General features: G+C 73.7%; 54 protein-coding genes (1 of these 54 only partly in view). 31 read left to right on the top strand and 23 right to left on the bottom strand.

Annotated elements, in window-relative coordinates; genetic code table 11:
• Positions 1 to 200 carry the final stretch of a response regulator gene (locus ACIQG9_RS19845; protein WP_400404329.1) on the top strand. 466 nt of this gene lie to the left of the window's left edge, so 200 of the gene's 666 nt are visible here — the last part of the coding sequence; its start codon lies beyond the left edge, outside the window; the stop codon is at positions 198 to 200.
• 6 nt (positions 201 to 206) lie between these two features.
• Here ACIQG9_RS19845 and ACIQG9_RS19840 read toward each other — a convergent pair whose 3' ends face one another.
• Positions 207 to 779, bottom strand: coding sequence for a DUF5709 domain-containing protein (locus ACIQG9_RS19840; RefSeq protein WP_400404326.1), 573 nt, complete (start codon positions 777 to 779; stop codon positions 207 to 209).
• 246 nt (positions 780 to 1025) lie between these two features.
• Between ACIQG9_RS19840 and ACIQG9_RS19835 the strand changes: the two genes are divergently transcribed.
• Complete coding sequence (locus tag ACIQG9_RS19835) at positions 1026 to 2321, top strand: glycosyltransferase (RefSeq protein WP_400404324.1); 1296 nt, start codon at positions 1026 to 1028, stop codon at positions 2319 to 2321.
• A 275-nt stretch (positions 2322 to 2596) separates the two neighbouring features.
• Here the strand turns inward: ACIQG9_RS19835 and ACIQG9_RS19830 are convergent, their stop codons facing one another.
• The 4 genes from ACIQG9_RS19830 to aroA all read right to left on the bottom strand — a co-directional run bounded on the left by ACIQG9_RS19830 (position 2597) and on the right by aroA (position 6789).
• Entirely contained in the window at positions 2597 to 3451 is an 855-nt protein-coding gene (locus tag ACIQG9_RS19830) for a hypothetical protein (protein ID WP_400404638.1), read from the bottom strand.
• A gap of 60 nt (positions 3452 to 3511) precedes the next feature.
• Positions 3512 to 4330 (bottom strand): histidinol-phosphatase, encoded by an 819-nt coding sequence (gene hisN, locus ACIQG9_RS19825; protein ID WP_400404321.1) that lies wholly within the window; start codon positions 4328 to 4330, stop codon positions 3512 to 3514.
• Between the two features lie 55 nt (positions 4331 to 4385).
• Complete coding sequence (rsgA, locus tag ACIQG9_RS19820; RefSeq protein WP_400404636.1) at positions 4386 to 5321, bottom strand: ribosome small subunit-dependent GTPase A; 936 nt, start codon at positions 5319 to 5321, stop codon at positions 4386 to 4388.
• Between the two features lie 166 nt (positions 5322 to 5487).
• Positions 5488 to 6789 carry a 3-phosphoshikimate 1-carboxyvinyltransferase gene (gene aroA, locus ACIQG9_RS19815; RefSeq protein ID WP_400404319.1) on the bottom strand — a complete coding sequence of 434 codons (1302 nt, stop codon included), beginning with the start codon at positions 6787 to 6789 and terminating at the stop codon, positions 5488 to 5490.
• Positions 6790 to 6891: 102 nt separating this feature from the next.
• Here aroA and ACIQG9_RS19810 point away from each other — a divergent pair, with 102 nt between their 5' ends.
• The 5 genes from ACIQG9_RS19810 (at position 6892) to rsrA (ending at position 10223) form a co-directional block, all read left to right on the top strand.
• Entirely contained in the window at positions 6892 to 7590 is a 699-nt protein-coding gene (locus tag ACIQG9_RS19810; RefSeq protein WP_400404317.1) for an SOS response-associated peptidase, read from the top strand.
• 199 nt (positions 7591 to 7789) lie between these two features.
• On the top strand, positions 7790 to 8182 hold the full coding sequence (locus tag ACIQG9_RS19805) for a WhiB family transcriptional regulator (protein WP_400404315.1): 393 nt from the start codon (positions 7790 to 7792) through the stop codon (positions 8180 to 8182).
• 60 nt (positions 8183 to 8242) lie between these two features.
• Complete coding sequence (locus ACIQG9_RS19800) at positions 8243 to 8854, top strand: alpha/beta family hydrolase (protein WP_400404313.1); 612 nt, start codon at positions 8243 to 8245, stop codon at positions 8852 to 8854.
• A 261-nt stretch (positions 8855 to 9115) separates the two neighbouring features.
• A complete protein-coding gene (locus ACIQG9_RS19795) occupies positions 9116 to 9934 on the top strand; it encodes a sigma-70 family RNA polymerase sigma factor (RefSeq protein ID WP_400404311.1) in 819 nt (272 codons plus the stop codon).
• 1 nt (position 9935) lies between these two features.
• The gene (gene rsrA, locus ACIQG9_RS19790; protein ID WP_400404309.1) at positions 9936 to 10223 is read left to right on the top strand and encodes a mycothiol system anti-sigma-R factor; all 288 of its coding nucleotides are present in this window, start codon (positions 9936 to 9938) and stop codon (positions 10221 to 10223) included.
• A 103-nt stretch (positions 10224 to 10326) separates the two neighbouring features.
• Here rsrA and ACIQG9_RS19785 read toward each other — a convergent pair whose 3' ends face one another.
• The gene (locus ACIQG9_RS19785; RefSeq protein ID WP_369700219.1) at positions 10327 to 10401 is read right to left on the bottom strand and encodes a 50S ribosomal protein bL37; all 75 of its coding nucleotides are present in this window, start codon (positions 10399 to 10401) and stop codon (positions 10327 to 10329) included.
• Positions 10402 to 10698: 297 nt separating this feature from the next.
• On the opposite strand from ACIQG9_RS19785, the gene ACIQG9_RS19780 reads away from it, so the two are divergent.
• Positions 10699 to 10914: a biotin/lipoyl-binding carrier protein gene (locus tag ACIQG9_RS19780; protein WP_091447276.1), complete on the top strand. Its 216-nt coding sequence runs from the start codon at positions 10699 to 10701 to the stop codon at positions 10912 to 10914.
• Complete coding sequence (locus ACIQG9_RS19775; RefSeq protein WP_400404306.1) at positions 10911 to 11426, top strand: GNAT family N-acetyltransferase; 516 nt, start codon at positions 10911 to 10913, stop codon at positions 11424 to 11426. Before ACIQG9_RS19780 ends, ACIQG9_RS19775 begins: the two co-directional genes overlap by 4 nt.
• A gap of 91 nt (positions 11427 to 11517) precedes the next feature.
• Here the strand turns inward: ACIQG9_RS19775 and ACIQG9_RS19770 are convergent, their stop codons facing one another.
• Entirely contained in the window at positions 11518 to 12084 is a 567-nt protein-coding gene (locus ACIQG9_RS19770; protein WP_400404304.1) for a TetR/AcrR family transcriptional regulator, read from the bottom strand.
• Between the two features lie 112 nt (positions 12085 to 12196).
• Between ACIQG9_RS19770 and ACIQG9_RS19765 the strand changes: the two genes are divergently transcribed.
• Positions 12197 to 13786 carry an MDR family MFS transporter gene (locus tag ACIQG9_RS19765; protein ID WP_400404301.1) on the top strand — a complete coding sequence of 530 codons (1590 nt, stop codon included), beginning with the start codon at positions 12197 to 12199 and terminating at the stop codon, positions 13784 to 13786.
• A gap of 263 nt (positions 13787 to 14049) precedes the next feature.
• On the opposite strand, the gene ACIQG9_RS19760 is transcribed toward ACIQG9_RS19765, so the two are convergent.
• Positions 14050 to 15876, bottom strand: coding sequence for a tetratricopeptide repeat protein (locus tag ACIQG9_RS19760; protein WP_400404299.1), 1827 nt, complete (start codon positions 15874 to 15876; stop codon positions 14050 to 14052).
• 188 nt (positions 15877 to 16064) lie between these two features.
• On the opposite strand from ACIQG9_RS19760, the gene ACIQG9_RS19755 reads away from it, so the two are divergent.
• The 5 genes from ACIQG9_RS19755 to ACIQG9_RS19735 all read left to right on the top strand — a co-directional run bounded on the left by ACIQG9_RS19755 (position 16065) and on the right by ACIQG9_RS19735 (position 23097).
• The gene (locus ACIQG9_RS19755) at positions 16065 to 17096 is read left to right on the top strand and encodes an SIS domain-containing protein (RefSeq protein WP_400404634.1); all 1032 of its coding nucleotides are present in this window, start codon (positions 16065 to 16067) and stop codon (positions 17094 to 17096) included.
• Positions 17097 to 17121: 25 nt separating this feature from the next.
• Positions 17122 to 18645: a histidine kinase N-terminal domain-containing protein gene (locus ACIQG9_RS19750; protein WP_400404296.1), complete on the top strand. Its 1524-nt coding sequence runs from the start codon at positions 17122 to 17124 to the stop codon at positions 18643 to 18645.
• A gap of 269 nt (positions 18646 to 18914) precedes the next feature.
• Complete coding sequence (locus ACIQG9_RS19745; RefSeq protein ID WP_400404294.1) at positions 18915 to 20567, top strand: glycosyltransferase family 2 protein; 1653 nt, start codon at positions 18915 to 18917, stop codon at positions 20565 to 20567.
• Complete coding sequence (locus tag ACIQG9_RS19740) at positions 20564 to 21565, top strand: glycoside hydrolase family 26 protein (protein ID WP_400404292.1); 1002 nt, start codon at positions 20564 to 20566, stop codon at positions 21563 to 21565. The genes ACIQG9_RS19745 and ACIQG9_RS19740 overlap by 4 nt, the downstream gene beginning before the upstream one ends.
• Complete coding sequence (locus ACIQG9_RS19735) at positions 21562 to 23097, top strand: glycosyltransferase family 39 protein (protein ID WP_400404290.1); 1536 nt, start codon at positions 21562 to 21564, stop codon at positions 23095 to 23097. Before ACIQG9_RS19740 ends, ACIQG9_RS19735 begins: the two co-directional genes overlap by 4 nt.
• 18 nt (positions 23098 to 23115) lie before the next feature.
• On the opposite strand, the gene ACIQG9_RS19730 is transcribed toward ACIQG9_RS19735, so the two are convergent.
• Complete coding sequence (locus ACIQG9_RS19730) at positions 23116 to 24765, bottom strand: glycosyltransferase family 39 protein (protein ID WP_400404288.1); 1650 nt, start codon at positions 24763 to 24765, stop codon at positions 23116 to 23118.
• Positions 24766 to 25157: 392 nt separating this feature from the next.
• Between ACIQG9_RS19730 and ACIQG9_RS19725 the strand changes: the two genes are divergently transcribed.
• Genes ACIQG9_RS19725 through ACIQG9_RS19710 form a run of 4 tightly spaced genes read left to right on the top strand, consistent with a single transcriptional unit; the run spans position 25158 to position 28613 of the window.
• Entirely contained in the window at positions 25158 to 26870 is a 1713-nt protein-coding gene (locus ACIQG9_RS19725) for a nitrite/sulfite reductase (protein WP_400404286.1), read from the top strand.
• Positions 26867 to 27025, top strand: a complete 159-nt coding sequence (locus ACIQG9_RS19720) for a hypothetical protein (RefSeq protein WP_400404284.1) — start codon at positions 26867 to 26869, stop codon at positions 27023 to 27025. The genes ACIQG9_RS19725 and ACIQG9_RS19720 overlap by 4 nt, the downstream gene beginning before the upstream one ends.
• Positions 27022 to 27786 (top strand): phosphoadenylyl-sulfate reductase, encoded by a 765-nt coding sequence (locus ACIQG9_RS19715; protein ID WP_400404282.1) that lies wholly within the window; start codon positions 27022 to 27024, stop codon positions 27784 to 27786. Before ACIQG9_RS19720 ends, ACIQG9_RS19715 begins: the two co-directional genes overlap by 4 nt.
• A gap of 56 nt (positions 27787 to 27842) precedes the next feature.
• Complete coding sequence (locus tag ACIQG9_RS19710) at positions 27843 to 28613, top strand: sirohydrochlorin chelatase (protein WP_400404632.1); 771 nt, start codon at positions 27843 to 27845, stop codon at positions 28611 to 28613.
• A gap of 88 nt (positions 28614 to 28701) precedes the next feature.
• On the opposite strand, the gene ACIQG9_RS19705 is transcribed toward ACIQG9_RS19710, so the two are convergent.
• Together ACIQG9_RS19705 and ACIQG9_RS19700 are read right to left on the bottom strand one after the other, a co-directional pair.
• The gene (locus ACIQG9_RS19705; protein ID WP_067311984.1) at positions 28702 to 28959 is read right to left on the bottom strand and encodes a WhiB family transcriptional regulator; all 258 of its coding nucleotides are present in this window, start codon (positions 28957 to 28959) and stop codon (positions 28702 to 28704) included.
• Between the two features lie 443 nt (positions 28960 to 29402).
• A complete protein-coding gene (locus tag ACIQG9_RS19700; protein ID WP_400404280.1) occupies positions 29403 to 30353 on the bottom strand; it encodes a diacylglycerol/lipid kinase family protein in 951 nt (316 codons plus the stop codon).
• A gap of 42 nt (positions 30354 to 30395) precedes the next feature.
• Between ACIQG9_RS19700 and ACIQG9_RS19695 the strand changes: the two genes are divergently transcribed.
• Positions 30396 to 30785 (top strand): hypothetical protein, encoded by a 390-nt coding sequence (locus ACIQG9_RS19695; protein ID WP_400404278.1) that lies wholly within the window; start codon positions 30396 to 30398, stop codon positions 30783 to 30785.
• A gap of 29 nt (positions 30786 to 30814) precedes the next feature.
• On the opposite strand, the gene ACIQG9_RS19690 is transcribed toward ACIQG9_RS19695, so the two are convergent.
• The 3 genes from ACIQG9_RS19690 to sodN all read right to left on the bottom strand — a co-directional run bounded on the left by ACIQG9_RS19690 (position 30815) and on the right by sodN (position 32180).
• Positions 30815 to 31222, bottom strand: a complete 408-nt coding sequence (locus ACIQG9_RS19690) for an ATP-binding protein (RefSeq protein ID WP_400404276.1) — start codon at positions 31220 to 31222, stop codon at positions 30815 to 30817.
• Complete coding sequence (locus ACIQG9_RS19685; protein ID WP_400404630.1) at positions 31219 to 31710, bottom strand: GNAT family N-acetyltransferase; 492 nt, start codon at positions 31708 to 31710, stop codon at positions 31219 to 31221. The genes ACIQG9_RS19690 and ACIQG9_RS19685 overlap by 4 nt, the downstream gene beginning before the upstream one ends.
• Positions 31711 to 31775: 65 nt before the next feature.
• Positions 31776 to 32180: a superoxide dismutase, Ni gene (gene sodN / locus ACIQG9_RS19680; protein WP_400404274.1), complete on the bottom strand. Its 405-nt coding sequence runs from the start codon at positions 32178 to 32180 to the stop codon at positions 31776 to 31778.
• A gap of 90 nt (positions 32181 to 32270) precedes the next feature.
• On the opposite strand from sodN, the gene ACIQG9_RS19675 reads away from it, so the two are divergent.
• From ACIQG9_RS19675 to ACIQG9_RS19665, 3 genes are all read left to right on the top strand, one after another.
• Positions 32271 to 32615, top strand: coding sequence for a S24/S26 family peptidase (locus ACIQG9_RS19675; protein ID WP_400404628.1), 345 nt, complete (start codon positions 32271 to 32273; stop codon positions 32613 to 32615).
• Positions 32616 to 32755: 140 nt separating this feature from the next.
• A complete protein-coding gene (locus ACIQG9_RS19670; protein WP_400404272.1) occupies positions 32756 to 33934 on the top strand; it encodes an NADP-dependent malic enzyme in 1179 nt (392 codons plus the stop codon).
• Between the two features lie 65 nt (positions 33935 to 33999).
• Entirely contained in the window at positions 34000 to 34962 is a 963-nt protein-coding gene (locus tag ACIQG9_RS19665) for a zinc-binding dehydrogenase (RefSeq protein ID WP_400404269.1), read from the top strand.
• 47 nt (positions 34963 to 35009) lie between these two features.
• Here ACIQG9_RS19665 and ACIQG9_RS19660 read toward each other — a convergent pair whose 3' ends face one another.
• Positions 35010 to 35975 (bottom strand): alpha/beta hydrolase family protein, encoded by a 966-nt coding sequence (locus ACIQG9_RS19660; protein WP_400404267.1) that lies wholly within the window; start codon positions 35973 to 35975, stop codon positions 35010 to 35012.
• A 134-nt stretch (positions 35976 to 36109) separates the two neighbouring features.
• Positions 36110 to 37000 carry an alpha/beta hydrolase family protein gene (locus tag ACIQG9_RS19655; RefSeq protein WP_400404265.1) on the bottom strand — a complete coding sequence of 297 codons (891 nt, stop codon included), beginning with the start codon at positions 36998 to 37000 and terminating at the stop codon, positions 36110 to 36112.
• A 158-nt stretch (positions 37001 to 37158) separates the two neighbouring features.
• Here ACIQG9_RS19655 and ACIQG9_RS19650 point away from each other — a divergent pair, with 158 nt between their 5' ends.
• Positions 37159 to 37329: a hypothetical protein gene (locus tag ACIQG9_RS19650; RefSeq protein WP_400404263.1), complete on the top strand. Its 171-nt coding sequence runs from the start codon at positions 37159 to 37161 to the stop codon at positions 37327 to 37329.
• 89 nt (positions 37330 to 37418) lie between these two features.
• On the opposite strand, the gene ACIQG9_RS19645 is transcribed toward ACIQG9_RS19650, so the two are convergent.
• The 7 genes from ACIQG9_RS19645 to ACIQG9_RS19615 form a co-directional block, all read right to left on the bottom strand.
• Positions 37419 to 38540, bottom strand: a complete 1122-nt coding sequence (locus tag ACIQG9_RS19645) for an acetate/propionate family kinase (RefSeq protein WP_400404261.1) — start codon at positions 38538 to 38540, stop codon at positions 37419 to 37421.
• Complete coding sequence (gene pta, locus ACIQG9_RS19640; protein ID WP_400404259.1) at positions 38537 to 40612, bottom strand: phosphate acetyltransferase; 2076 nt, start codon at positions 40610 to 40612, stop codon at positions 38537 to 38539. Before pta ends, ACIQG9_RS19645 begins: the two co-directional genes overlap by 4 nt.
• 60 nt (positions 40613 to 40672) lie before the next feature.
• Positions 40673 to 40852, bottom strand: a complete 180-nt coding sequence (locus ACIQG9_RS19635; protein ID WP_400404256.1) for a DUF6104 family protein — start codon at positions 40850 to 40852, stop codon at positions 40673 to 40675.
• Positions 40853 to 40994: 142 nt separating this feature from the next.
• Positions 40995 to 44720 (bottom strand): multifunctional oxoglutarate decarboxylase/oxoglutarate dehydrogenase thiamine pyrophosphate-binding subunit/dihydrolipoyllysine-residue succinyltransferase subunit, encoded by a 3726-nt coding sequence (locus tag ACIQG9_RS19630; protein WP_400404254.1) that lies wholly within the window; start codon positions 44718 to 44720, stop codon positions 40995 to 40997.
• Between the two features lie 254 nt (positions 44721 to 44974).
• The gene (locus ACIQG9_RS19625; protein ID WP_400404252.1) at positions 44975 to 45799 is read right to left on the bottom strand and encodes an ABC transporter permease; all 825 of its coding nucleotides are present in this window, start codon (positions 45797 to 45799) and stop codon (positions 44975 to 44977) included.
• The gene (locus ACIQG9_RS19620; RefSeq protein ID WP_400404250.1) at positions 45796 to 46728 is read right to left on the bottom strand and encodes an ABC transporter ATP-binding protein; all 933 of its coding nucleotides are present in this window, start codon (positions 46726 to 46728) and stop codon (positions 45796 to 45798) included. Before ACIQG9_RS19620 ends, ACIQG9_RS19625 begins: the two co-directional genes overlap by 4 nt.
• Before the next feature lie 263 nt (positions 46729 to 46991).
• Entirely contained in the window at positions 46992 to 47663 is a 672-nt protein-coding gene (locus ACIQG9_RS19615) for a hypothetical protein (RefSeq protein ID WP_400404248.1), read from the bottom strand.
• Positions 47664 to 47812: 149 nt separating this feature from the next.
• Here ACIQG9_RS19615 and ACIQG9_RS19610 point away from each other — a divergent pair, with 149 nt between their 5' ends.
• From ACIQG9_RS19610 to ACIQG9_RS19580, 7 genes are all read left to right on the top strand, one after another.
• Positions 47813 to 48592, top strand: a complete 780-nt coding sequence (locus ACIQG9_RS19610) for a GNAT family N-acetyltransferase (protein WP_400404246.1) — start codon at positions 47813 to 47815, stop codon at positions 48590 to 48592.
• Positions 48589 to 49632, top strand: coding sequence for a lysophospholipid acyltransferase family protein (locus ACIQG9_RS19605; RefSeq protein WP_400404244.1), 1044 nt, complete (start codon positions 48589 to 48591; stop codon positions 49630 to 49632). Before ACIQG9_RS19610 ends, ACIQG9_RS19605 begins: the two co-directional genes overlap by 4 nt.
• A gap of 564 nt (positions 49633 to 50196) precedes the next feature.
• Positions 50197 to 51027, top strand: coding sequence for a DUF4097 family beta strand repeat-containing protein (locus ACIQG9_RS19600; RefSeq protein ID WP_400404242.1), 831 nt, complete (start codon positions 50197 to 50199; stop codon positions 51025 to 51027).
• On the top strand, positions 51024 to 51644 hold the full coding sequence (locus ACIQG9_RS19595) for a PadR family transcriptional regulator (protein WP_400404240.1): 621 nt from the start codon (positions 51024 to 51026) through the stop codon (positions 51642 to 51644). Before ACIQG9_RS19600 ends, ACIQG9_RS19595 begins: the two co-directional genes overlap by 4 nt.
• A 67-nt stretch (positions 51645 to 51711) precedes the next feature.
• Positions 51712 to 52413, top strand: a complete 702-nt coding sequence (locus ACIQG9_RS19590; RefSeq protein WP_091068807.1) for a response regulator transcription factor — start codon at positions 51712 to 51714, stop codon at positions 52411 to 52413.
• Positions 52410 to 53960 carry a sensor histidine kinase gene (locus tag ACIQG9_RS19585; RefSeq protein ID WP_400404237.1) on the top strand — a complete coding sequence of 517 codons (1551 nt, stop codon included), beginning with the start codon at positions 52410 to 52412 and terminating at the stop codon, positions 53958 to 53960. Before ACIQG9_RS19590 ends, ACIQG9_RS19585 begins: the two co-directional genes overlap by 4 nt.
• Positions 53961 to 54114: 154 nt before the next feature.
• The gene (locus ACIQG9_RS19580; protein ID WP_400404235.1) at positions 54115 to 55803 is read left to right on the top strand and encodes a trypsin-like peptidase domain-containing protein; all 1689 of its coding nucleotides are present in this window, start codon (positions 54115 to 54117) and stop codon (positions 55801 to 55803) included.
• Positions 55804 to 55959 lie beyond the last annotated feature (156 nt).

Raw genomic sequence — 55959 nt, 5'->3', positions numbered from 1 at the left:
CGGCACCCCGGCTCACCGATCGGGAGACCGAGGTGCTGCGGCTGGTGGCGAAGGGGCTGTCCTACAAGCAGATCGCCGGGCGGCTCGGGTTGTCCCACCGGACGGTGCAGAACCACGTGCAGAACACGCTGGGCAAGCTCCAGTTGCACAACCGGGTGGAGCTGACCCGCTACGCGATCGAGCGTGGCCTGGACGGCTGAGCGCCCTCAGCGCGCCTCGGGCGGCCGGGTCTCGTGGACGGCCAGCTCCTCGGCGGACGCGCCGCCGCCGGCCGCGCCCGCGTCGTACGCGACGTTGTCGGTCTCCTGGTCGGTGTGGGCGCCCTCGTCCGGATCGACCAGGCGGCCCACCTGGGCGTCGGCGACGGTGCCGAGTTGCCCGTGGTCGTAGACGGAGACCGGCGAGTGCGGGTCCGAGGTGGGGCCGGGGTCCATCACGTCGGCGTCGAGCTGGGCCTGCGCGGCGGCCTCCTCGTTGTCCGCCTCGGCGGCGATGTCCGGGTCGACCGGGCCGGCCAGCGGGTCGTCGGCGGCCCGCTCGTACTGCTCGCGGTGGAGCTTGTAGTCCAGCGACTCGCCGTCGAGCTGCTCGTCCGCGGTGGTGCCGAAGTGGTCGACCGCCACCGGGGTCCGGTCGCCGGGTAGCTGCGCCGGGTCCGGGCCGTCCGCCTCGCGGCCGGTCAGCACGTCGTCGTTGGCGGTCGAGTCGTCGTCGGCGGTGTCGGGCAGGCCGATCGCCTCGGGGTCGGACACGGGGGTCGGGTACTCGTCGTCGCGCATGGCTGAGCACTACCCACTGCCATGGCCCGGGTAACCGGGTCCACCGCCCGGGATCGGGACAGAACGGGATAATTCAGTCGTGGTGCCCGGACTCGTCGCCGGTGTGCAGCACGCACCAGACCACCATGCCGTCCGGCACCGGGGCGCCGCCCGCTCCCGATCTGCCAGGTTTCGGCTCGTCGGGGTCCGGTTAATGGGACGCTCTGACCGGAAGCCCACCCCTCGCAGATCGCATGGAGGTGCACCATGCGCGTCGGCCTCGTCTGCGCGCACGCCGGGCCGTCCCGGCACGCGGAAGGCCCTGTCGTCGGCACCCACGAGCACATCGCCCGGGTGGCCTGCGAACTGGCCGGGCGTGGCCACGACGTCCGATTGTACGAACGCCGTGACGACCCGGCCCTGCCGGAGCGCGTCGAGGTCGACGGTTACCGGGTGGAACGGGTGCCCGTCGGCCCGCCGCAGCCCACCGCGACCGCCGAGCTGATCCCGTACGTCGCCGAGTTCGGTCGTTGGCTGGCCGACGGCTGGGCGGGGGACTGGGCGCCCGAGGTGGTGCACGGGCACTACTGGATCGGGGGCCTGGCCGCCGCGCACGCGGCCCGCGAGACGGACATCCCGGTCGTGCAGACGTTCCACTCCCTCGGCGTCGAGCAGCTACGCCACCTCGGCCGGCAGTACGACGGCCCGGGCGAGCGGATCCCGCTGGAGCGCGCGCTCACCCGCGCGGTGGACATCGCCGTCGCCCAGTGCAACGACGAGGTCGACGAGCTGACCCGGATGGGACTGCAACGCACCTCGGTGGCGATGGTCCCGGCCGGGGTGGACGTCGCGCAGTTCCATCCCGACGGCGAGGCGGCCCCGCGCGACCGGCGGGCCCGCATCCTCTCCGTCGGCGGTCTCTCCCCGGGGCACGGTCAGGAGGACCTGATCCGGGCGATGCGGCTGGTCGGCGACGCGGAGCTGGTCATCGCCGGCGGTCCCCCGGCGGAGCAGTTGTCCACCCACGCCGAGGCGCGCCGGCTGTGCGAACTGGCCGAGCGGACCGGCGTCGCCGACCAGGTCAAGCTGGTCGGCGCGGTGCCGCACGACCAGATGGCGACCTGGTACCGCTCCGCCGACGTGGTGGCCTGCACCTCGCACTACTCCTCGGCCGGGCGGGTGTCGCTGGAGGCGATGGCCTGCGGTGTGCCGGTGGTCGGCTACGCCATGGGCGGGATCGCCGACGCGGTGGTCGACGAGGTCACCGGTCGGCTGGTGCCCCCGGGCGACGTCCGGACGCTGGGCGTGACGCTGCGCCGGCTGCTCGCCGACAACGCCGGGCGGTTCGCGTACGGGCACGCCGCGGTGGACCGGGTCCGGTGCAGCTACACCTGGGAGCGGACCGCCGGGGCGCTGGAACGGCTCTACGAGCGGGTGGTGGGCCGGCGCGACCCGGTCGAGGTGCCGGTCGTGGTCGCGGTCGAGGCCGGCACCGAGGTTGCGGTCGAGGCCGGCACCGAGGTCGCGGTCGAGGGGACACCCGCCGGCCCGGTCGGGGCCTGAGCGGGCGGGCGGTCCGGGCGGGCGGGACCATCGATGCCACCTCAGCTCCCTTTGGAGCTGATGACGTCAACGATTCACGATCCCGCGCCACCGGATGTGCCCTGCGGGCCGTGCTCGGCCCCGACGGCCCGAGCGTGGCCCGGCCGTGGGGGTCGCTGTGCCGATCCGTCATCGTCATCAGTTCCAAAGGGGCTGCGACGCACCCCCCCAGCGCGCCAGGACCGCAGGTCGGTCCGGCGGGTCCGGGCCAGGTTCGGGCCGGTCGACGGGCGTGCTCAGCCGCGTGGCGCGGCGACCACCATGGCCCGTTCCCGGGCCCGGGCCACCGCGTGGTGATGCTGTGGTTCGGCGTACCGGGTCAGCCCGATCACGGCGGCGAGGGTGATCAGGAAACCGGCGGCGGCCAACCACTCCCGCCCCGGCCAGATCTTGTCGTTGAGCAGCAGCAGGCCGACGATCGCGGCGGGCACCGCCCCGGCGGCGTCCATCGCGGCGACGGCGGCCGTGGTCGAGCCGCGCTGCATCGCCAGCCCGAGCAGCAGTTGACCCACCAGCGAGTGGGCGATCAGCAGGTAGAGCAGCGGGTCGCGGACGAACGCCTCGGCCGACGGGGCGGAGGCGAGGGGCCGGGCGGCGACGGCGGCGGCGGAGAAGGCCAGCCCGGCCAGCGAGCCGAGCGCCACCGAACCGGGTGCCCCGTGCAGGCGTACCGCGAAGAAGCCGAGTACCCCGATGCCGCCGAGCGCCACCGCCAGGGCGACCAGGCCGGCCGTGCCGAGCCCCTTCGAGGGTGCGGGCTGGGCCGACAGCACCAGCGCGGTGATCCCGGCGAAGAGCAGCGCCAGCAGCGCCACCTCGGCGACGGGCAGCCGCCACTTGAGCACCACCACGCCGAGGACGGCGGTCACCCCCAGCCCCGCCGCGACGCTGGCCTGGACCAGGAACAGCGGCAGGTCCCGGCGGGCCAGGAAGGCCAGTACGAAGCCGATGACCTGGCAGAACAGCCCGATCAGGTAGGTGCGGTGCCCGGCCAGCCGCAGCAGCAGCCCCGGATCGAAGGTGTGGTGCACCGTGGTCCTGGCGGCGGCGACCGACTGCAACATGTTGGCGAAGCCGTACGCGACGATCATGGCCGCGAGGAAACACCAACCGGAGGACACCACCTGGCGAGGATAGAGGGTCCCCCGGGGTCAGCGCTCAGTTGGCCGACCCAGCCGGGACAGTACGTCGGCGTGCAGGAGGCCGTTGGTGGCGATCGCGCTGACCTCGGCGGAGCCGTTCCCACCAGGTACGGGGGTGCCGTCCAGGGCGGTGAGGGTGCCGCCGGCCTCGGTCACCACGGGGACCAGCGCGGCGATGTCCCAGAGCGACAGCTCGGGCTCCACCATCACGTCCAGTGCCCCCTCGGCCAGCAGCATGTAGCCGTAGAAGTCGCCGTACGCGCGGCTGCGCCAGGTGTCCCGCATGAGCTGGAGCACCGGTTCCAGCCGGCCGGCCGACTCCCAGCCGGCCAGTGAGGAGTAGCAGAAGCTGGCGTCGCCGAGGTCGCGTACGGCGGAGACCCGGATCGGCTCGCCGGAGGCGGCGTCCGGCCCGGCGTACGCGCCCGCGCCGGACGCGCCCCACCAGCGCCGGCCCAGCGCCGGGGCGGAGACCAGCCCGACCACCGGGCGGTCGCCCTCCATCAGCGCGATCAGGGTGGCCCAGACCGGCACCCCCCGGACGAAGTTCTTGGTGCCGTCGATCGGGTCGACCACCCAGCGCCGGCCGTCCGGGCCGGCCGCCGGCTGCTCGCCGTACTCCTCGCCGATCAGGCCGTCGCCCGGCCGGTGTTCGGCGAGCAGGGCCCGGATCGCCCGCTCCACCGAGGTGTCCGCGTCGGAGACGGGGGTGAGGTCGGGCTTGGCGTGTACCCGCAGGTCGAGGGCGCGGAACCGGGCCGTGGAGATGGCGTCGGCGGCGTCGGCGAGCCGGTGGGCGAGGGCGATGTCGGCGGCGTACCCGGTCATGCCGGAAACGGTAGCGGCGACCCGGCCGGACCCGGCCGGCCGGGTGTCCCGCCGGTCACGACCCGGCGAGCGGATCGCCCGGGTTGCGCTCGACCTCCCGGGGGTCGCCCTCGCCGGACCGGGAGGCCAGCAACCGGCGGTACGACGCCAGCCGGCGCGGGTCCGCCTTGCCGGCCGTCACCCAGGCGTCCAGTGCGCAGTCCGCCTCGTCGGCGGTGTGCGGGCAGTTCGGCGGGCAGTCCACCGTCCCCTCCACCAGGTCGGGGAAGCCGTGCAGCAGGCTCTCCGCCGAGACGTGGGCCAGCCCGAAGCTGCGTACCCCGGGGGTGTCGACGATCCAGCCCGGGTCGCCGTCGGCGTCCGGGGTGGCGGGCAGTCGCAGCGCCACCGCGCTGGTCGAGGTGTGCCGGCCCCGGCCGATCGCGCTGACCACCCCGACCGCTCGGGCCGCGTCCGGAACCAGGCGGTTGACCAGCGTCGACTTGCCCACCCCGGAGTGCCCGACCAGCACCGAGACCCGGCCGGCGAGCAGGGCGCGCAGCGCGTCGAGGTCGCAGTCCGGCCGGACCAGCACGTACGGCAACTCCAGCTCGGCGTAGTAGCCGACGACCTGGTCCGGGCCGGCCAGGTCGGCCTTGGTCAGGCAGAGCAGCGGCTCGATGCCGGCGTCGTACGCGGCGACCAGGCAACGGTCGATGAACCCGGTACGCGGCGGCGGGTCGGCGAGCGCGCTGACGATCACCAGTTGGTCGGCGTTGGCGACCACCACCCGCTCCAGCCGCCCCTCGGCGGTGTTCTCGTCGTCGTCGGCGGTGCGCCGCAGCACCGAGCGGCGTTCGGCGATCCGGACGATCCGGGCCAGCGCGCCGTCCGTGCCGGAGACGTCCCCGACCAGGCCCACCCGGTCGCCGACCACCACCGACTTCCGGCCCAGCTCGCGGGCCCGCATGGCGGTCACCGTCGGGGTGTCGGGGCCGGCGTCGGGCAGCACGCAGGTGTACCGGCCCCGGTCGACGGCGATCACGAAGCCGTCCACCGCGTCGGCGTGCCGGGGTCGGGTCCGGGTGCGCGGGCGCGAGGATTTCCCGGGCCGGACCCGGACGTCGTCCTCGTCGTACTCCCGCCGTCTGGTCGCCAGGACCTCGCCCCCTCCGCCGTCAGCTCTTGCCGGTCACCATCGCCGACCATAGCGCCGGGAACTCCGGCATGGTCTTCGAGGTGCACGACACGTCGTCCACCTCGATGCCCGGGACGGCCAGCCCGGCCACCGCGGCGGCATGCGCCATCCGGTGGTCGGCGTACGTCCGGAACGTCCCGCCGCGCAGCGGGCGGGGCCGGATCTCCAGCCCGTCGTCGGTCTCGGTCAGGTCCGCGCCGAGCGCGGTGAACTCCCGGGCCAGCGCGGCGATCCGGTCGGTCTCGTGCCCCCGGATGTGCGCGATCCCGGTGAACACCGACGGCGAGTCGGCCAGCATGGCCAGCGCGGTCAGCGCCGGGGTCAGCTCGCTGACGTCGGAGAGGTCGGCCCGCAGCCCGTGCACCGTGCCGGTGCCCCGGACGGTCAGCCCGGCGGTGGTCAGGGTCACCTCGCCGCCCATCCGGTGCAGCAGCGCGCGGAGCTGCTCGACCGGCTGGGCGCTGCTGTGCGGCCAGCCCTGCAGGGTCACCTCACCGCCGGTGACCAGGGCGGCGGCGAAGAACGGGACGGCGCCGGAGAGGTCCGGCTCGATCTCCCAGCCCCGGCCGGCCAGCGGCCCCGGCTCGACCGCCCAGACGTCGGGGACGCTGTCGTCGACTGCCGCCCCGGCGGCCCGCAGCATCCGTACGGTCATCCGCAGGTGTGGGGCGGACGGCACCGGCGGCCCCTGGTGCCGGACCACCACGCCCCGGTCGAAGCGCGCCCCGGCGAGCAGCAGGCCGGAGACGAGCTGGCTGGACGCGGAGGCGTCGATCACCACCTCGCCACCGGTCACCCGGCCGGTGCCCTGCACCACCAGGGGCAGGCTGGCGGTCTCGGGCGCGTCGATCCGGACGCCGAGCGAGCGCAGCGCGCCGATCAGCGGGCCGAGCGGCCGGACCCGGGCGTGCGGGTCGCCGTCGAAGGTGACCCGCCCCTCGGCCAGCCCGGCGACCGGCGGGACGAACCGCATCACCGTGCCGGCGAGCCCGACGTCGACGTGCGCCGGGCCGACCAGCCGGTGCGGCCGGACCAGCCAGCGCTCGTCGTCGGAGACCGAGACGTGCGCGCCCATCGCCCGCAGCCCGCCCGCCATCAGCTCGGTGTCCCGGGCGCGCAGCGGCCCGTGCAGCGTCGACGGGCCGCCGGCCAGCGCGCTGAGCACCAGGGCCCGGGCGGTCAGCGACTTGGAGCCGGGCAGCCGCAGGGTCGCGGCGACCGGGTCGCTCGCGGTCGGCGCGGTCCAGGGCTGCGGTGGACGGGTGGCGGTCAGGTTTCCCACAGTGACATTCTGCCAACTTTGCAGGGCGGTGGTGCCGGCCGTGGTGCCGACTCCCGGTTGGCGGGACAACCGGGAGCGGCGCGGGACGTTAGCGTGTGCCCCATGTGCGGGAGGTACGCGACGACCCGGAGCGCCGGCGACCTGAGCGCCGTGTTCGAGTCGTACGACGACACCGACGGCCGGCTCGGGCCCGACCACAACGTCGCGCCCACCGATCCGGTGCCGCTGGTCCGGGTCGACCCGGAGGGCGGCCGGGTGCTCTCGGTCGGCCGCTGGGGTCTGGTGCCACACTGGTCGCGCTCGGCGGCCGGGGCGGCCCGCATGATCAACGCGCGGGCCGAGACGGTCGCCACCAGCCGGGCGTACGCCGAGCCGTTCGCCCGTCGGCGCTGCCTGGTCCCGGCCGACGGCTGGTACGAGTGGGCCCGCCGGGCCGGTGGCGGCAAGCAGCCGTACTACCTGACCCCGCGCGACGGCTCGGTGCTGGCCCTGGCCGGCATCTGGTCCCGCTGGGAGTCGATGCTCACCTTCAGCGTGCTCACCACTGCGGCGGTGGGCGAGCTGGCCGAGGTGCACGACCGGATGCCGCTGCTGCTGCCCCGGGACCGCTGGGCGGGCTGGCTGGCCCCCGCCGACGACCCGGCGGCGCTGCTCGCCCCGCCGTCGCCGCAGTGGCTCGGCGGGCTGGAGATCCGGCCGGTGGGGCCGGCGGTCGGCGACGTCCGGAACGACGGTCCCGGTCTGATCGAGCGGGTTCCGCTGGCGGGGGAACGCTCCCAGGGGGAAATCACGCTGTTCTGAACAGCATTCGCGACATTGTCGCGCACGAATTGCCAGAGTTCCGGGCGAAACGTCGCTCGGATCTTCGGTCATCTTTCCGGCACCCCCTTGTCCCCGTACGTGCCAGTGCGATAGAACACAGCGCCGGCACTGGGAGCGTCTTCGCGCGGTGCGAACGACGCCCGTCGATCTTGCCGGTCCCACGGGGGAGGTGGGTGTGATGACCCGGGCGCGTATGCCCCGTCCGCACGAGGTGGCCGCCGCACGACGAGATCCGCGACTGCTCCGCGCATTGCGGGAACGCCGTCAGGACGACGCCTGGCGGACCAGAGGAACCTGTCAGAGCGTGGACCCGGAGACGTTCTTTCCGGCGCCCAACGAACCGGCCGACGCGGCCATCGCGCTCTGCCGCAGTTGTGACGTCCAGGGGTCGTGTCTGGCCTGGGCGTTGGAGGTGGGCGACACCCACGGGGTGTGGGGCGGCACCACGCCCCGGGAACGCCGCGCCATGCTGGTCGCCTGGCGGGGCGAGGTCGAGTCCGACCCCGGCGCCGCCGACGACGCCGGCCCGCCGGTACGCGACCGGCTGCTCACGCTGGTGCCGTTGAGCTGACCGCCGGCCCGGTATCCGAACTGCGCCGCCCGCCCCGGGTGGGCGGCGCAGAATGTCCCGGTGCCGCACGCCGACGAGATCGACACCCCCCGCGGGCCGGCCCGGGTCGACACCGACCTGCCGGCCGGTCCACCGCTGTCCCTGCTCGTGCTCGGGCACGGCGCGGGCGGCGACGTGGACGCGCCGGACCTGCTCGCCCTCCGCGACGCCGCCCTCGGCGCGCGGGTGGTGGTGGCCCGGGTGACCCAGCCGTACCGGGTGGCCGGCCGTCGGGCCCCGGCTCCGGCCGGGCACCTGGACGAGGCCTGGACGGCGGTGCTGGCCGTCCTGCGCGCCCGGCACCCCGGCGTACCCCTGCTCGTGGGCGGGCGGTCCAGCGGCGCGCGGGTGGCCTGCCGGACGGCGACCGAGGTGGGGGCCGTCGGAGTGGTCGCGCTGGCCTTCCCGCTGCACCCGCCGGGCCGGCCGGAGCGGTCCCGGGCCGGCGAGCTGTCCACCGGGCTGCCGACGCTGGTGGTCAACGGCGACCGCGACCCGTTCGGGGTGCCCACCCCGGGCGGCCCGGTCGCGGTGCTGGTGCGCCCGGGGGAGCGGCACGACCTGCGCCGGGACCCGGCCGGGGTGGCCGGGGCGGTGCTCGGGTGGCTGCGCGGGCGCTCGTGGGCGTGCTGACCGGGTCGGGCCGCCCCGTCCGACCGGGGGCCCGGCGGCGTCGGGCCACCCGTTTCCGGCCCGCCCGGCCCGTCGTTGCAACGGATGGTGTCGGCCGTCCGGTTCCGGTGGCCGAACCCTCCCTCCCAGGCCCTTCCTGGTCCCAGCCCCCGGTAGCCGACCGACGGGCCGGGACCAGGAACGGGGGCGGCCGGTGGAATGTCCGGCCGGTGGCCGGGCGTTACGACTCCCGGACGACGAATCTGGCAAGGGGGGTGACCGGTGCCGACCGAGACACGGAGCCGGGAGCGTGACGAGCGGGACGCGGGGCAGCTCAGACGGCTGCTGGACGGACCGGACTGGCCCGCGACGGTGCCCGGCCCGGCCGTGGTGAGCACCAGCACACCCGGCGGAACCGAATCTGCGGACCGGTTTCGCCGCGTATCCTCGGCGGGAAAGCATCCGACGCGAGGGGATGTGCGGTTGACCACCGAGAAGACGGACGAGCGCAGGGCCCGCTTCGAGCGGGACGCGATGCCCTTCGTCGATCAGCTCTACGCTGCCGGGCTGCGGATGACGCGGAACCCGGCGGATGCCGAGGACCTGGTCCAGGAGACGTACCTGAAGGCGTACGCCGCCTTCCACCAGTTCGAGCAGGGCACCAACCTGAAGGCCTGGCTCTACCGGATCCTGACCAACACCTACATCAACTCCTACCGGAAGCGGCAGCGCCAGCCCATCCAGGCGCCCACCGACGAGATCACCGACTGGCAGCTCGCCGAGGCCGAGTCGCACACCTCCAGCGGGTTGCGGTCGGCCGAGACCGAGGCACTGGACCGGCTGCCGGACAGCGACGTCAAGGAGGCCCTCCAGCAGTTGCCGGAGGAGTTCCGGCTGGCGGTCTACCTGACCGACGTCGAGGGGTTCTCGTACAAGGAGGTCGCCGACATCATGGGCACGCCGATCGGCACCGTGATGTCCCGGCTGCACCGTGGGCGTCGCAACCTGCGCAAGCTGCTTGAGCGCTACGCGGCCGAGCGCGGCTTCAGCGCCGCGCAGTCCTCGAAGGGCTCCACCGCCGCTGCCAGCCGGGAGGTGTGACGTGAGCTGTGGGAAGCCGCACGAGACGGACTGCCGGGAGGTCCTCGCCGAGGTCTACCTCTTCCTGGACCTGGAGTGTGCCGAGGAACGGCGCTCGCTGATCCGGCACCACCTGGACGAGTGCGGGCCCTGCCTGCGCGAGTACGGCATCGAGCAGGAGGTGAAGGCGCTCGTGGCCCGCTGCTGCGGCAACGAGACCGCCCCCGACCAGTTGCGTGAGCGGCTGCGGGTGCGCATCACCGAGCTGGTGGTCTTCGAGGCCAGCGAGTCGCGCGAACTCGCCGACTGAACGTGGACACGACGGTGGCCCGGGTCGTCAGGACCCGGGCCACCGGTCTGTCCGGCTCCGGGCCGGACGGCTGGCGTCGCGGCGGGAACCCCGCCGGGACGGCTCAGGAGTTGGGGCGCTTGCCGTGGTTCGCGCCGCTCTTCTTGCGGGCCTTCTTCTTGCGGGCCTTCTTCGCCATGCTGACCTCCTCGTGATGAGCCGGATCCCTGCTGCGGCGACCCTCGGCGCCGGTGCACGCACCGGTCCTCCCGGCGCCGGGGTCCGACCCGCTGATGCTAGTGCGGCCGGCACCCGCCCTCGTCCGCCGGGGCGGCCCGGCCGGCACCCGCCCTCGTCCGCCGGGGCGGCCCGGCCGGCACCCGCCCTCGTCCGCCGGCGGCCCGGCCGGGCGGCGATGCCCGCTCCGCACCCGCGCGGGGCCCGCGCATGATTGGATACCGATCGCAGACACACCCGGTGAAGAGGGAGGGCCGTGATGGCCGAGGAGATCCGCGCCGAGATGGTGGCCAACGTGTGGAAGGTCGTGGCGTCGACCGGGGACACCGTGTCCGAGGGGGACACGCTGGTGATCCTGGAGTCGATGAAGATGGAGATCCCGGTCGTCGCCGAGTCCGACGGCGTCGTCCAGCAGCTCGCGGTCAACGAGGGCGACGTGGTGCAGGACGGTGACCTGATCGCGGTGATCGGTTGACCGCCGTGCTGGTCCGCCGGGCAGCCGCCGCCGAGTTCGCCGCGGTGGCCCGGTTGACCGTCGCCGCCTACGAGGCCGACGGCCAGCTCAAGGGCGAGAGCGGCTACGCCGGGGTGCTGGCCGACGTGGCGAGCCGGGCGGCGGACGGCGAGGTCCTGGTCGCCGTCGACGGGGCCACCGGCGTGCTGCTCGGTTCGGTCACCTTCGTGCGGTCCGGCAGCCCGTACGCGGAACTGGCCGGGCCGGGCGAGGCGGAGTTCCGGATGCTCGCCGTCGATCCGGCGGCGCAGGGGCGTGGTGCGGGTGCGGCGCTGGTGCGGGCCTGCCTGTCCCGGGCCGTCGCGCAGGGCTGTACGGCGGTGGTGATCTGCGTGCGGAGCGGCTTCGCCGACACCGCCCACCGGCTCTACGCGGGGCTGGGCTTCGTCCGTACTCCGGAGCGGGACTGGTCGCCGCTGCCCGGGGTGGAGCTGCTCGGCCTGCGGAGGGAGTTGACCCCCGCGCCGGCCTGACCCCGACCCGTCGGATGGCGGCGCAGATCGGCCCCGGGGCGCTGCCGCGCCGGCTGTCGCACGGGCCGGCGGGGCCGGTCGGGCGTCCGGTTCACTCCTCGCCGATGCCGGCCAGCAGCTCGTCCGCCACGTCGAGCGCGATCTTCTTGCGCTCGTCCTCGGTGATGCGCGGGGCCCGGACGGCGAACCAGCTACTGTGCACGGCGAAGAGCACCAGCGCCGCCCGTAGCTGGGCCCGGGGCGAGTCGTCGCCCCGACAGATCACGTCGGCCAGGCGCATCATCCGCTCCCGCATCTGCTGGCCGGCGGTGAGGCTCTTGAGCACGGTCTGGTTCTGCTCGAAGAAGCGCATCACCGACGGCTGTTCGATGGTGAACATCGCGTCGGCGTACCGGCTGACCAGGGTCCGCCGGGTGGCCTGGGTGGCCGGTTGGGCCAGCGCCCAGTCGATCAGCTCGTCCATCCGGTGCAGCCGGTCCTCGACGAAGCTGTTGACGATCTCGTCCTTGCTCTTGAAGTGGTAGTAGAGGGCGGCCTTGGTCACCCCCAGCCGCTCGGCGATCTCCCGGAGCGAGGTCTTCTCGTACCCCTGCTCGGTGAAGAGCTCCAGCGCGACGGCCTGGATGCGCTGCCGCGTGCCGCCTGTGCTCTCCCTCACCCGAACCACCCAACTCACTTGACGGCTTCCTGCTGTCCAACTTACCGTGCGGCTAGTAAGGTGACTAGCCGGGCGGCAAGTAAGTGCGACAGATCTCCGGGGGAGCTTACCCATGACTCAGGAAACCCAGGCAACGGCGAGACCCAACATCAGGGTCGTGCTGTTCGGTCTGATGATCGCGATGATGCTCGCGATGCTCGACAACATGATCGTCAGCACCGCGCTGCCGCGGATCGTCAGCGAGTTCGGCGGCGTCAACCACTTCACCTGGGTGGTCACCGCGTATGTGCTGGGCACCACCGTCTCCACCCCGATCTGGGGCAAGCTCGGCGACCTGTACGGCCGCAAGGCGGTCTTCCTGACCTCGGTGGTCATCTTCCTGATCGGATCCGCGCTCTGCGGCATGTCCGGCTCGGCGCTGCTGGGCGGCTCGGGGAACGGGATGGTCGAGCTGATCGCGTTCCGCGCCGTGCAGGGTCTGGGCGCCGGTGGCCTGATGGTCGGCGTGATGGCGATCATCGGTGACCTGGTGCCGCCCCGCGAGCGGGGTCGCTACCAGGGCATGATCGCCGGGATCATGGCCATCGCCATGGTCGCCGGCCCGCTGGTCGGCGGCTTCATCACCGACCACCTCTCCTGGCGCTGGGCGTTCTACGTCAACCTGCCGCTCGGCGGCATCGCCCTGCTGATCCTGGCCACCACCATGCACCTGCCGAAGTACCGCACCGAGCACAAGATCGACTGGTTGGGTGCGGCGCTGCTCTCCGTCGGCATCACCGCGATCGTCCTCGTCACCACGTGGGGCGGCAACGAGTACGACTGGAGCTCCCCGCAGATCCTCGGCCTCGCCGTCCTGGCCCTGGTCGCCCTGGTGGCGTTCGGCTTCGTCGAGCGCCGGGCCGCCGAGCCGATCCTGCCGCTCGGCCTCTTCGCCAACCGCAACTTCGCGCTGATCTCGGTGATCGGCTTCCTGCTCGGCTTCGCGATGTTCGGCGCGATGAACTTCCTGCCGCTCTACCAGCAGACCGTGCAGGGCGCCTCGGCCACCAACAGCGGCCTGCTGCTGCTCCCGCTGATGTTCGGCATGCTGGTCGTGTCGCTGGTGGTCGGCCGGGCGATCACGAAGACCGGCCGCTACCGGATCTTCCCGATCGTCGGTGGCGTGGTGATGGCCGCCGGCATGGTGCTGCTGACCCGGCTGGACGTCGGCACCAGCAAGACCGAGTCGTCGCTCTACATGGTCGTCCTGGGCGTCGGCATGGGCTTCCTCATGCAGACCTCGATGCTGATCGCGCAGAACAGCGTCGAACAACGGGACCTCGGGGCGGCCAGCGGCGCGGCCACCTTCTTCCGGTCCATCGGCGGCTCGTTCGGCATCTCGCTCTTCGGCGCGATCTTCGCCAACCGGCTCGCCGACTCGGCCGCCGGCAGCGCGTTCAGCGGCGGCACCGGCGAGGGCCGGGGGATGGACCTGACGAAGCTCAAGGACCTGCCGGCGCAGCTACGCGAGGTGGTCCTCGGCGGCCTCTCCGACGCCATCTCGCACGTGTTCTTCTGGGCCTTCCTCTTCACCGTCGCGGTGCCGGTGCTCGCCTGGTTCATCAAGGAGGTCCCGCTCCGCACGGCGAACGAGGCCCCGGCCGTGGACGCCACCCCCGAGGAGCAGGCCGAGGTCGCCCTCGGCAAGGCCCCGGTGGCCTGACCCACCCCGTCCGTCGCGGCCGCGTCGTCCCTCCCCGGGTACGGCGCGGCCGCGCCGCGTCTCGTGCGCACGGCCCCCGCCGGCCCCGCCCCCCATCCCCGGGATCACGCCGACCTGGGCGTGATCGACTCCGGATCGGCGATATGGCGGTATCGGAGTGCTTCCAACCCCGCCATATCACCGATCCGGAGTCGATCTCCCCCTGCCACGCCCCGCCTGACGGCCGGGGGCGTGGGTGGGTGTGGTCGTCGGGGGGTGGCGGGTCAGCGGCGGCGGAACAGGGCGGCGAGGCGGTGGCGGAGGCGGGTCGGTAGACCCGGTCGGCGTGACCCGGTGGCCGGGCCGACGAGGAGTTGGTGGGCCAGCGCGGCGGTGGCCGGGTCCAGGGTCGGGGTGGCCAGCGCCAGGTGGGCCAGCGAGGTGGCGATCGGCACCGGGCGGATCCGGGCCACCGTCGCCACGTCGGAGAGCCGTTCGGCCACCACCCCGGCCACGTCGGGACGGACCGACGGGTCCACCCAGGCGGCGGTGACCAGGGCGAACAGCGCCGCCTCGGTGATCCAGTCCTCGACGCCCCAGACCAGTTCCACCAGCACCCGGCGGCGGGTGGACGTCGGCCACGGCTCGTCGGTGCGGTGGTGCAGCAGGCCGAGGCAGGCCCAGACCTGCACGCAGCGTACCCACAGCGACGGGTCCTGGCCGGTCAGCACCCGGCCCAGCGCGGTGGACGGGGCCTCGGGCGGGTGCACCAGCAGGCCCAGCAGGTCGGCCAGTTCCAGGGTGGCCAGCCCGACCGCCGTGTCGTACGCGGCCGGCGGGTGCGGCCAGGCGGGATGGGCGAGCTGGCGTACCCGGTCGGCGGCCCCGGTCGACGGGGCCGGCAGGGTGGGCGCGGCGGTGGTGCCGTCGTAGCGCCAGAGTTGGTAGTCGGTGGCCCGCCGGGGCTCGCGGGGGTCCGGGTCGGCGACGCCGGTGACCTCGACGGCGAGGCCGGGCACGGCGGCGGTGACGGTCCGCATGGCGCTCGGTGGTTCCAGCGCGTCGAGGCGTACCGCGGTGCCGGGCGGGCCGTCGGCGGTCAGCGCCCGGCGCAGCGCGTCGACCATCGCGCCGGCGGCCGGGGTGACCTGTCCCAGCCACGGGCGTCCCCGGCAGCACTCGGCGAGGTCACCGTGCTCGTGGCTGTCGTCCGGGTGGTCCCGGGTGAAGTCGGCGAGGGCGACCAGGTGGGCCACGTCCCCGTCGCGCAGGAAGCGCAGCCGGTGCGCGGTGTGCACCGCGCAGTCGAAGGTGGGGTCGCGCTCCAGGGCCCGGTCGATCCAGGCGAGGGCCTGGTCGAGCCGCCCGCTGTCGGCCAGGGTGCCGGCGATGTCCGCGTACACCGCGAGGTCGTCGGGGTCGTGCCCGACGGCCCGTTCCAGCGCGGCCAGGGCGTCCCGGGTGCGGCCGGCGCTGCGGTACGCGTACCCGAGCCAGACCTCGCCGAGCTTGGACGGCTCCGCGCGTACCCCCCGGCCGGCCCAGGTGACCGCGAGGGTGACCTCGCCGAGGCGCCGGGCCAGCGCGGACGCCGCGCCCAGCAGCAGGGCGTGCCGGGGCTGGGCGGCCACCGCGTTGCGGGCCAGCGTGAGGTACGGCCGCAGCGGTTCCCGGCCGGCCCGGGGCACCGGGTCGGGCACCGCCGCGCAGACCTGCATCAGGATCCGGGCGCAGCGGTCCGGGTCGAGCCGTTCGGCCAGTCCGGGGGCGGTCACCCAGGGCACCCCGGCCCAGTCGACGCCGGGGGCGTGCCCGGTGGCGGCGACCAGCAGGTCCAGCCCCTCGGCCGGGCGGCCGGCGGCGGCGAGCAGGTGGGCGCGGGCGACCACCGCTCCGACGTGGGCGTGGTGACCGAGCGGGAAGAGGTCGAGGTCGCCGCCGGAGGCCGTGGCGATCCGGGTCAGCGTCTCGTGCGTCTCGGGCAGGGTCGGCGCGAGCACCAGTGCGGCGGCGAGGTGGTCGGCGGCGTGCGCCAGATCGCCCTCGTCGAGCGCGAGCCGGGCGAGGGCGAGTTCCTCCGCCGCGGACAGCGCGGGTGGGTCCTCCGACACGTCGACCTTTCGCTCGCAGCGGGTTGCCAGGGCTGCGCAAGCGTAGGGGATGCAGTCAACACGTGGTGATCGACTGCGCATTTGTGCTCGTTAGATTGCCCTGACGTGAGTAATAGTGCAAGACTGAACATGAAACGCGCGGCAACCGCGCAGTGGAGGGAGTTTCCGTGGCACGTCCAGGGGCCGGAATGGCCGCCGACATCGACGAGCAGCCGGCCGGCTACGCGCGGCTGCTCTCCGCCGAGCACGCCGGGGAGATCGCCCGGGTCGCGGCGGCCGTCGCGGAACGCCGCCCCCGGCACGTGGTCTTCACCGCCCGGGGCACCTCCGACCACGCCGCCCTCTACGGGGCGTACCTCACCGAGATCCGGCTCGGCCTGCCCGCCGGGCTCGCCTCACCGAGCGCGGTGACCGTCTACGGGGCCCGACCCGACCTCTCCGACGCGCTGGTCGTCGGGGTCAGCCAGAGCGGCGGCTCGCCCGACCTCACCGAGGTGCTGCGCGCCGCCCGCGCCTCCGGGGCGCTCACCCTCGCGCTGACCAACAACCCCGACTCGCCGCTGGCGCAGGTCGCCGAGCTGGGCGTCGACGTCGCCGCCGGCCACGAGCGCGCCGTCGCCGCCACCAAGACGTACACCGCCGAACTGCTCGCGCTGCTGCTGCTGGTGGAGGGGATCCGGGCCGGCGACGGCGTGCTGCCGGCCGACGAGCGGGCCGCCCTGGCCCGCCTGCCCGAACTGGCCGAGGGCACCCTCGCCGACCCCACCCCGGCCCAGCTCGCCCCGCGCTACCGCTTCGCCGGCCAGCTCGTCACCACCGGCCGGGGTTACGCGTACCCGACCGCCCGGGAGGCGGCGCTGAAGCTGATGGAGACCTCGTACCTGCCGGCGCTCGCCTTCTCCGGCGCCGACCTGCTGCACGGCCCGCTCGCGATGACCGACCCGGACGTGCCGGTGCTGGCCGTGGTGGGCTCCGGCCCCGGCGGCCGGTCGATGGGCGAGGTGCTGCCCCGGCTCGGCGAGCGCCGCGCCGACGTGGTGGTGGTCGGCTCCGCCGAGGTGGAGGGGGCCACCCGGATGGCCGTCCCCGAGGTCGACGAGCGGTACGCCCCGCTGCTGGACATCCTGCCGTTGCAGCGGCTGGCCCTCGCCCTGGCGCTGGCCCGGGGTGAGGACCCGGACGCCCCGCGCGGTCTGAAGAAGGTCACCGCGACGATGTGACCCCCGGCGTGGCACCCTGTGTCTCGTGTCCACGCTGCGCGAACTCGCCGAGGAGCACACCCAGCTCCGGCCGGCCGACATCGACCACCTGCACCGGATCGCCGGCGACTGGCAGCTCCTGTCCGACCTGTCCTTCGCCGACCTGCTGCTCTGGGTGCCGGTGGACGGCGACGGGACGTTCCTCTGCGTCGCCCAGGTCCGCCCGACGACCGCGCCCACCGCGTACCTCGACGACCAGGTGGGGCGGATCGTCGGCGGGCCGGAGGTGGCGCACCTGGAGGTGGCGTACCGGCAGGGCCGGATCTGGCGGGAGGGCGACCCGGTCTGGTACGGCGACGTGCCGGCCCGGCACGAGGCGATCCCGGTGCGGCTGCGGACCGCCGACGGGGAGGCCGGCGAGGTGATCGCGGTGGTCGGCCGGGACACCAACCTGTCCACCGCCCGCACCCCCAGCCAGCTTGAGCTGAACTACCTCACCACCGCCGACGACCTGGCCCAGATGATCGCCGACGGCACCTTCCCGCCGCCCCGGCACCCGGGCGAGACCACCTCGGCCCCCCGGGTCGGCGACGGTCTGGTCCGGCTCGACGCGGGTGGCAAGGTCACCTACGCCAGCCCGAACGCGCAGTCGGCGTACCGGCGGTTGGGCTACGCCTCCCACCTGGTGGGGGAGGATCTGGCGAAGCTGCACCGCCGGTTGGCCGGCGACCCGCTGGACGGCACCGAGGCGGCGAACGGCATCCTCGCCGCGCTGCGCGGCGAGGCGCCGCCCCGCCGGGAGATCGACGCCCGGGGGGCGACCATGCTCACCCGGGCCCTGCCGCTGATGCCCGCCGGGGTGCCGATCGGCGCGCTGGTGCTGGTCCGCGACATCACCGAGGTACGCCGCCGGGACCGCGCACTGATCACCAAGGACGCCACCATCCGGGAGATCCACCACCGGGTGAAGAACAACCTCCAGACCGTCGCGGCGCTGCTCCGCCTCCAGGCCCGTCGGGTGGCCATGCCGGAGGCCCGGGTCGCGCTGGAGGAGTCGGTACGCCGGGTCGCCTCGATCGCCCTGGTGCACGAGACGCTCTCCATGTCCAGCGACGAGGCGGTCGAGTTCGACGGCATCGTCGACCGGGTGGCCAGCGCGGCGACCGAGGTGGCCGCGACCGAGGTGTCCGTCGGGATGCGCCGGACCGGCAGTTTCGGGGTGCTCCCCGCGGAGATCGCCACCTCGCTGGTGATGGTCCTCAACGAGCTGCTGCTCAACGCCGTCGAGCACGGCTTCCCACCGGCCGAGGAGGACGCCGACGGCCCGGCGCCGGGGGTCCGGCCCGAGGTGGTCGTCTCGGCGCACCGGTTCCGCAAGCAGTTGCACGTCTCGGTGGCCGACAACGGGCGGGGCCTGCCCGCCGAGTTCGACGCCGAGCGCGGCGGGCGGCTGGGTCTGCAGATCGTCCGGGCGCTCGTCACCGGCGAGCTGCGGGGCAGCATCGAGCTGCGCGACGGCGCGGCCGGCGGCACCGAGGCGGTGCTGGTCGTCCCGCTGGCCAAGTCCTGAGTCGTCGCCCAGCATCCGCTCTCCGTACGGATCCGCCCGGGCCGTACGGATCAATGTGAGCAGATCGACGGTGTGGTCCGTGGTCTGTTGAGGCTTTTAGCCCTTTGGGCGCATTGACACCTTGCGACTGACTGAATAATTTTCTAGCTCAACCATCAAGCAGACACGGTCCACGTCACCGTGCCCGGCTTCCTGGACGCGACCGGCGACACCTCGCCCGCACTGCCGGGGGAGTGCGTGCTGCTTGACGAGCGGGGGAGACGGGCGAAATGACCTCACCACCTGCGGTCGAGCCGGCCATCGCGCCGGATCACACCGCGGAGTTCCGGGTGCCGAGCCAACTGTCGAAGTGGACGCCCCGCCGGGTCGCCGAGACACCGAACCGTCCCGCGTACGCCCCGGTGCCGCTGCCGCCGACGGACGAGGAGCTGGTCTCCTACCGCAAGCGCCGGATGGCCGCGCTGATGGTCCCGTCGCTGGTCAGCTTCGGCTGCCTGATCACCAGCCAGTTGCTCTTCGTCCGGCTCGCCCCGTGGCTCTGGCTGCTCGCGCCGCTGCTCTTCTTCACCATCGCCTACTACGTCATCTCCCTCTGTGTGAACCTCTTCACGCCGGGCTTCGACATGGCCCGGCACCAGGAGTTGGTGCGTACCTGGAAGCCGGCCCGGTACCCGACGGTCGACGTCTTCCTGCCGGTCTGCGGCGAGCCGCCGCACGTGCTGCGCAACACCTGGGAGCACGTCCGGGCGATGGGCCGCCACTACCAGGGCGACGTGACCGTCTACGTCCTGGACGACTCGCCCAACGAGGCGATGGAGCGGATGGCTCTCGCCTTCGGCTTCGTCTACCAGCGCCGCCCCAACCGTGGCTGGTTCAAGAAGGCCGGCAACATGCGGTACGCCTTCGAGCGCACGATGAGCGACTTCATCCTGGTCCTCGACGCCGACTTCGTCCCGCGCGCGGACATGCTCGACCAGATGCTGCCCTGGTTCGACGCCGAGCCGAAGGCGGGCATCGTGCAGTCGCCGCAGTACTTCCGGGTGCACATGGGGCAGACCTGGGTCGAGCGGGGCGCCGGCGCCGTCCAGGAGTTGTTCTACCGCTCGGTGCAGGTCTCCCGGCAGGCCCACGACTCGGCGATCTGCGTCGGCAGTTGCGCCATCTACCGCCGCGACGCGCTCTTCTCCATCGGCGGGTCCACCCTGATCGAGCACTCCGAGGACGTGCACACCGGCTTCGACCTGCGGATACAGGGCTGGAACCTGCGCTACATCCCGGTCGTGCTGGCCGCCGGGCTCTGCCCGTCGGACGTGGACTCGTTCTTCACCCAGCAGTACCGCTGGTGCGCCGGCTCGATGAGCCTGCTCGGCTCGAAGAAGTTCTGGTCCACCAGGCTGCGCTGGCGGGCCCGGCTGAGCTACATCTCCGGCTTCTGCTACTACCTGCACACCGGGCTGTTCACCTTCGTCGCGCCGATCATCCCGGTGCTGATGCTGACCGCGTTCGCCCACGAGATCGCGCTGGCCAACTATCTGCTGATCGTGCCCAGCGTCGTCTACAACATGATCATTTTTCCGTTCTGGCACCGGAACCGCTACGGCCTGGAGAGCTGGACGGTCAAGATGATCTACGGCTGGGCGCACGCCTACGCCATCATCGACATCGTCCGCGGCCGACGGATGGGCTGGCAGCCCACCGGCGGCACCGCGAAGAAGAGCAAGACCAGGCGGCTCTGGACCGGGATGAAGGTCTGGACCGCCGGCAGTGGCCTGGTCTGGGCCGGCATCGCCGGCTGGCGGATGCTGGTCGAGCCGGAACCGCTGATCTTCGCCCCCGCCTTCCTCAGCGCCGTGTTCTACCTGGCCGTCGTCGGGCAGGCGCTGCTGGTGAACCCCGAGAAGGACGTCGAGGTCGTGCGGTGAGGACCAAGTACCTGGTCACCTTCATGGTGGTGCTCGCGCTGGCGTTCACCGAGGTCGCGGTGCTGCGCAAGGTGGACATCAAGGTCGGCGCCGGCTCCGCCGGGCCCGGCGGAGCCGCCGCGGCGGCCGAGCCGGTGCCACCGGCGTACGACGTCACGGCGCTGAAGTCGCCCAGCGGCAAGTATCTCGGGGTCACCGTGGAGGGCGGCGCGGAGATGGGCCGGATCCGGGCCTTCGCCGAGGAGACCGGCACGACCCCCAACCTGGTGGCGGTCTTCGAGAGCTTCGACGACAAGTTCGCCGCCAGCGAGGTCCGCGAACTGCACCAGTACGGCGCGCTGGCGGTGATCCGCTGGGAGCCGTACGACGTGCCGCTCCGCGACATCGCCGCCGGCAGGCACGACGCGTACGTGCGGGAGTTCGCGACCGCCGTCCGGACGCTGAACCTGCCGATCGCCCTCACCTTCGCGCACGAGATGAACGGCCACTGGTACTCGTGGGGCACGAAGCAGACCCGAGCCGCCGAGTACGTCGCCGCCTGGCGGCACCTGCACGACGTGTTCGCGCAGGCGGGGGCGACCAACGTGATCTGGACCTGGACCCCCAACGTCATCAACTACCTGCGCAAGGTCAGCATCAAGGCCCTCTACCCCGGTGACGCGTACGTCGACTGGGTCGGCATGGACGGCTACTACACCGTCCGGGGCCCGAAGACGTTCAAGGACCTCTTCGAGCCGACGATCACGCAGCTCCGGACCTTCACCAGGCGTCCGCTGCTGATCGTGGAGACCGGCTCCGAGCCGAGCGCCGGCCGACCGGGCCAGATCACCGACCTGCTCAGCAACGTGGCCCGTCGTAAGGACCTCCTCGGTGTGGCCTACTTCAACATCAACGGCTCAGGGAAGTGGAACATCGACCACGACCAGGCCGCCCTGCGGTCGTTCCGGCGGGGCGCGACCAAGGACGTCTTCGGCTTCGACGTCAGGACCGTGAAGTGACCGCCCCGGCCGTCCAGTGGACCGGCCAGGACACCCCGGCCGGGATCGGCGGGGCGACCGCCCCGACCCGGCAGCGGACCGCCGGCGGCTGGTGGGCGCTGGTGCCGACCCTGGCCGCGCTCGGGTTCGGCTGGTGGCGGCTGGACGCCCGGGACCTGTGGAACGACGAACTGATCACCTGGCACGTCACGTCGCTCTCGGCCGACCAGTTCCGGATGCTGGTCGGCAACATCGACCTGGTCCACGCCGGCTACTACGTGATCATGTCGGTGCTGACCACGCTGACCGGGGACGCCACGACCGCCCTCCGGCTGCCCTCGGTGGTGGCGGTGGGCCTCACCGCCGGCCTGGTCACCCTGATCGGGCGGCGGCTCTTCGACACCCCGGTCGGGGTGCTCGCCGGGCTGGTCCTCGCGCTGCTGCCCACCGTCTCCCGGTACGCCCAGGAGGCCCGCTCGTACGCCCTGGTGACCCTGGCGGCGGTCGCCGCGACGTGGCTCTTCCTGCGCGCCGTCGACCGGCCGACCCGGGGCCGCTGGTGGGCGTACGGCGTGCTGCTGGTGCTGGTCGGCTGGCTGCACTTCGTCGCGCTGCTGGTGGTCGTCGCGCACGTCTGCTACCTGTGGCGGGCGGTCGACGGTGAGGAGCCGAGGTGGCGGTGGGCGGCGTCCACCGGCATCGCCGGGTTGTTCGTCCTGCCGTTGCTGGTGCTCGGCAGCCGGCAGTCCGGGCAGATCTCCTGGGTGGAGAACGACGGCGACGCCGTGCTCCGTTTCCTGGAGAACCTGACCGGCACGATGGCCGCCCTGGTGGTGGTCGTGGTGCTCGCCGTCCTCGCGGTGGCGACGGCCGGCCCCGAGCGGCGACCGGCCGCGCTGATGCTGGTCGTCTGGGCCGTGCTGCCCCCGATCGCGGGTTACCTGACCTTCAGCCTGCTGCACCTCTTCCTGGCCCGGTACTTCCTGTTCACCGTGCCCGCCTGGGCGTTGCTCGCCGCGTTCGGTGTCTGCCGCACCGCGCAGGTGCTCACCCGGGGACGGCTGCCGGCGGCGTGGCTGGCCGGCGCGCTGGTGCTGCTGCCGGTGCTGGCCTGGCAGACCCTGCCCGCGCAGGAGAAGGTGCGCTCCAACGAGGCCGACGGGCAGCCCCACTACCTCGACGCCGTCCGGTACCTGGGGCAGCAGGTCAAGCCGGGGGACGGGGTCGCGTACAACGACGGGTTCGGCGGTGCCAGCGACGTGGCGCGCAAGGCCACCGACTACGGGCTGCGCGACCAGCCGCGCCCCCGGGACGTCTTCGCGGCCGTCCCGGCCCGGGAGACCGGCTGGCTGACCGCCCGGGAGTGCAAGGACCCGGCACCCTGCGTCGGGGACACCAGGCGGATCTGGCTGGTCGAGACGGGTCACCTCAACGATCCGCTGGCCGGGCTGCCGCCGGCCCGGGAGGCCCTGCTGCGCCAGCGTTTCCTGGTCCGGCACGTCGAACGGTTCGACCGGGTCCGGGTGGTCCTGCTCGAACGCAAGCCGGCCTGACCGGGCTGGTGGCGCTGCTCAGCTCGGGCGGACGAGCAGCGCCACGGTCACCCCGGGCCGGGGCCGGATCTCCGTGACGGTGAAGCCGGCCCGCAGCGCGTCGCCGCTGGCCCCGGGGACCGCCGCGAGGGGGGCGTCGGGCCGACCGGCGAGCACCAGCCAGACCCGCCGTACGCCGGCCAGGCACTCGGCGGGCCGGGCGCACTCGGCGACCCACAGGTCGGCGCGCTCCCGCCGCCCCCGGACCACCAGCACGTCGCGGGGGTGGGGCCCGGTCAGGTGGTAGTCGATTCCGAGGTCGAGGAAGAGCCAGCCGTCCCGGGGTGAGTAGACCACCGCGTCGCCGGGTCGCTGCCCGGCGGCGATCACCGCCGCCGCGCCCCGGTAGTCCACCGTCGCGCTGCGCGGCCAACCGTGACTCTGCCGCACCGCCACCTGGTCGGGTAGCCCGAGCAGCCCGGCCAGCAGCACCACCGCCAGCCCCGGCCCGACCGACCGCCCGCCGGACGCCCACCGCCCGCCGACCCGGTTCGGGGTGGACCCCGCTGCCGGGCGTCCGGCCCCCGGTGCCGTCCCGGTCAGGGCCGCTCCGCTCGGTGCCGTCCGGGTCAGGGCCGCTCCGGCGAGCAGGCAGCCGAAGGGCACCGTGAAGAGCAGGTAGCGGGGCACCCACAGGGGTACGGCCAGCGCGGCGACGAAGACCAGCAGCACCGGCAGCAGCACACCGGCACCGGGTAACAGGGCGCGTCGCCCCGAGCGGGCCGCCCCGAGCGCGGCGAGCCCGACCAGCAGTCCCCCCACCACGCCACTCTGCGCCACCCCACCGGGCAGCGCCGCCAGGTCCGCCAGCCGGGCCGGGGCGACCCAGTCGAGCTGACGGGACCGCTGGCCCCCGGCGGCGAGCAGCAGCGGTGTCAGCAGCACCACGGCGGCCAGCCCGGCCAGTGGCCACCGCAGCAGCCGCCGGTCCCGACGTACCCCGGTGGCGCGCGGTCCGGCGGCCGGTCCGGCGTCGTCGGCCGGGTGGGCCTGGGCCGACCCGGCCGGCGGGCCGGCGAGGCCGGTCGCCGGGCGGCCGAGGGCCCAGCCGACCAGCACGACCAGGGCGTGCGCGGCGAGCAGGGCGAGGGCGAGCAGATGTGCCAGGCCGAGCCCGACGACGGCGGCGGCGTACCCGGCCCAGCGGGCCCAGGTGGGCCGGTCCAGCGCGCGGACCAGCAGCACGGTGGCCAGCACGGCGAAGAGGGTGACCAGCGCGTACGGCCGGGCCTCCTGGGAGTACCGGGAGGTGCCGGGGAGCACCGCGAGGAGCAGGCCGGCGACCAGCCCGGCGGGTGCCCCGAACAACCGCCGACCGAGTACGGCGGTGAGGCCGGCGGCCCCCGCCATGGCCAGCGCCGAGGGCAGCCGGAGCGCCGTCGCCGAGTCGCCGAGGAGCCGCGTCCAGGCGTGCATCAGCAGGTAGTACGGCCCGGCCGACGCGTCGACGGTGCCGGTGAGCCGGAGCAGGTCGCCGACCGGCCGGCTGGCCGCGCTCCAGGTGGCCAGCTCGTCGCGCCAGAGCTGCGCCCGGCCGATTCCGTAGTAACCGACGGCCAGCGTGGTCAGCGTCGGCGTCACCCAGACCAGCGGACCCCCGGCCCGCACCCGATGCCACTTTCCGGACATGAGGCCCACCTGTCGAGCCTCGCACACCCGACCCGCCGGTGCGGCCGGACCTGTCCCCGTCCCCGGAGCCGGGCTGGGCGGGTGCGGTGACGGCGGGGACGCGGCCCGTGATGTGGGATGTCACACGCGCTCGTTGGCCGGGCTCCCAGGGGTGTGGGAGCATGGCGGCATGACCGCCGCTGTCGTCCGCCGCTTCGTGGCCCGTCGCCACGTCGATTACGGCCGCGTGCGCAGCGCGATCTGTCCGGCCCACTGACGACGCCCGACCCATCCGTCTCGGGCGCGCATTCCGCGCCGGCCGTTCCGACATCGCCGTCCTCGGCCCTTCCAGGGGCCGGCCGCCGCGTCCGCGCTCCCACCGAGGCACCGCAGAGACAACGGAGGACGCCGCGATGGCGGTCAGCAGCACCCCGGCCCGCCCCGACACCCCGACGGTCCCCGCCGCCCGGGCGCCCCGCCGCCCCCGTGGCGAGGGGCAATGGGCCCTCGGTCACCGTGAGCCGCTCAACGCCAACGAGCGGATCAAGAAGGACGACGACCCGCTGAACGTCCGGGCCCGGATCGAGAACATCTACGCCCACCGCGGATTCGCCTCCATCGACCCGCAGGACCTGCGCGGCCGGTTCCGCTGGTGGGGCCTCTACACCCAGCGCAAGGCCGGCATCGACGGCGGGCGTACCGCCGTGCTGGAGCCGCACGAGCTGGAGGACGAGTTCTTCATGCTCCGGGTCCGGGTGGACGGCGGCCAGCTCTCCCTGGCCCAGCTCCGGGTGATCGCGGACATCTCCCGGGAGTTCGCCCGGGACACCGCCGACATCACCGACCGGCAGAACATCCAGTTCCACTGGATCCGGGTCGAGGACATGCCGGAGATCTGGCGGCGACTGGAGTCGGTCGGCCTGCAGACCACCGAGGCGTGCGGCGACTGCCCGCGCATCGTGCTGGGCAGCCCGGTCGCCGGGGTGGCCCGGGACGAGGTGCTGGACCCGACCCCGGCAGTCGACGAGATCGTCCGCCGGTACGTCGGCGACAAGGCGTACTCGAACCTGCCCCGCAAGTTCAAGACCACGATCTCCTGGCTGGTCGACACCCCGTACGAGGCGAACGACATCGCCTTCCTCGGTGTCGACCACCCGGAGCACGGCCCCGGCTTCGACGTCTGGGTCGGCGGTGGCCTCTCCACCAACCCGATGCTGGCCAAGCGGCTCGGTGTCTGGGTGCCGCTGGCCGAGGTGCCGGACGTCTGGGCGGGGGTGGTCGGCATCTTCCGCGACTACGGCTACCGCCGGCTGCGCAACCGGGCCCGGCTGAAGTTCCTGGTCGCCGACTGGGGCGTGGAGCGGTTCCGGGAGGTGCTGGAGAAGGACTACCTCGGTCGTACCCTGCTCGACGGCCCCGCCCCGCAGCTCCCCGACAGGCCGGTCGACCACATCGGGGTGCACCGGCAGCGGGACGGCCGGAACTACGTGGGGGCCGCCCCGGTGGTCGGGCGGGTCTCCGGTGGGCAGTTGACCAAGCTGGCCGACGTGGTCGAGGCGCACGGCAGCGACCGGGTGCGGCTCACCCCGTACCAGAAGCTGCTGGTGCTCGACGTGCCGCCGGGGCGGACCGAGTCGCTGGTCGACGAGCTGCGCGGGATCGGCCTGGAGGCCCGGCCGTCGGCCTGGCGGCGCGGCACCATGGCCTGCACCGGCATCGAGTACTGCAAGCTCGCCATCGTCGAGACCAAGGCGCGCGGCGAGGAGCTGGTGGCCCGGCTGGAGGAGCGGCTGCGCGGGTTCGACGCCGACATCTCCATCCACATCAACGGCTGCCCGAACGCCTGCGCCCGCACCCAGGTCGCCGACATCGGCCTCAAGGGCCAGCTCGTGGTCGGCCCGGACGGCCGCCAGGTCGAGGGCTTCCAGGTGCACCTGGGCGGCGGGCTGGGCATGGCGCAGGGGCAGACCGCCGGCTTCGGCCGCAAGCTGCGCGGCCTGAAGACCACCGCCGACGAGCTTCCCGAGTACGTGGAACGACTGGCCCGCCGCTACCTGGCCGGCCGGACCGAGGGCGAGACGTTCGCCAACTGGGTGATCAGGGTCGACGAGGAGGAACTCCGGTGAGTGAAACCCGATCCGCACCGCTCTACTGCCCCTACTGCGGAGAGGAGGACCTGCGTCCGCACGAGGCCGGGCACGGCGCCTGGGAGTGCCACGCCTGCGCCCGCGTCTTCACGGTGAAGTTCACCGGGCTGCTCGCCCGGGCGGTGCGCCGATGAGTGGCCTGCTCTCGGCGGCGAACCTGGGCCTGGTCGGGCCGGCCGGCCCGAAGCCGGTCGACCCGGCCCGGCGCGACCCGGCGGAGCTGCGGGTGCTCGCCGAGACGGCCGGTCGGGAGCTGGAGGGCGCCCCGGCGCTGGAGATCGCCCGCTGGGCGGCGGATACCTTCGGCGACCGGTTCTGCGTCACCAGTTCGATGGCCGACGCCGTGCTGGCGCACCTGGTCTCCCGGGTGGCCCCCGGGGTGGACGTGGTCTTCCTGGACACCGGGCTGCACTTCCCGGAGACGCTGCGGGTCCGCGACGAGGTGGCCCGCCGGCTGCCGGTGAACGTCCGCTCGATCCGCCCCCGGCAGACCGTCGGCCAGCAGGACGGCGAGTACGGCCCCCGGCTCTTCAACCGTTCGCCGGACGACTGCTGCCAGTTGCGCAAGGTCGAGCCGCTGGAACGGGCCCTGTCCGGGTACGACGCCTGGGCCGCCGGGCTGCGCCGGGACGAGTCGCCCACCCGGGCGAACACGCCGGTGGTGACCTTCGACGCGCGGCGCGGCAAGGTGAAGGTCAACCCGATCGCCGCCTGGAGCCAGGGGGACGTGGACTCCTACATCTCCCGCTACGACATCCCGGTCAACGAGCTGTTCAGCCGGGGCTACGGCTCGATCGGCTGCTGGCCGTGCACCCGCCGTACCCGGGCGGGCGAGGACCCCCGGGCCGGCCGCTGGGCCATGTTCGAGAAGACCGAGTGCGGTCTGCACGGCTGACCGGGCCGGCGCACCGCCCGGCGGCCGGCGCGGTGTCCGCCGCGCCGGCCGCCGGCATGCCCGGGTATGCCGTGCCGGTGGTGCTGGTGGCGCACGGCAGCCGGGATCCCCGGGCGGCGGCGGCCACCCGGGCGCTCGCCGGGGCCGTGCAGGCCGCCCGTCCCGGCACGCCGGTGCTGCCCAGTTGGCTGGACCACACCGATCCGGGACCGACGGCGGTGCTGCGTTCGTTGGCCGCCGCCGGTCACCGGACGGCGGTGGTGGTGCCGCTGCTGCTCACCGCCGCGTACCACCGGCGGGTGGACGTCCCGGCGGCGGTGGCGGCGGCCCGGGAGGCCGCGCCGGAGCTGACGGTACGGGTCACCGATGTGCTCGGACCGGCCGACGGCACGGTCGACGGGGGGCTGCTGGCCGGGCTGGGCCGCCGGTTGGCCGAGGCGCGGCCGGGTGCCGTCGACGCGCTGGTGCTGGCGGCGGCGGGCACCCGGGACCCCCGGGCCCGTGGCTCGGTGGGCCGGGTCGCCGCCGCCCTGTCCGCCCGGTCCGGGGTGCCCTGCACCGTCTCGTACGCCTCGGCGGCACCGCCGACCGCCGACCTGGCGGTGGCCCGGCTGCGTGCGGCGGGCGCCCGGCGGGTGGCGGTGGTGGCGTACTTCCTGGCGCCGGGGCTCTTCCACGACCGGGTGGTGACCGCGGCGCGCGGGGCGGGTGCGGTGGCGGTCAGCGGCCCGCTGACCGACGCTCCGGAGCTGGCCGATCTGGTGCTGCGCCGGGTCGACGCGGCGGGGGCCACGGTGCCGGGGACCGCGTCCCGGGCATGGGCATGAGCCGGGGCGGCGGGGTGGCGGACCGGGTGCGGACAGCAGAACGCCCCGGCCGGGCGGACCCGGCCGGGGCGTACGGCTGGTGATCGGTTCAGGCGGAGTGAGCGCGCAGCACCCGGAGACCGCCCCGACGCTTGACCGCGCGGCGCTCCTCCTCGCTCATCCCGCCCCAGACGCCGGCGTCCTGACCGGACTCCAGTGCCCACTGCAGGCACTGGTCGGTCACGGAGCAGCGTCGGCAGACGGCCTTGGCCTGCTCGACCTGGAGGACAGCCGGCCCGGACGTCCCGATCGGGAAGAACAGCTCCGGGTCTTCGTCGCGGCAGACGGCATTGTGACGCCAGTCCATGGCGGCAACACTCCTCATTCTGGATGGGTGGCAGATAACGCGGTGCTTTTTCTTTATATGCATCCGCAGTGCCGGTCGTGACGGTTCGCGTTCGACTATTCGGCAGTGCGTGAGCAGGCTCGTTCAGCCCTGGGGCCTGCTGGAACCGCTCAACCTGCCGAGCATATCCAGGCAATGTCCCGGTAACTCAAGTTCGCTTGTGAATACTTTCACGAACAAACGCGATGTCAAGGGTGGCGCTCGGAAAAACTCCGCTCGGTGAGCAAGCTCACGACCCTTTTGTCCGGGTTTCAGGTTTCCCTGGCCACCCGCTGTACCACAGTCGAGGATCAATATAGTACAGTCCGCGTGACATTGCTGACATTTCCGGCAACACCCCCTCGGTGTGGCGGCCACCGCGCCGTGCGGTGGCCAACCGCTCGACCTAGGGCGTTACCCGAGACCTAGCAGATTACTCTCAGTGCGCCGGAAACGGAGGTGAATCTGACCTTCTGTCGTTCCCCGAGGTAGTCCCCGTCTAGCTGGAAGGCCTGCGGACGGGCCGAGACCAGCGAAAACTCGCCCACGTCGTGCAGCCGTAGCACCTGCTTGCCGTGCGGGTCGGCATGTCGTGACAGGAACTGGGTCACCGTCCGTGTGGTGCTTGCGACCCGTAGTTGACGCAGCGCCATCACGTCCAGCCCGAGGTCGAACGACGCCTCCGGGTTCGGGTTGACCTCCCGGTCGCCCAGGTACGTCCACGGCGCGGTGTTCTGGATGATGACCGTGCCCAGCTCGCCCTCGGCCGGCTCACCCGGCCGCTCCAGGCTGATCGCCGGATGCCGCCGGTCGGAGCCGAGGAAGTAGTGGCTCAGGGTGGAGCGGAAGTAGAGCGACGGCGTGGAGACCCGGCCCCGCCGACGGGCCTGTTCCACCCGGTGGATCACCGCGGCGTCCAGCCCGAAGCCGGCGCAGAAGGTGAAGTAGCGGTCGTCGGCCCGGCCCAGCCCGATCGTCCGGGACCGGCCCAGCCGCAGCCCCTCCAGGATCATGCTGGTGCCGTCCGCCCACTCCCGGGGCAGCCCGAGGGCCCGGGCGAAGACGTTGGTCGAACCGCCCGGGACGGTGGCCAGGGCGGGCAGCCGCTCCGCCGGGGACCCGCCGGTGCGGATGGTCGGCGGGTCGGCGGTCATCAGGCCGTTCACCACCTCGTTGACGGTGCCGTCACCACCCAGGGTGACCACCAGGTCGACGCCCTCCTGGGCGGCCTCCCGGGCCAGGTCGGTGGCGTGACCCCGCCGCCGGGTGTACCGCACCGACAGGTCTACTTCGCTGCGCAACGCCCGGACCAGCACGTCCCGGCTGCGCTCGCTGGTGGTGGTGGCCTTCGGATTGACCACCAGGACGGCCCGCATGGGCGGCACTGTACCGCGATCGGGCGCGGGTATCGTGACCTCGTGACGATCGACTCCGCGCCGGTTCCCGACACCCTGCGCTGGGCGGTACGCCTGCTGCGGGCCGAGGCCGTCGCGCTGGCGCTGCTCGCCGGCTGGCTGGTCTGGGCCGACCTCACCGCCGCCAAGACCGACCTGGTGTCGGCACTCTTCGTGACCGGGTTCGCGATTGTCGGCGCGGTCGCGCTCTGGGCCCTGGGCGGGGCGTTGGACCGCCGCCGGGCCGGTGCCCGGGCCCCGGCGATGGTGCTGGAGCTGATGCTGCTGCCGGTCGGCTGGTTCATGATCTCCGGCGGCCTGGGCTGGCTCGGCGTACCCCTGATGGTGCTCGGGGTCGGCGTCTGCGCGCTACTGGTCAGCCCGCCCACGACGAAGGCCCTGGGCTTCGGGTGACCGCCGGCCGGACCTGACCGCCCGGCGGGTCAGTAGCCGGCGGAGCGGCGGGTCAGCAGCGAGATGGTGGCCCGCCCGTCGGTCGCCTCGGCCGCCGCCGCCGTGGTCAGCGCGGTGAGCACCTTCCAGGCGAAGGAGGACTCCGACGGGAGCGTCGCGCCGCGCACGGTCGGCACGGTCACCTCGACGGTCAGCGCGTCCTCAGTGACCGAGAAGCGGCACTCCAGCTCGGCGTCCCGGGTGGCGATGGCGAGCAGCATCGCGCACGCCTCGTCCACCGCGATGCGCAGGTCCTCGATCTCGTCGAGGGCGAACTGGAGGCGGGCCGCGAGCCCTGCCGTGGCGGTGCGCAGCACGCCCAGGTAGCCGCCGTCGGCGGGCACGGTGAGGTGCACGACGTCGTCGTCGGTCGCTGGTTGGCCGGTCAGTTGAGTCACGCCTCATCCCCCCGGTCGGGGACTCTACCCGGCTCGGCGTCCGGGTGCGTGGCCGGCGTCACCACGCGGGCGGCGAGAGCACCCAGCGCCGCCCCGCCGAGCCGGTACGGGACCCACTCGTCCAGCGGCGCGGCCCCGATCGAGGCGTAGAAGCGGGCGGCGGGATTCCAGTCGATCATCCACCACTCCAGCCGCTGGTAGCCGCGCTCCACGCAGATCGCGGCGAGCGTGGCCAGCAGTTGCCGGCCGGCCCCGGTGCCCCGGAAGGCCGGACGCACGTACAGGTCCTCCAGGTAGATCCCGTGCACGCCGGCCCAGGTGGAGAAGTTGAGGAACCACAGCGCGAAGCCGACCGGCGCGTCGTCGCCGTCCACCGCGACGTGGCCGAACAGGGCCGGCGTCGGGCCGAAGAGGGCGGCAGTGAGCTGCGCCTCGGTGAGCCGGCACTGGTCGGCGGCCCGCTCGTAGTCGGCCAACTCGTGCACCATCGCGACGACGGCCGGCACGTCCCCAGGACGTGCCGGCCGGATCGTGGGTGCCTGGGCAGCCAGGGTCACGCCTTCTTGGTCTCCCAGAAGATCTTGGAGATCTCGTCGATCTTCTGGAGCAGCTCGTCGGCCTTGGCCGGGTCGGTGGCACCCTTGGCGCCGGCCGCGCCCGCCGCCTTGGTGGCCTCGTTGAAGAGCTGGTGCAGGTGCGGGTACTTCTCGAAGTGCGCCGGCTTGAAGTAGTCGGTCCACAGCACCCACAGGTGGTGCTTGACCAGCTCGGCGCGCTGCTCCTTGATCAGGATCGCCCGGGTGCGGAACTCGGGATCGGTGTTCGCCTGGTACTTCTCGCAGATCATTTTGACCGACTCCGCCTCGATCCGGGCCTGGGCCGGGTCGTAGACGCCGCAGGGCAGGTCACAGTGGGCGCTGGCGGTCACACGGGGCGAAAGGATGCGGGAAAGTCGCATCAGGGTCCTCCACGGGATGTTTGCGATGATCCAAGCCGACATTACTCCTGGGGAGGTCCCCGGCAGGGGCAGAGGGGAAACCTGGTGACGATCGGTGGACCGGCATCCTCGGCGTGGCCCCGCCGGCCGTTCACAGCCGTCGGGGTGACCGGGCCGTCCATGTTCCCGACGCTGCGGCACGGCGACGCCGTCCTGGTCCGGCGCGGCGGCCGGGCGGTCCGCCCCGGTGACGTCGTGGTGGCGGTCTTCCGGACCCGGCCGGAGCTGCTGGTGGTCAAGCGCGCCGTCCGCCCGCAGGACGGCGGCTGGTGGGTACGCGGCGACAACGAGCTGGTCACCGACGACTCCCGGGCGTACGGGGTGGCCGACGTGCTGGGCCGGGTGGTGGCCCGGTACTGGCCCCGCCCCGGCCGGCTGCCGCCGGCACCGTTATGACCCTCCTCACATCCGGGCGCCGGCCGTCTGACTATGCTCGGTAAGTGCCCGGGTGACCCCCCGCACCGCGTGCCGCCGCTCCGCCTCACCTCAAGCCCCGCGCCGGCCGCCCCGTCTGCTCGACAGATCCTGGAGTCACCATGTCTGCGTCCACTGTGGATCCCGCTGATCCCGTCTTCCGGCTGCACGCCGGCGGGAAGATGGCCGTCGCCTCGACGGTCCCGCTGACCAGCCGGGAGGACCTCTCCCTCGCGTACACCCCGGGCGTGGCCCGGGTCTGCGAGGCGATCGCCGCCGACCCCGCCCTCGCCGACGACTACACCTGGGTGTCGCACACCGTCGCGGTCGTCACCGACGGCTCCGCCGTACTCGGGCTGGGCAACATCGGCCCGCGCGCGGCGCTGCCGGTGATGGAGGGCAAGGCGGTGCTGTTCAAGCAGTTCGCCGGCGTGGACGCGGTACCGATCTGCCTGGACACCCAGGACGTGGACGAGATCGTGGCGGTGGTGCGGGCGCTGGCCCCGTCGTTCGGCGGGATCAACCTGGAGGACATCAGCGCCCCGCGCTGCTTCGAGGTGGAGCGCCGGCTCGACGAGGCGCTGCCGATCCCGGTGTTCCACGACGACCAGCACGGCACCGCGATCGTCGTGCTGGCCGCGCTGCGCAACGCCGCGACCCTGCTCAACCGCAAGCTCGGCGACCTGCGGGTGACGGTCAGCGGGGCCGGCGCCGCCGGGATCGCGGTCACCCACATGCTGGTCGCCGGGGGAGTGAACCCGGACCAGGTGGTGGTCTGCGACTCCCAGGGGATCATCGGCCGGCACCGCGCCGACCTGACCGAGACCAAGGCGCACCTCGCCGAGACGACCAACGCCGAGGGCCGGCGGGGCGACGTCACCGAGGCGCTGCGCGGGGCGGACGTGCTGATCGGCGTCTCCGGTGGGCGGATCCCCGAGGAGGCGGTGGCCGGGATGGCTCCCGGCGGCATCGTCTTCGCGCTGGCCAACCCCAACCCGGAGGTGCACCCCGAGGTGGCCGCCCGGCATGTCGCGGTGGTCGCCACCGGGCGTAGCGACTACCCCAACCAGATCAACAACGTGCTCGCCTTCCCCGGCGTGTTCCGGGGCGCGCTGGACGCCCGGGCCACCCGGATCACCGACGGGATGAAGGTGGCCGCCGCCGACGCGATCGCCGGCGTGGTCGCCGAATCGTTGACCCCGGACGCGATCGTGCCGTCCCCGCTCGACCCCCGGGTCGCCCCGGCGGTGGCGGAGGCGGTCGCCGAGGCGGCCCGCCGCGACGGCGTCGCCCGCGCCTGACCGGGACGAAAGGGCCCGGGTCGGTACGGCCCGGGCCCAGCGCGACCGGACGTCGCGCTGTTACGGTGCCGACCATGCGTGCCGCCTATGCCACCCGCTTCGACGCCGACAACCCGCTCGCCGCGCTCACCGTCGGTGACCGCCCCGAGCCCGCCCACCCGGACGACGACTGGGTGACCGTGCAGGTGCGGGCCAGCTCGCTCAACCACCACGACCTGTGGTCGTTGAAGGGGGTGGGACTCGCCTCCGGCCAGTTGCCGATGATCCTCGGCTGTGACGCGGCCGGTACCGACCCGGACGGCAACGAGGTGGTCATCTACCCGGTGGTGCCCACCCCGGGCGACCCGCGGGGCGTCTCCATCCTCTCCGAGCACTACCAGGGGACCCTCGCCGAGCGGGTGACCGTACCCCGGATGAACCTGCTGCCGCTGCCCGAGGGGCTGTCGGTGACCGACGCGGCCTGCCTGCCCACGGCCTGGCTCACCGCGTGGCGGATGCTGACCACCAAGGGTCGGGTCGCCGACGGCGAGTCGGTGCTGGTGCAGGGTGCCGGCGGCGGCGTCGCCACGGCGGCGGTCGCGCTCGGGGTGGCGCTGGGCAAGCGGGTCTACGCCACCAGCCGGGACGCCGGCAAGCGGGAGCGGATCACCGGGCTGGGGGCGACCGCGCTGGAGCCCGGCGCGCGGCTGCCGGAGCGGGTCGACGTGGTCATCGAGACGGTCGGCGCGGCCACCTTCGACCACTCGCTGAAGTCGGCCGCCCCGATGGCCCGGATCGTGGTCTCCGGCGCGACCGCCGGCCACGAGCCGACCGTCAACCTGCGCCGGGTCTTCGCCATGCAGTTGGAGATCCTCGGCACCTCGATGGGCACCCCGGACGAGCTGACCGAGCTGCTGGCCTTCTGCGCCGAGCACGACGTGCGCCCGCTGGTGGACAGCGTCGTGCCGTTCAGCAGGGTGGGGGACGCCTTCGCCCGGCTGCACTCCGGCGAGGTCTTCGGCAAGGTCGTCGTCGACCACACCGCCTGACCGGGCCGCCCCGACCGGATCAGCCGGTGCCGGTCGGCGGGGTCGGGTCAGAGGTGGTCGTCGAGGGTGGCGAGCGCGCCCCGGGCCGCCTCGGCCGGGAGGCGCTTCCGGGCGGCCTCGTCGCCGTACAGGGCCCAGCGGAGGAACTCGACCGTGGTGTCGGAGACCACCCGCAGGGCCGCGCCGTCGCCGAGCAGGGCCCGGCCGTGGTCGCCCTTGGGCAGGCTGAGCATCGCCTTCGGCCAGGGCACCGCGTCGTAGACCGCCTTGCCGGCGGCGTAGTCGACCACCTTGTCCGCCTGGCCGTGCACGAAGAGCTGCGGGGCGGCGGCCCCGGCGAAGGCGGTGCCCACGCCCAGCCCCGTCCCGGCGAAGACCACCCCGGCGTCCAGCCGCTCGTCCCGCCCGGTGGTGAACAGCCCGATGGTGGTCACCCCGCCGGCCGAGTGCCCGGCCGCGGCCACCCGGTCGGTGGCCAGCCGGCCGCGCAGCGGGTCGCCGGCCTCCGCGTCCAGCGCCAGCACCCGGTCCAGCACGTACGACACGTCGGCGGGCTGGTTGAGCACGTCGAGGAGGTTGCCGTCGGTGCCCGTGCCGGTGTGCGGGAAGGTCGGCGCGGCCACCACGAAGCCCGCCGCCGCCCAGCGGGTCAGCAGCGCCTGGTAGTCGGCCGGTCGGCCGCCGAGGCCGTGGCTGAACGCCACCACCGGGAACCGTCCGGTCGCCGCCGTCGCGTCCCGCTTCGCCGTACCGCCGGCCCCGCCCCGGGCCGGGTACCAGAGGGTCACCGGCAACGGGCGGTCGCCGCCCCGGTTCAGCTTGAGCTGTCGTACGCCGACCGCGAACGCCTCGGCCGGGGCGGTCCCGGCGGGCACCCGGGGTGCCGGTGTGCTGGCCTTCGGCGGCTCCGGCGGCGCGACGTCCCGGGTGGTCGGGGCCGGTGACGAGCACCCGGCCAGGCCGGCGGCGAGCAGCGTGGCGGTCAGCAGCAGCGGGGTACGGCGACGGGACATGAACATGATTGTGCCCGGCCCGGCGTGCCACCCGGCGCCGGTTGGCCGCAGGCTGCCGGGGTGGCGCGGGCCGGACACGTCGGTGCCGACCCGGGGCGGACGGGTGCCGTGGACGGGACGGACCGTGCGGTGGGTCAGTCCGGCAGGCGGTCGTCGAGGGCGGTGACACCGGGGCGGGCGGCGTCGGCGCGGATCCGGCGGGCGGCGTCCGGGTCGTCGTAGAGGGTCCAGCGCAGGAAGTCGGTGGTGGTGGCGAGAACCTGGTCGAAGCCGGGCCGGCCCGGCGTGAGGTATTCGCCGTGGCCCTGCCCGAGCACGCTCAGGAACGCCTTCGGGTCGGTGGCCCGCTGGTAGGCGGCCCGGCCGACGGCGAGCGGCACCACCGGGTCGGCGGTGCCGTGCACGAACAGCAGCGGCGCGGCCGGGCCGGCGAACGCCCCGGCCAGCCCGCCGCCGGCGATCACGATCCCGGAGCGGAGCCGGGCGGAGCGCCCCGAGGTGAACATGCCGGCGGTGGTGAAGCCGCCCGCCGAGTGGCCGGCGGCGGCGACCCGGCCGACGTCGAGGTGCCCGGCCAGCGGGTCACCCGTCCGGGCGTCGAGCCGGACCAGGTGCCGGATCAGCCGCCAGCCGTCCGCCGGCTGGTTGCGCACGTCGGCCCGGGTGAAGTGCCGCGCTCGCAGGTTGGTGCGCGGGTAGGTCGGCGCGGCCACCACGAAACCCGCCGCCGCCCACCGGGTGGTGAGCCCGGCGTGCAGCCCGGGGAGGCTCCTCAGGCCGTGGCTGTAGACCACCACCGGGAACCGTCCCGGGGCGACCCGGCCCGCCTCGGTGGGGTACCAGAGCGTCACCGGCAGCGGTCGCGGCCCCGTCGGGTCGATGGTGAGGGTGCGTACCCCGACCGGATGGAGCCGGGCCGGCGCGTGCTGGGCCGGCGGTGCCGGCCCCTCGACCGCGGCGGTGGCCGTGCCACAGCCCGCCAGCAACGCCGTCATCAGCGCGGCGACCAGCCGCTGCACCCCCATTCCTCCACGGTAGGTGGTCGGCGGCCCGGCCCGGCCCCGCCGTCCGGACCTGGTGGCGCCCACCACCCGGGCGGCCCGCCTCCACCGCTCGGATCGGAGCCGTCGCCCTGCGTGCGGCGGGGCGGTGCGGGCTGCGCGGTTTCGCTAGGGTCTCCGGCATGCCTGACGAGTACGAGGACCCGAGCGGCAACACCGAGCAGTTCCGTGCCTTCGCCCACCCCGATGCCGCCGCGCCGGCCCAGGCGGCGCCCCGGCTGCCGCTGCTGGCCGGTGCGGGCGTGGTCGTGGTGCTGCTGGTCGCGGTGACCGCCTGGCTCGCCCTGAGCTGACCGCCGCGACCGCACCCACCCGCCGGCCCGGGGAGACGGCGGTGTCGGTGCCGGCGGAGACACCGCCGTCTCCCCGCACCGGAGTCGGTTCAGCCGCCCGCCCCGACCACCGCGCGGGTCTCCCGGGCGATCTCCCGCTCCTCGTCGGTGCCGACCACGCAGACAGCGACCTCCGCGCCGGCCGGGGAGATCACCCGGTCGCCGGAGCCGGCGTTGCGGTCCGGATCGACGGCGATGCCGAGCCGGTCCAGCCCGGCCAGGGCGGCGGCCCGGACCTCGGCGGAGTGCTCGCCCACCCCGGCGGTGAAGGTGACCGCGTCCACCCGCCCCAGCAGGGCGTAGTACGCCCCGACGTAGCCGGTGATCCGGCGGCAGTAGACGGCGAAGGCGAGGGTGGCGGCGGCGTCCCCGTCCGCCCGGCGGGCCAGCACCTCCCGCATGTCGTTGACCCCGGTCAGGCCGAGCAGGCCGCTGCGGTGGTTGAGCAGGTCGTCGATCTCGTCGACGGTCATCCCGGCCTCGCGGCGCAGGTGGAAGACGACCGTCGGGTCCAGGTCGCCGCTGCGGGTGCCCATCACCAGCCCTTCGAGCGGGGACATCCCCATCGAGGTGGCCACGCTGCGCCCGCCGTCGACGGCACAGGCGCTCGCCCCGTTCCCCAGGTGCAGGGAGATCGTGCGCAGCCGGTCGTACGGGCGGTCCAGCAGCTCGGCGGTGCGCCTCGACACGTACGCGTGCGAGGTGCCGTGGAAGCCGTACCGGCGGATGTCGTACCGGCGGGCGGTGTCCCGGTCGATGGCGTAGGTGTAGCCGGCCTCGGGCAGGGTGTGGTGGAACGCGGTGTCGAAGACCGCCACCTGGGGGACGTCCGGCAGCAGCTCCCGGGCCACCTCGATGCCGGCCAGGTTGGCCGGGTTGTGCAGCGGGGCGAGCGGGACCAGCTCCCCGATGGCGGCGAACACCGCGTCGTCGACCAGCACCGGCGTGCTGAACCGCCGGCCGCCGTGCACCACCCGGTGCCCGACGGCGGTCAGCCCGGCCAGGTCGAGCCGGCCCAGGATCTCCCGGACGGCGCCGGCGTGGTCGGCCGGCCCGCCGTCCGGCTCGCCGATCCGCTCCACGGTGCCGGAGTCGCGGACCGTCTCGCCGTCGTACAGCCGGTACTTCACCGACGACGACCCGCTGTTGAGCACCAGCACCCGGTCGGTCACGACCCCTCCTCCGGCGCTCCGGCCGCCTGGATCGCGGTGATCGCCACGGTGTTGACGATGTCGGCGACGGTGGCCCCCCGGGACAGGTCGTTGACCGGTCGGCGCAATCCCTGCATCACCGGGCCGACCGCGACCGCGCCCGCCGAGCGCTGCACCGCCTTGTACGTGTTGTTGCCGGTGTTGAGGTCCGGGAAGACGAAGACCGTGGCCCGCCCGGCCACCGCGCTGGACGGCAGCTTCGTCGCCGCGACCTGCGGGTCGATCGCCGCGTCGTACTGGATCGGGCCCTCGACCAGCAGATCGGGCCGGCGCTGGCGGACCAGTTTGGTGGCGGCGGCGACCTTCTCCACGTCGGCCCCCGCCCCCGAGTCGCCGGTCGAGTACGACAGCATCGCCACCCGGGGTTCGATGTCGAACCGGGCCGCCGTGTCGGCCGACGAGATGGCGATGTCGGCGAGCTGGGCGGCGTCCGGGTCGGGGTTGACCGCGCAGTCGCCGTAGACCAGCACCCGGTCGGCGAGCAGCATGAAGAAGACGCTGGACGCCACCGACAGGCCCGGCACGGTCCGGATGATCTCGAAGGCGGGCCGGATGGTGGCGGCCGTGGTGTGGGTGGCCCCGGAGACCATCCCGGCGGCGTGCCCGGTCGCCACCATCATGGTGCCGAAGTAGTTGGGCTGGGCCACGATGTCGTGGGCCAGCTCGACGGTGACGCCCCGGTGGGCGCGCAGCCTCGCGTACCCGGTCGCGAACTCGTCGCGCCAGCCGCTGGTGACCGGGTCGACCACGTCCGCGCCGGTCAGGTCGATGCCCAGCTCCCGGGTACGGCGGGCCACGTCGTCCGGGCGGCCGAGCAGGGTCAGGTCGGCCACCCCTCGGCGGAGCAGGATCTCCGCCGCCCGCAGGATCCGCTCCTCGGTGCCCTCCGGCAGCACCAGCCGGCGGCGGGTGGCCCGGGCCCGGTCGATCAGGTCGTACTCGAACATCAGCGGGGTGACCCGGTCGGAGCGGCTGACCCGCAGCCGGCGGGCCAGGTCGACGGTGTCCACGTTGCCCTCGAAGGCGCCGAGCGCGGCCTCCACCTTTCGCGGGTTGGCCGGGTTGGGCCGCCCCTCGATCCGGCTGGACGCCGCCACCGTGTCGTAGCTGTCGCTGCGTACCGAGAGCACGGCCAGGCCGGTGTTCAGCCCCGCCACCAGCCGCATCGCTCGGGGGTCGGGCTGTTCGCCGAGGGTGAGCACCAGGCCGGCCACCGAGACCTGCCCGGCGACGTGCGCGGCGCTGGCCGCGACCAGCAGGTCGGCCCGGTCGCCCGGAGTGATCACCAACGCGCCGTCGGTCAGGTGGTCGAGCAGGGTGGGCACGTGCGCCGCGCCGACCACGTAGTCGAGCACGTCCCGGCCCAGCGCGGCGTCGTCGCCGGCCAGCAGGGTGGCGTCGAGCGCCGCCGCCACCTCGGCCACCGTTGGCGCCGACACGGTCGGCACCTCGGGGATCGCGTACGCGGGGACGGGCAGCTCCGGCAGCGTCATCGGCCCGGCGACCCGGTTGGCGATCACCGCCAGCACCGTCGCCCCCAGGTCCGCCAGGTCGTGGTACGCCCCGCGCGCCGCCGCCGCGACCGCCTCCGGTGGCTGCCCGAAGCCGTCCACCACCGGCACCACCACGCTGCCGAACTCGGTGGCCAGCCGGGCGTTGAAGGCCAGCTCCCGGGGGCCCGCGCCGTCCCCGCCGTCGGCGAAGTCGCTGCCCACCACGACCACGGCCGGGCAGCGCCGCTCGACCGCCCGGTAGCGCTCGACAATCCGGGCGATCAGCTCCTCCCGCCGCCCGTCGGCGACCAGCGCCGCCGCCTCGGGGTAGGTCGTCCCGGTCAGCTCGGATCCGGGCAGGTCGACCCGGTAGCGGTCGTGCAGCAGGGCGAGGATCGGGTCGGGGCCGGTGCCGGTGACCAGCGGCCGGAACACGCCGATCCGCTCGACCTGCCGGGAGAGGAGTTCCGCGAGGCCGAGGGCGATGGTCGACTTACCCCCGCCGGACCCCACGCTGGTCAGGTAGACGCTACGGGCCACGTCCCCACCCTAGGAGATCATCGCCCCACCCGCCCGGGTCCTTCGGCCCCCGCCGGCCGGTCAGTCGTCGTCGGGGTCGTCCAGCCGGGCCAGCCAGGTGGCGAAGCGCTCGATCGGGGTCTCGAACTCGGGGTTGAGGTCGACGAAGTCGCGGAGGCGCTCGGCCAGCCACTCGATGCTGACCTGCTCGTCGCCCCGGCGCTCGACCAGTTCCTCGATGCCACGGTCGGTGAAGTACACCGTGTCGTCCTCTCGCTCGTCCTTGTCCAGCCCTCGCCCACCCGGGCGACTGTCCGGGGCGGGAGACCATCCGACAGCGCCGCGTCCCGGATCGACGGGACCGGCCCGCCCCCGGGACGGGAGCGGGCCGGATCGTCCCAGGTCACGGGCGGGGCAGGGCCGCCTCGATCAGTGCGGTCTGCTCGACCTCGTGCATCTTGGCCGAGCCCACCGCCGGGGCCGCCGCGGCCGGGCGGGAGATCCGCCGCAGCCGGACGTCGGTCAGGTGCTCCAGCAGGTTGAGCGCGACGAACGACCAGGCGCCCTGGTTGGCCGGCTCCTCCTGCACCCAGGCGAAGTCCTCGGCGTTCGGGTACGCCGCCAGCGCGGCCCGGATCTCCTCCACCGGCATCGGGTAGAGCTGCTCGATCCGGAGGATCGCGGTGTCGGTGACGCCGCGCTCGGCACGGGCCTGGAACAGGTCGTAGTAGACCTTGCCCGAGCAGAGCAGCACCCGCTTGACCTGCGCCGGCGCCGGGGCGGCGGTGTCGGCCAGCACCGGGGCGAAGGTGCCGGTGGTGAAGTCCGCCACCGAGGAGACGCAGAGCTTGTGCCGCAGCAGCGACTTCGGCGTGAACACCACCAGCGGCTTGCGCTTCGGCGACAGGGCCTGCCGGCGCAGCAGGTGGAAGTAGTTCGCCGGGGTGGTCGGGATGGCCACCCGCATGTTGTCCTCGGCGCAGAGCTGGAGGAACCGCTCCGGGCGGCCGGAGGTGTGGTCCGGGCCCTGGCCCTCGTGGCCGTGCGGCAGCAGCAGGGTGACCGCGGAGCGCTGACCCCACTTCACCTCGCCGGAGGAGATGAACTCGTCGATCACCGACTGGGCGCCGTTGACGAAGTCGCCGAACTGGGCCTCCCAGGCGACCAGCGCGTCGATGTTCTCCACCGAGTAGCCGTACTCGAAGCCCATCGCGGCGTACTCGGACAGCAGCGAGTCGTGCACGAAGAACCGGGACCGCTCGCCGTCGGCGGTGAGCGTCTTCAACGGCAGGTAGTCCTCGCCGGTCTTCGCGTCGACCACCGAGGCGTGCCGCTGGACGAAGGTGCCCCGGCGGGAGTCCTGACCGGCGAGCCGGACGGTGATCCCGTCGTGCAGCAGCGAGCCGAACGCGATGATCTCGCCGTACCCCCAGTCGATGTTGCCCTCGACGGACATCTTCGCCCGCCGGTCGAGCAACTGCTGGATCCGCTTGTGCGGGGTGAAGCCCTCGGGGAGGCTGACGTGCGCGTCGCCGATCGCCTTCACCACGGCGGCGTCGGTGGCGGTCTCCACCTGCGGCTCCGGCTCGTCCTCTCGGCGCGGCCGGCTGAGCTGGCGGGGCGTGGTGGCGGCGTCCCGGGTGGCCTTGAAGACCCGCTCCAACTGCGACTGGTAGTCGCGCAGCAGCTCCTCGGCGTCCTCCACGGTGATGTCACCCCGCCCGATCAGCTCCTCGGTGTAGAGCTTGCGCACCGAGCGCTTCGAGTCGATGATCTTGTACATCTGGGGGTTGGACATCGACGGGTCGTCGCCCTCGTTGTGCCCGCGCCGGCGGTAGCAGACCATGTCGATCACGACGTCCTTGTTGAACGTCTGCCGGTACTCGAAGGCCAGCCGGGCGACCCGGACCACGGCCTCGGGGTCGTCGCCGTTGACGTGGAAGATCGGCGCCTGGATCATCCGGGCCACGTCGGTGCTGTAGAGGCTGGACCGGCTGTACTCCGGGGCGGTGGTGAAGCCGACCTGGTTGTTGACCACCACGTGCACGGTGCCGCCGGTGCGGTAGCCGCGAAGCTGGGACAGGTTGAGCGTCTCGGCGACCACGCCCTGACCGGCGAAGGCGGCGTCACCGTGCACCGCCAGCGGCAGCACGGTGTAGCCCTCCAGCTTGAGGTCGATCCGGTCCTGCTTGGCCCGGACGATGCCCTCCAGCACCGGGTCGACGGCCTCCAGGTGCGACGGGTTCGCCACCAGCGAGACCTTGACCGAGTGGTCGCCGTCGGGGGTGGTGAACTTGCCGTTCTGGCCCAGGTGGTACTTCACGTCGCCGGAGCCCTGGGTGGAGCGCGGGTCGAGGTGCCCCTCGAACTCCGAGAAGATCTTCTCGTACGGCTTGCCGACGATGTTGGCCAGCACGTTGAGTCGACCCCGGTGGGCCATCCCGATGACGACCTCGTCCAGCCCGTCCTCGGCGGACGCCTCCAGCACCTCGCCGAGCAGCGGGATCAGCGACTCGCCGCCCTCCAGCGAGAAGCGCTTCTGGCCGACGTACTTGGTCTGGAGGAAGGTCTCGAACGCCTCGGCGGCGTTGAGCCGGTTGAGCACGTGCTTCTGCTCGTCGGCCGGCGGCTTCTCGTACCGGCGCTCGATCCGCTCCTGGATCCAGCGCCGCTCCTCCGGGTCCTGGATGTGCATGTACTCGATGCCGACCCGGCGGCAGTACGAGTCGCGCAGCACGCCCAGGATCTCGCGCAGCTTCATCCGCTGCCGGCCGGCGAAGCCGTTGACCGGGAAGATCCGGTCCAGGTCCCACAGGGTCAGCCCGTGCTGGAGAACGTCCAGGTCCGGGTGCTTGCGGATGGTGAACTCCAGCGGGTCCGTGTCGGCCATCAGGTGGCCCCGGACCCGGTAGGCGTGGATCAGCTCGTGCACCCGCGCGGTCTTGTTGATCTGGCCCTCGGAGTCGACGGCCACGTCGCGGACCCAGCGCACCGGCTCGTACGGGATGCGCAGCGAGGTGAAGAGCTGGTCGTAGAAGCCGCGCTCGCCGAGCAGCAGCTCGTGCATCACCTTGAGGAACTCGCCGGACTGGGCGCCCTGGATGATCCGGTGGTCGTAGGTGCTGGTCAGCGTGATGATCTTGCTGACCGCCAGCTCGGCCAGGGTCGTCTCGCTCATCCCCTGGTACGGCGCCGGGTACTCCATCGCGCCGACGCCGATGATGGCGCTCTGCCCCTGCATCAGGCGCGGGATGGAGTGGACCGTGCCGATGCCGCCCGGGTTGGTCAGCGAGATCGTGGTGCCGGAGTAGTCCTCCATGGTCAGCTCGTTGCGGCGGGCCCGCCGGACCACGTCCTCGTACGCCTGCCAGAACTGCCGGAAGTCCATCCGCTCGCAGCCCTTGATGGACGGCACCACCAGGTTGCGGTTGCCGTCCGGCTTGGTCAGGTCGATGGCGATGCCCAGGTTGACGTGCTCCGGCCGGACCATCGCCGGCTTGCCGTCGACCTCGGCGAAGGAGTTGTTCATCTCCGGGTGCTCGACCAGCGCCCGGACCATCGCGTACCCGATCAGGTGGGTGAAGCTGACCTTGCCACCGCGCCCCCGGGCGAGGTGGTTGTTGATCACGATGCGGTTGTCCACCAGCAGCTTGGCCGGGACCGCGCGCACGCTGGTCGCGGTCGGGACGGCCAGCGAGGCGTCCATGTTCTGCACGATCTTGGCGGCCACGCCGCGCAGCGGGGTGGTGCCGGCGGCGCCGGCCGTCGGGGTCTTCGCCGCGGGCTTGGCCGGGGCGGGCTTGGCGGCCGGTGCCGGGGCCGGCTGGGCGGCGGGCTTGGCGGGCGCGGTGGTGGACCTGGCGGTCGGCTTCTCGGCGGCGGCCGGCGGCTGGCTGACGGCGGCGACCGGCTCCTGCTGCTCGGCGGGCTCCGGCGGCGCGGCCTGGCCCTTCTCCGGACGCGGGGTGCCGGCGCCCGGAGCCGGCCGGTAGTCGGCGAAGAAGTCGTGCCAGGCCGAATCGACGCTCGAGGGGTCGGCGAGGTAGCGCTGGTACATCTCCTCGACGATCCACTCGTTCGGGCCGAAACCCGCCAGTGGGTTCTCCTGCGAAGTCTGCTGGGTCGACACGGCCGGTAATCGCCTCTTTCACGCGGGTTTGTGTGTCACGCGGTGTCCGCCGCCGCCCGGAGATCGGTCGGACGGGAGACGGCTCCCAGGCTACGCCGTACGAATACGGTAGGCATTTCCGCCTCCGACGGGTGGTCCGTTTCACAGAAGATGCAGAAGTTCGGTCAGCTCCGCGTGTCCCGTTGACTCCGGTCCGGAGACGGACCGGCCCCGACGCGACGATCGTCACGCCGGGGCCGGTGAGCCCGGACCGGTCAGGAGATGTCCCGCCGCCGCATGGTGAGCGTGCCGATCACCCCGGCCACCACGGCGTACCCGACGAGCACCACCGCACCCGCCCAGCGCGGCGGGTTGCCCGGGATCTCGGCGCCGCTGACCATCAGCGACGAGGCCAGCGACGGCACCAGCACCTGGAGGTCGTTGATCCAGTCGCCCCAGCGGTTGGCCAGGATGCCGATCGCGATGGCCGCGCCGACCGCGCCACCGAGGTAGAGCAGGATGCCGGTGACGGTGGCGCCGATCTGGCTGCGGATCAGCACCCCGAGGCCGACGCCGAGCACCGACCAGAGCAGGTACGCCAGACCGTTGAGCGCGGTGGCCCGCCAGACCGCGCCGCTGCCGAGCTGGGAGCCCAGGTCGACGCTGTTCATCACCAGTGCCCCGAAGACCAGGTTGAGCACGGTGGTGACCAGCCAGAACAGCACGGCCAGCACGGCCGCGGCGACCAGCTTCGCCACCATCACCGCGGTGCGGTGCGGCACGGTGAGGAACGTGGTGGTGACCGTCTGGTGGAAGAACTCGCTGGTCACCACGATGATGCCGAGCAGCATCACGATGAGCAGCCCGAAGAACTGCCCGTTGGTGTAGATGTTGGCCGCCAGGCTGTCCACCGACTGCACGGCCTGCATCTGGTCGGCCTGGTCGGGGGGCACGTCGCCGAAGTTCCCGCTGGCCAGCGCGTCGGTCTGCAACCAGTTGATCAGCAGGGTGAGGGCCCACAACGGCAGCGAGATGAGCCCGAAGACCCACCAGGTGCTGGTGGAACGGATCTTGAGCAGCTCGGATCGGACGAGGTTCATCGGATGCCCGCCTTCCCGGCCGTCAGCTCCAGGAAGACCCGTTCCAGGTCGGGCCGTTCCGGGGTCAGTTCGTGCAGCTCCACCTTGGCGGCCAGGGCGACCCGGCCGACCGCCGGCGCGTCCACCCCGCTGACCAGCAGCACGCCGTGCTCGTCGGTCTCCACCGTCGCGGACTGCTCGCGCAGCGCCACGGTCAGCTCCTCGGCCTGCGGGGTGCGTACCCGCACCCGCGCGCTGGTGGCCATCGAGCCGAGCACCTGCTCGACCGGGCCCTGCCGGACCAGCTTGCCGGCCGCGATGATCACCACGTCATCGGCGAGCAACTGCATCTCGGACAGCAGGTGACTGGAGACCAGCACCGTGCGCCCCTCGTGGGCCAGCCCCTTGAGGAAGCCGCGCATCCAGCGGATGCCCTCCGGGTCGAGACCGTTGGCCGGCTCGTCGAGGATCAGCACCCGGGGGTCACCGAGCATCGCGGCGGCGATGCCGAGCCGCTGCTTCATGCCCAGCGAGTAGCCCTTGAACTTGCGCTTCGCCGCCGGGGTGAGCCCGACCAGGGCCAGCGCCTCGTCGGCCCGGCTCTTCGGCAGGCCGGCCGCCGCGCAGATCACCCGCAGGTGATTGATCCCGGTACGCCCCTTATGCGCGCTGGACGCCTCCAGCACCGCGCCCACGTGCCGCAGCGGGTCGGTCAGGTCGGCGTACCGCTGGCCGCCGATGGTCGCCGTGCCACCGGTCGGGGTGACCAGGTTCAGCAGCATTCGCAGGGTGGTCGTCTTGCCCGCGCCGTTCGGGCCGAGGAAGCCGGTCACCCGACCGGGTTCGACGGTGAAGGACAGGTTGTCGACCGCCCGTACGGTCTTGTACTGCTTGGTCAGTCCGGACACGACGATCTGGCCGGTGCTGGGGCTCCACTGCCCGTCGGACATCGTTCTCCTTTCGTGCGGCTGCGCGTCGCGGCGCCGCGTTCTGCGGCGCGGTTGCGGATTGCGCCGGTGACAGCCTGACAAGCCTGGTCAAGTCGCGCCATCAGCCCCCGGTCGGTGAGTCGCGCTCCGCCTCAGGCAGGAGGCCGTCGTCCTCAGGGACGAGACGCCGGGCGCGGTGCCGCTCACCTCCGGGCGGCGCGGGCGCGGGCCGCCGGGGACGGGGCGGGCGCGGCGCGCGGCCGCAGGGGTGGCGCGAGCGCGGCTCAGCGGCGGGGTTCCGGTGCGGGTGGCACCGCGATCCAGGTGGCGCGGGCCCGGCCGAGCAGCGCGCCGGTGCTGCCGTAGAGGCTGGTGTGCACCACCGCCCGCCGCCCCTCGGTGCCGACCACCGCCCCGGTGACCACGCACTCCTCGCCCGGCTCGGGCAGCGCGTCGACCAGCGCGGTCAGCCGGCCGAGCAGGTAGGGCCGGCCGGGGGCGATCACCGCCCAGCCGCCCGGACAGTCCAGCGCCGCCCACGCCGTCGGCGTGGTCACCCGCTCCGGGGCCCGCCACGGCGCGGCGGTCCGGCCGTCGGGCAGCCGGCCGGGAAAGATCCGCAGGCCGTCCGGGTGGTCCGGGCCGCAGACGTAGCAGCCGGGGAAGGGGTGGTCCACCAGCCCCGGGTACGCCTTCGCGGCGATCTTCGCGGTCGGCGGGTCGACCGGCGGCACCGGATCGGGCAACTCGCCGGCCGGACGCAGCTCGGCGACCAGTCGCCCGTCCGGGTCGAGGACGTCGCCGCCGGCCAGGGTGAGCGGGGTGTCCAACGGGGGCGGGCGGCGCAGGGTCACCTGGACCGGCCGCACGTCGCCGTACGCCCCGGCGAACACCCCGGCGCTCCAGCCGCCGTTGCCGGAGCCGGGCGGCCCGTTGTACCGGGACTCGATGATCATCGGCCCTCCTCCGTCGCGCCCGGCGTGGGTGGCCGGGTCCGTACCGGCAGCCTCGCACGTCACCGCGTGGGCCGGCCCGCCGACCGGCGTTCACCGGATCGACACCCGTCTCCGGGCGGCCGGCAACCCGGGCCACCTACACAGGTCCCATGGCTGTTCTGCATGCCGCTGGCGCACCCCTGACGACCAGCGGATACACCCTGCTGATCGCCGACGACCCGACCCAGGTCGCGGCCGCGCAACGCCTGCGCCACGAGGTGTTCGCCACCGAACTCGGCGCGACCCTGCGTCCGGACGTGGCCGGACTGGACGCCGACGACCTCGACGCCCACTGTGACCACCTGATCGTCCGCGAGGAGCGCACCGGCGCGGTGGTCGGCACCTACCGGCTGCTGCCACCGGGCCGGACCGACCGCCGGTACGCCGCCGGCGAGTTCGACCTGACCGCGCTCGACCCGTTGCGCGACGTGCTGGTCGAGACGGGTCGCTCCTGCGTCCACCCGGACCACCGCTCGGGCGCGGTGATCAACCTGATGTGGGCGGGCCTCACCCGCTACCTGCACCTGCGCGGCTCCAACTGGCTCGGCGGCTGCGCCTCGGTGCCGGTCGACGACGGCGGCCGGGCGGTCGCCGAAGCGTGGGCGCTGGCCCGGGCCGGGCACCTGGCGCCGCCGCCGCTGCGGGTACGCCCGTTGCGGCCCTGGTTCGCCGAGCCGGGCGCGGCGGCGGCGGGCGACGCGACCGGGGACGCCGCCGGGCGGGCGCTGGTCCCGCCGCTGCTGCGCGGCTACCTCCGGCTCGGGGCCTGGGTCGCCGGGGAGCCGGCGTACGACCCGGACTTCCGCTGCGCCGACTTCTACGTGCTCTTCTCGCTGGACCGGATGAACCCCCGCTACCTGCGGCACTTCCTGGGCGGGGCGGCCCGGTGAGCGCCGACCTGTGGCGGCCGACCGCCGGCTGCGGCCCGGACTGCCTGCCCGCGCCGGGCCAGACCCCGACGGTGTCGCCGGTGCGCCGGGCGGCCCGGCTGGTGGGCGTACTCGGGATGCTGCTGGCCGGGGCCGGTCTGGTCGTACTGCTGCCGGTGCTGCCGGCGGCGGAGCGGGCGGCGGTGGTCCGGGGCTGGGCCCGGGGGACGACCCGAGCCCTGGGGGTGCGGCTGGAGGTGCGTGGCCGGCTGCCCCGGCGGCGGGCGCTGCTGGTCGCCAACCACGTCTCCTGGCTGGACATCCTCGCGGTGCTGGCGGTCGCGCCGGCCCGACTGCTGGCCAAGCGGGAGGTCCGGGGCTGGCCGCTGGTGGGGCTGCTGGCCCGCGCCGCCGGAGCGGTCTTCGTTGACCGGTCCCGGCCCCGGGGCCTGCCGGGCACGGTGGCCCGGCTCGCCGGGGCGCTGCGGGCCGGCCACCCGGTCGCGGTCTTCCCGGAGGGTACGACCTGGTGCGGCGTCGCCCCGTCGGCGGACTGCCGGCCGCGCCGGGGGTTCCGTCCGGCGGCCTTCCAGGCGGCGATCGACGCCGGTGCGCCGGTGGTGCCACTGCGGATCGGCTACCGCTGCGCGACGACCGGTGCGGTGAGCACGACGGCCGCCTTCCTCGGCGACGAGACCCTGTGGCGCTCGTTGCGCCGGGTACTGGCGTCCCGTGACCTGGTGGTCCGGGTCGTGGTGACCGCCGCCCTGCACCCGGCCCCGGACGCGGACCGTCGGCTGCTGGCCCGCGCCGCCGAGTCAGCCGTGCACCTGGTCCCGGCCCGACCGGTCGGGCTCCGCCCCGTGCCGGCTGTCGGTTCCGTGCCGGCTGTCGTACCCGTGCCGGCCGCCGTGCCCGTGCCGGCTGCCGTGCCTTCCGGGTTCGTCGGCCCCGTGCCGGCTGCGTCTCCGGCGGCCGCCGTGCCCGTGCCGGCTGTGGTGCCTGTGCCCGCCGTGGTGTCCGTGCCGGCCAACGAGGAAGGGCTCAGTCTGGCCGCCTGACGAGTCGCCGACATGCGGGCAGACGAAAAGAGGTCACCCGGACGCACCTCGCCATCGACACCACGCCTGGATGCCCGTATGCCTCTCGGTCATAGATATGACCGAGAGGCATATCTGCTGCCAGAGGGTTGGACCGCTCAGCGCAGGGCGCGCGCCGGCGGCTGCGGACACGGTCGTGGACGCCGTCCGCACGCAGGTGAGGGGCTCGCGGGGCGGGCCACCGCCTCCGTGAGGCGTCGGCCCACGGGCCCGATCCGCAGGTGCGGTCGACGAAGGTCTGCCAGATCCGGGGTGACGTGGCGGGTTGACCGCGAGGTCGACCCGTGTGGGTGCATCTGTTGTCGCTGAGGCGACAACAGCTGCACCCACACCCCCGACAACTTCGATGATCACGAAGCCGTGGTCAGGGGATCGTGGTCAGGGATCGTGGCGGGGGTGCGGACTTCGGGGGTGCCTGACGGGTCTCCGACTCGCGACAGTCTTGTTCTATCGCGATGTATCGCGTTACGCTCCTGGGGTGATTGGCGGGCCGTCCGGCCGCGCCCCACCCGAGGGGAGGACGCCATGACCACCTGGACGGTCGACAGCCCGCAACGGCTCACCGTGGAGGGGTCGGTCACCCGGCTCGACGTCCGGCTGGTGACCGGGCGGCTCAACGTGGTCGGCGCCGACGGCCCGGCCCGGGTCGACATCACCCGGGTCAGCCGCCGACCGGTCATCGTCGAGCACCACGACGGCACCCTCCGGGTCAGGCACGAGCGCCACCCCCGCTGGCCCGGGTTTCTCTGGTGGGTCGGGCAGCTCGGCCGCCGGTTCCGCGCCGAGGTGTCGATCGCGGTGCCGGCCGACGTGCTGGCCGACCTGCGGCTGATCGACGGCTCGCTGGTGGTGTCCGGGCTGGGCGCCGACACCACCGTCGACGTGACCTCCGGTCAGGTCACCCTGATGGGGCTCGCCGGCCGCACCACCGCGAAGGTCATCTCCGGCCCGGTCGAGGCGCTCGGGGTGACCGGCGACCTCAGCCTCGACACGGTCTCCGGCGAGGTGACCGTCGCCGAGAGCGCCGCCGGTCGGGTCCGCGCCAACACCGTCTCCGGGGCGATCACCTGCGACCTGGACAACCCCCGGCGCAGCGAGATCCGGCTCACCACCATCTCCGGGCCGATCACCGTCCGGGTCCGCGAGGACAGCGACCTCGCCGTCCACCTGCACACCACCTCCGGCCGGATCACCAGCGGCTTTCCCCAGGTCTGCGGCGGGGCCGGGTTCGGCCCGATCAAGGACAGCCACGGGGTGCTCGGCGCGGGCGCGGGTAAGCTCTGGGCGTCCGCGACGTCCGGCAGCATCGCGCTGCTGTCCCGTCCGGTGGACGACGACCAGGAGGAGCTGCCGTGACCGCCGTGTTCAGTCACGGCCGGCTCCGGCTCTACCTGCTCCGGCTGCTCGACGACGGCCCCAAGCACGGCTACGAGCTGATCCGGCTGCTGGAGGAGCGCTTCCTCGGCCTGTACGCCCCGAGCGCCGGCACCATCTATCCCCGGCTGCAACGGCTGGAGGCCGACGGCCTGGTCACCCACACCGCCGCCGGTGGCCGCAAGGTCTACGAGATCACCGGGGCCGGCCGGGCCGAGCTGCGCCAGCGCGCCGACGAACTGACCACCCTGGAGTCCGACATCAGCGCCTCGGTGGAGGACCTCTCCGCGCTGGCCGGCGAGATCCAGACCGAGGTACGCGGCTCGGTGCGTGACCTCAAGCGCGAGCTGCGCGAGGCCACCCGGCTGACCCGGCAGACCCGCTGGGACCGCCCGCCCCCGCCCCCGGGCCCGGTGCCCCGGCCGGCGCCCGCCACCGGCTCCGCCCCGCTGCTCACCGAGTTCGACCAGCGGCTGGCCGAGTTCACCGTCGAGGTCGGCGCGCTGGTCCGGGCCGGGCGGCTCAGCGACAGTCAGCTCCGTACCGCGATCCGGGTCCTGGACGGCGCGCTGGACGGACTGCGCCGGCTGCTGCGCTGACGGCTTCACAGGATTTTTCCAGGAACCGTCCAGCGCTGGCGCAGTGATGTCCCGGATGATGGCGTCCATGGCCGCTACCCAGACCGAGGCGCGACTGCTCGTCGTCGAGGACGATCCCAACATCCTCGAACTGCTCTCCGCCAGCCTCCGCTTCGCGGGTTTCGACGTGGCGACCGCCACCAGCGGCAGCGCCGCGCTGCACGCGGCCAAGGACCACCGCCCCGACCTGGTCGTCCTCGACGTGATGCTGCCCGACCTGGACGGCTTCGAGGTCATCCGGATGCTCCGCGAGGGCGGCACGCGTACCCCGGTGGTCTTCCTGACCGCCCGGGACGCCACCGACGACAAGATCCGTGGGCTGACCCTGGGCGGCGACGACTACGTCACCAAGCCGTTCAGCCTGGAGGAGTTGACCGCCCGGATCCGGGCGGTGCTGCGTCGTACGGCCACCGGCGAGCAGGCCCCCTCCCGGCTCACCTTCGCCGACCTGGAGCTGGACGAGGAGACCCACGAGGTGCACCGGGCCGGCCAGCGGGTGCAGCTCTCGCCGACCGAGTTCAAGCTGCTGCGCTACCTGATGCTCAACGCCAACCGGGTGCTCTCCAAGGCGCAGATCCTCGACCACGTCTGGAACTACGACTTCCGGGGCGACGACAACATCGTCGAGTCCTACATCTCCTACCTGCGCCGCAAGGTGGACAACACCCAGCCCCGGCTGATCCACACCCTGCGCGGGGTGGGGTACGTCCTACGCAAGCCGGCGGCGTGAACCTCCTCGACGAGGCCAAGGGCCGGCTGCGCAGCGTCCCGCTCCGGATCAAGCTGGTCACCTCGGTGCTGGCGCTGGTGGCCGCCGCCCTGGTGGTGATCAGCTCGCTGACCACGTACTTCCTGCGGGAGTACCTGATCGGGCAGGTCGACGACCAGTTGCACGGCGACACCAACGGGGTGGCGCGGGCGCTCGACGAGTCACGCGGCCCGATCCTGGTGGGCATCCCCACCGACTACGTGGCGGCGCAGGCCAGCAGCTCCGGCGTGGACGGCACCTCGCGCTACTCCGGGCTGCGCCCGGAGGAACTGCCCGCGATCCCCACCGACTTCGCCGGGTTCTCGGCGCGGGTCGGCGACCCGTTCACCGTCCGCTCCGAGGACGGGCGGACCCGGTGGCGGATGCTCTACACCGACCTCGGCGACGGCCGGATCCTGGCCTTCGGCCAGCACCTGACCGACGTCGACCTCGCGGTCAAGCGGTTGATCTGGATAGACATGCTGGTCGGCGGCGCGGTGCTGCTCCTGCTCGCCTCGCTCGGCGCGGCGATCGTCCGGACCAGCCTGAAACCGCTGGTGGAGATCGAGCGTACGGCCGCCGCGATCGCCGGCGGTGACCTGACCCGTCGGGTCCCCGACCCGGAGGAGGGGCGGCTCTGCGCCACCTCCGAACTGGGCCGGCTCTCCCGCGCGCTGAACGCGATGCTGGCCCAGATCGAGGCGGCCTTCACCGCGCGGGCGGCGTCGGAGATGGCGGCCCGCTCGGCCGAGGTCGGCGCCCGGGACGCGGCGTACGCGGCGCAGGCGTCCGAGGCGCGGGCCCGGCGCTCGGAGGAGCGGATGCGGCAGTTCGTCGCGGACGCCTCGCACGAGCTGCGTACCCCGCTGACCACCATCCGTGGCTTCGCGGAGCTGTACCGGCAGGGCGCGGCCCGTGCCCCGGAGCAGACCGCCGACCTGCTGCGCCGGATCGAGGACGAGGCGGCCCGGATGGGCCTGCTGGTGGAGGACCTGCTGCTGCTCGCCCGGCTGGACCGGGAGCGTCCGCTGTCGTTGGCTCCGGTGGAGCTGCCGGTGCTCGCCTCCGACGCGGTCGAGGCGGCCCGGGTGGTGGCCCCGGACCGGCGGATCGAACTGGAGATCGCACCGGGCTCCGGCCCGCTGGTGGTGCACGCCGACGACGCCCGGCTGCGGCAGGTGATCGGCAACCTGATGACCAACGCGTTGACCCACACCCCGCCGGAGGCGTCGGTGACCCTGCGGCTGCGCTCCGAGCCGGGGAACCTGGCCGTGGTCGAGGTGGCGGACACCGGGACCGGGCTCTCCCCGGAACAGGCCGAACGGGTCTTCGAGCGCTTCTACCGGGCCGACGCGGCCCGTACCCGCCGGGCCAGCGGGATCACCAGCACCGGCCTGGGGCTGGCCATCGTCGCCGCGTTGGTCACCGCCCACCACGGCATGGTGGAGGTGGCGGAGACCCCCGGCGGCGGGGCGACCTTCCGGGTCAGGCTGCCGCTGCTGCCGGCGGCCGACGGCGATCCGGAATGACCGTCCACCGGGGCTCGGCGGCGGTGCTGGAGAGCGGCGTCCACCAGGGGCGACGGCGGTGCGGGGCGGCGTCCACCGGGGGTGCGCCGGGACTTTCAGAGAACATCCAGGCAGATTCCAGGCTGGTGACAGTGCCAGGGGGAAAACTGTGGGCATGACCGAGTTCGAGACCGACCCGCAGCGGCGGCTCGCCGCCTCCGACGCCGAGCCGTCGCACCTCACCGCCGAGCCCGCCCGCGTCGAGCGCGGCGAGTCCGACACCACCGCCACCGGGGGCGGGGACGCCGCCGGCACCGCGGGGGAGCCGGCCGGGGCCCCCACCCCCGCCACGCCGACCACCGGATCGCCGTACGCGCCCCCGGCGGCACCGTACGCGCAGACCTCCGCCGCACCGTACCCGCAGACCTCCGCGTCGCCGTACCAGCCGGGCGGGGGGCACGGCGACCAGGCGTACCGGCCCGGCTACCAGCCGGCCGCCGGCTACCCGGGCTACCCGTCGGCCGGCCAGTACCCGGCAACGGGCTACCAGCCCGGCCAGCCGCAGCAGTCCGGCTGGGCCGCCGGCTACCCCGCTCCCGGCACCCCCGGCCAGCCCGGCGCCGGCGTACCGGGTCAATCCGCCGCCGGCGTACCGGGTCAGCACGGCCCCGGCCAGCACGGTGTCGCCGGCCTCGGTGTCGCCGGGCAGCCGGGGCACGGCTACCCCGGCCAGCACGGTCCCGGCGGGCCGGTCCCGCCGCACGCCGGCCAGCCGGTCCCGCCGTGGGCGGCCGGGCCCGGCCCGACGCCGTCGAAGGTCGCCAAGTTCGTCGGCGCCGGCGTGGCGGTCTTCGCCCTGATGCTCGGTTCCGGGGTGGCCGGCGGCGCGCTCGCCCTGGCCGTCGACGGCGACCGGGGCGGCATCACCCGCACCTACTCGGCCGCCCCGGTGATCAACAGCGCCGACCTGCCGAAGATCGCGGCGGCGGTGCAGGACAGCGTGGTCTCGATCATCACCGACAACGGTGAGGGCTCCGGCGTGATCCTCAGCGCCGACGGCTTCGTGCTCACCAACAACCACGTGGTGGCCTCCGCCACCGGCGACACCGTCCGGGTGGTCTTCGCCAACGGCAAGTCCGCCCAGGCCAAGATCGTCGGCACCGACCCGAAGACCGACCTCGCGGTGGTCCAGACCAGCGGGATCGACAACCTCAAGGCGGCGAAGTTCGGCGACAGCGACGGCATGCAGGTGGGCGACCAGGTGCTCGCCCTCGGCAGCCCGCTCGGCCTGCAGGGCTCGGTGACCGCCGGCATCCTCAGCGCCCGGGACCGCACCATCCAGGCCAGCAGCGAGAACGGCCAGCAGCAGAACCCGCAGCAGGGCGCCAGTTCGATCTCCGGGCTGCTCCAGACCGACGCCCCGATCAACCCGGGCAACTCCGGCGGCGCGCTGGTCAACACCCGGGGCGAGGTGATCGGCATCAACACCGCCATCGCCACCGCCGGGCAGGGCAGCAGCGGCAACATCGGCGTCGGCTTCGCCATCCCGAGCAACAAGGCCAAGGACGTCGCCGGGAAGCTCCAGCGCGGCGAGAAGGTCAGCCACCCGTCCCTCGGGGTCAGCGTCAACGCCGCCGAGGACGGCGGGGCGCTGGTCGCCGCGGTCACTCCGGGCAGCGCCGCGGAGAAGGCCGGCATCCAGCGGGGTGACGTGATCACCAGGTTCGGCGACAAGGCGGTCAACGACTCCAACGATCTCGTCGGCGCGGTGCAGGCCGGCAAGGTCGGCGACCGGGTCGAGGTGAAGTACAAGCGAAATGGTGCCGAGGCGACGGCAACCGTCACGCTCGCCGAGACGTCATAACAGAACAGACCTGCCTCCTCCGGGGCGGGGGGGGGGGGGGGGCCCCGGGGGGGGGGGGCCCCCCCCCCCCCCCCCGGGGGGCCCGGGGGGGGCCCCCCGCCCGGGGGGGGGGGGGGGCCCCCCGGGCGCGGGCCCCCCCCCCCCCCCCCCCCCCCC

The organism is Micromonospora sp. NPDC092111 (assembly GCF_044755745.1).
Taxonomy (GTDB): Bacteria; Actinomycetota; Actinomycetes; order Mycobacteriales; family Micromonosporaceae; genus Micromonospora.
This window is presented reverse-complemented; position numbering and strand designations above follow the sequence as displayed.

Excerpts from the sequence above, each read along its gene's own strand:
- ACIQG9_RS19840 (WP_400404326.1), bottom strand. The coding sequence starts at position 779 with ATGCGCGACGACGAGTACCCGACCCCCGTGTCCGACCCCGAGGCGATC.
- ACIQG9_RS19835 (WP_400404324.1), top strand. The coding sequence starts at position 1,026 with ATGCGCGTCGGCCTCGTCTGCGCGCACGCCGGGCCGTCCCGGCACGCG.
- ACIQG9_RS19830 (WP_400404638.1), bottom strand. The coding sequence starts at position 3,451 with ATGATCGTCGCGTACGGCTTCGCCAACATGTTGCAGTCGGTCGCCGCC.
- hisN (WP_400404321.1), bottom strand. The coding sequence starts at position 4,330 with ATGACCGGGTACGCCGCCGACATCGCCCTCGCCCACCGGCTCGCCGAC.
- ACIQG9_RS19810 (WP_400404317.1), top strand. The coding sequence starts at position 6,892 with ATGTGCGGGAGGTACGCGACGACCCGGAGCGCCGGCGACCTGAGCGCC.
- ACIQG9_RS19805 (WP_400404315.1), top strand. The coding sequence starts at position 7,790 with ATGACCCGGGCGCGTATGCCCCGTCCGCACGAGGTGGCCGCCGCACGA.
- ACIQG9_RS19780 (WP_091447276.1), top strand. The coding sequence starts at position 10,699 with ATGGCCGAGGAGATCCGCGCCGAGATGGTGGCCAACGTGTGGAAGGTC.
- ACIQG9_RS19765 (WP_400404301.1), top strand. The coding sequence starts at position 12,197 with ATGACTCAGGAAACCCAGGCAACGGCGAGACCCAACATCAGGGTCGTG.
- ACIQG9_RS19755 (WP_400404634.1), top strand. The coding sequence starts at position 16,065 with ATGGCCGCCGACATCGACGAGCAGCCGGCCGGCTACGCGCGGCTGCTC.
- ACIQG9_RS19745 (WP_400404294.1), top strand. The coding sequence starts at position 18,915 with ATGACCTCACCACCTGCGGTCGAGCCGGCCATCGCGCCGGATCACACC.
- ACIQG9_RS19730 (WP_400404288.1), bottom strand. The coding sequence starts at position 24,765 with ATGTCCGGAAAGTGGCATCGGGTGCGGGCCGGGGGTCCGCTGGTCTGG.
- ACIQG9_RS19725 (WP_400404286.1), top strand. The coding sequence starts at position 25,158 with ATGGCGGTCAGCAGCACCCCGGCCCGCCCCGACACCCCGACGGTCCCC.
- ACIQG9_RS19715 (WP_400404282.1), top strand. The coding sequence starts at position 27,022 with ATGAGTGGCCTGCTCTCGGCGGCGAACCTGGGCCTGGTCGGGCCGGCC.
- ACIQG9_RS19710 (WP_400404632.1), top strand. The coding sequence starts at position 27,843 with ATGCCCGGGTATGCCGTGCCGGTGGTGCTGGTGGCGCACGGCAGCCGG.
- ACIQG9_RS19705 (WP_067311984.1), bottom strand. The coding sequence starts at position 28,959 with ATGGACTGGCGTCACAATGCCGTCTGCCGCGACGAAGACCCGGAGCTG.
- ACIQG9_RS19700 (WP_400404280.1), bottom strand. The coding sequence starts at position 30,353 with ATGCGGGCCGTCCTGGTGGTCAATCCGAAGGCCACCACCACCAGCGAG.
- ACIQG9_RS19685 (WP_400404630.1), bottom strand. The coding sequence starts at position 31,710 with ATGGTGCACGAGTTGGCCGACTACGAGCGGGCCGCCGACCAGTGCCGG.
- sodN (WP_400404274.1), bottom strand. The coding sequence starts at position 32,180 with ATGCGACTTTCCCGCATCCTTTCGCCCCGTGTGACCGCCAGCGCCCAC.
- ACIQG9_RS19670 (WP_400404272.1), top strand. The coding sequence starts at position 32,756 with ATGTCTGCGTCCACTGTGGATCCCGCTGATCCCGTCTTCCGGCTGCAC.
- ACIQG9_RS19660 (WP_400404267.1), bottom strand. The coding sequence starts at position 35,975 with ATGTCCCGTCGCCGTACCCCGCTGCTGCTGACCGCCACGCTGCTCGCC.
- ACIQG9_RS19655 (WP_400404265.1), bottom strand. The coding sequence starts at position 37,000 with ATGGGGGTGCAGCGGCTGGTCGCCGCGCTGATGACGGCGTTGCTGGCG.
- ACIQG9_RS19650 (WP_400404263.1), top strand. The coding sequence starts at position 37,159 with ATGCCTGACGAGTACGAGGACCCGAGCGGCAACACCGAGCAGTTCCGT.
- ACIQG9_RS19625 (WP_400404252.1), bottom strand. The coding sequence starts at position 45,799 with ATGAACCTCGTCCGATCCGAGCTGCTCAAGATCCGTTCCACCAGCACC.
- ACIQG9_RS19620 (WP_400404250.1), bottom strand. The coding sequence starts at position 46,728 with ATGTCCGACGGGCAGTGGAGCCCCAGCACCGGCCAGATCGTCGTGTCC.
- ACIQG9_RS19615 (WP_400404248.1), bottom strand. The coding sequence starts at position 47,663 with ATGATCATCGAGTCCCGGTACAACGGGCCGCCCGGCTCCGGCAACGGC.
- ACIQG9_RS19610 (WP_400404246.1), top strand. The coding sequence starts at position 47,813 with ATGGCTGTTCTGCATGCCGCTGGCGCACCCCTGACGACCAGCGGATAC.
- ACIQG9_RS19600 (WP_400404242.1), top strand. The coding sequence starts at position 50,197 with ATGACCACCTGGACGGTCGACAGCCCGCAACGGCTCACCGTGGAGGGG.
- ACIQG9_RS19590 (WP_091068807.1), top strand. The coding sequence starts at position 51,712 with ATGGCCGCTACCCAGACCGAGGCGCGACTGCTCGTCGTCGAGGACGAT.
- ACIQG9_RS19580 (WP_400404235.1), top strand. The coding sequence starts at position 54,115 with ATGACCGAGTTCGAGACCGACCCGCAGCGGCGGCTCGCCGCCTCCGAC.